The organism is Streptomyces cavernae, from assembly GCF_004023625.1.
Lineage (GTDB): Bacteria > Actinomycetota > Actinomycetes > Streptomycetales > Streptomycetaceae > Streptomyces > Streptomyces cavernae.
This window is the reverse complement of the sequence record NZ_RPDJ01000031.1, coordinates 114,960-168,850: the sequence shown is the minus strand read 5'-3', so window position 1 is coordinate 168,850 and position 53,891 is coordinate 114,960. Positions and strand designations below refer to the sequence as shown.

The following is a 53,891-nucleotide window of genomic DNA, read 5'->3' as shown; positions in this document are numbered from 1 at the left end:
CCCCCGACGTGCTCGACCGGCTCGGGGGTCTGCGTCCGTGATCGCCATGATCCTCTCCCAGCTGCGCAGACGCCGTTCCCGCGCCCTCGCGCTGGCCTCGGGCATCCTGGTCGCCGCCACCAGCTTCACCCTGCTCACCTCGACGGTGACCACCAGCCAGGCACGGACCACCGGGATCGTCGAGGACAGTGCCCGCTCCGCGTACGACATCCTGGTCCGGCCGCCCGGCACCCAGACCGAGGTCGAACGGGAACGCGGCCTGGTCGAGCCCAACTTCCTGTCGGGGATCTTCGGCGGCATCAGCCTCGACCAGTACCGGCGCATCAAGTCCCTCTCCGGAGTCGAGACCGCCGCGCCCGTTGCCAACATCGGCTACCTGATGGTGGACGGCACGGTCAGGATCGATGTGTCGAAGTTCCGCGACAGCGAGGCACCGGCCCAACTGCTGCGCCTCACACCGAAGCTGCAGGCCGGCCTGGGCAGCTACCCGGTCGCCGACCAGTACGTCTACCTCACCCGCAACCCGATCGTCATGGACGACTATCTGGAGAACGAGAAGGCGGGCGGCAAGAAGTACGCGGTGTGCTGGTTCTACAACTATGACAAGAGCGGGGCGAAGACCGACTTCTTGGGCGAGAAGCTGCCCCAGCCCATGTTCGACTGGAACGACGACCCGGAGTCGGTGTTCTCCCTCGACGCCCGCTCGACCATGACCTGCGTACCGGGGAACGGGAAGGCCACGGCCCAGGTGCCGGTCTCCTTCCCGGTACTGCTGTCGGCGATCGACCCGGCCGCGGAGGACCAACTCGTGGGGCTGAGCGACACGGTCACCTCCGGCCGGATGCTCACCGCCAAGGACCGGCCCGTCTGGGCCGCCGCCGAATGGGATCAGGGTCCGGTCGAGGAAGAACGGCAGCACGACTACAACGTCCCGGTCATGCTCAGCAGCCGCGCCCTGACCGCAGGCACCCTGAGCGCCGGCGTCGAGCGGCTGGACGTCGGCGATCCGAAGGCCCTGCCCGGCAAGTTGAGCAGGCCGAGCGCCCACGATTTCGTCAACGGCCTGCGGGGCACCGCCGTCGGAACGGTCACCGCCGACCTCGCCACAGCCTTCCGGTCCATAACCGACGGCGGACGGGGCTTCGACGTGGTGAACTACTGGACGGTCGGACCGGTCGGCTACCGCAGCACCGAGGAGGGCCTGGTCGCGCAGACACGGCCCGCCCAGCCGCCCAGCATCTGGGAGGACAACTACTTCGAAAAAACGCAGAGGTACATCCCCGAGGAGAACGCGGGCACCCAGTTCCGTAAGGTCACCGGTCATGCCTCCACCGTGTGCGGGTCGTTCAAGACCTGCGACCGCGAAGACTCCGGACGCCGCCCGGATCCGGTGATCCGCGTCGTCGGCCGCTACGACCCCGCCAAGCTGCGCGGTTTCTCCGCACTGTCCCGGGTCCCGCTGGAGACCTACCAGCCCCCGCAGGTCACCGGCGCGGACGCGCGCTCCCGGAAGGCCCTGCGCAACCAGCCCCTGCGGCCCGACCGCAACCTCGGCGGCTACCTCAGCCCGCCGCCCACCCTGCTCACCACGATCGACTCGATCTCCGCCTTCACCCACAGCCGCAGAAAGTCCCCGGCGCACGAGAAGGAACCGGTCAGCGCCATCCGCATCCGCGTCGAGGGCGTCACCGGTGTCGACCCCACCTCGCGGGCCCGGGTCAACTCCGTGGCCGGTCAGATCCGCGCCGCCTACCCGAAGCTGCAGGTCGACGTCACCGTCGGCAGCTCACCCGCACCGCAGACCATCGTGCTGCCCTCGGACATCAAGGTCACCGAGCGCTGGGTCGCCAAGGGCGTGGCGCTGCGGATCCTGCAGGCCGTCGACACCAAGAGCGCGGTGCTCTTCGTCCTGGTCCTGGTGGTCTGCGGACTCTTCCTCGCCCAGGCCGCACTGGCCTCCGTACGGTCGCGCCGCACCGAGATCGGCACACTGCGCTGCGTCGGGTGGAGCACATCGGAGATCCTGCGCCTGATCCTCGGTGAGCTGGCGGTCATCGGCCTCGGCGCGGGTGCCCTGGGCGCAGTCCTCGCCTACGGACTGGGGACGCTGCTCGGCCTGCCCGGATCGGGGGTGAAGGCAGCCCTGGTGCTGCCCGTCGCGTTGCTGCTGGCGCTCGGCGCGGGCCTGCTGCCCGCCTGGCGGGCCACCCGGGTGCGGCCGCTGGACGCGGTCACACCCGCGGTGACCGCCACCCGCCGGGCGGTCGCCGTCCGCTCCGTCCCCGGCCTCGCCATCCGCAATCTGCTGCGCACCCGCGGCCGGACCGTGCTCGGCGCGGCCGGTCTGGCGCTCGGGGTGGCGGCCTTCACCGTGCTGCTGTGCCTCACCCTCGCCTTCCGCGGCGAGGTGGCCGGCTCGCTGCTCGGCAACGCCGTCGTCGCCCACGCCCGCACGGCCGACTATGTGAGCGTCGCCCTGTCGCTGCTGCTCGGCGCGGCCGGAGCGGTCGACGTGCTGGTCCTCTCCCAACGCGAGCGGGCCGCCGACCTGGCCGTCCTGCGCGCCACCGGATGGTCCAACCGCGAACTCGCGCGGCTCACCCTCTACGAGGGCGCCGGGCTCGCGCTGCTGGGCGGCCTCACCGGCGCCGCCGCCGGCCTCGCGACCGTACTGGCGCTCGGGCAGGGGGTACTGGCGGGGCGGTTGCCGATGGTGGCCGGCGCGGCACTGCTGGCGACGCTGGCCGCAGTCGGGCTGGTGTGTGGGGTCCTGTCCGTGCCCAACCGGGCCATGTCCCGTATCGCCCCGGCCCATCTGCTGGCGGCCGACTGAAGACTGGACCGAAGACCGACAAGGGCGGCTCGCCCGGCCGGACCACCGGCACTCAGCGGGCCGCCACCAGCAGCACCCACACCTGACCGCGCGCGAAGTTCACCGTCTTCCCGTCCGCGGTGGTGAACTCCGTGCCGTCCTGTGCCGCCCCGCGCTCCCACCGGACACGGTGGACCCGCCCGTCGCGCAGGACGTCCGCCTTCCCCGAGCCCACGGTCTCCGTGTACGGCGAGTTGTTGCCGCGCACATCGTGGAACCGGGACTCGCGCACCCGTACGTATTGGACGACTACGGTCGCCGGTGCCAGGGTCTTCCCGTCCGTCGTCCGGTCGGGTGTGCCGTCCATCGCCACCTGCCAGCTCTGCCGCTGCTCGGACCAGGTGAAGGTGAAGCGGGCCGCGGGGAAGCGCACGGTGCGGCTGTTCTGCGGGGTGCCGCCCTCGGGCGCCGCGCCGAAGCGGAAGCCGGTCTGCGCCAGGGCGGGCCCGCCGCCCACGGACTCCATCACCTTCGCCGGCCGCAGATAGAGGTTGTGCGGCGCGGGCCGGTCCTCGCCCCGGAAGTAGGCGCCCGACGCCTTGCCGGGCGGCACCGCGCGCAACGGCTCCCGGTCGATCAGCGGCAGCAGCTTGCCCTGCGCCCCGGAGAACGCCAGCGTCGGTTCGTCGAACTGGCGCAGCAGCTCCAGGTCCGTCTCACGGGCACTGCGCACCGGCCCGACCACCTCGGGGAGCCTGGTGGCGTACACCGCCATCAGCCGGCTCAGGCCGCCCTCCACCTGCTCCACATAGACGATGTCCGCCGCGCCGATGCCGGTCTGCGGCCGGGCCGCGGACACGTTGTCGATCTTCACGGCGAGGACGGGACCGGTGGGCTCCCCGGTGCTCTGCCGGGTCTCCTCGCGTCCGGTGTCCGTTCCCTCGCCGTCCCCCGTGGTGCAGCCCGCGACCAGAGCGGTCAGCAGTACCGCCGTGAGCGCGCCGTGTCGCAACCGCTTCACAACCATCGCGCCGCACCTCTCGATCGTCTGTTCGCGGACCCATCCGGGTGATACCCGCTCGGCACACGGAAACAGACAGGCCACCCGGGCCACCAGCCGTCCCTCAAGTGATTCGCCCGCCTACCCACGGGTACCCGGGCGCCGCACATGACCGGTCGAGACGGAGGGAGTGGCGCACGATGAAGGCCGTGACATGGCAGGGCAAGAGGGACGTCCGCGTGGAGAACGTGCCCGATCCGAAGATCCAGGAGCCCACCGACGCCGTCATCCGCGTCACCTCCAGCGGGCTGTGCGGCTCCGACCTGCATCTGTACGAGGTGCTCACACCGTTCATGACCCCCGGCGACATACTCGGCCACGAACCCATGGGCATCGTCGAGGAGGTCGGCTCCGAGGTGCCGAACCTCCGGCCCGGAGACCGGGTCGTGGTGCCGTTCCAGATCGCGTGCGGCCACTGCTGGATGTGCTCGGCCGGACTGCCCACGCAGTGCGAGACCACCCAGGTCACCGGCGAGGGCATGGGTGCGGCCCTGTTCGGCTACACCCGGCTGTATGGGGCCGTGCCGGGCGCCCAGGCCGAGTATCTGCGCGTCCCGCAGGCCCAGTTCGGACCGATCAAGGTGCCGGAGGGGCCGCCCGACGACCGGTTCGTCTATCTCTCCGACGTGCTGCCGACCGCCTGGCAGGCCGTCGAGTACGCGGCGATCCCTCCCGGCGGCACCGTCGCCGTCCTCGGGCTCGGTCCCATCGGCGACATGTCCTGCCGGATCGCCCGGGAACGCGGCGCAGAACGCGTCTTCGGCGTGGACCTCGTCCCGGAGCGGCTGCGCCGGGCGCGCGAGCGGGGCGTGGAGACGTACGACCTGCGGCACTTCGACAGCGAGAAGGAACTCGTCGCCGCCATCAAGGACGTGACCGACGGCCGCGGCCCCGACTCCGTCATCGACGCGGTCGGCACCGAGGCCCACGGCAGCCAGATCGCCCGGCTCGCGCAGACGGCGTCGTCGATGCTGCCCCGGGCCATCGGGGCGCGGCTCTCCGAACGCTTCAGCACCGACCGGCTCGCCGCGCTCCTCACAGCGATCGAGCTGGTACGGCGCGGCGGCACGATCTCGCTCTCCGGCGTGTACGGAGGCCAGGCGGACCCGCTGCCGATGCTCACCATGTTCGACAAGCAGATCCAGCTGCGCATGGGGCAGGCCAACGTCCGCCGCTGGAGCGCGGACATCCTGCCGCTGCTGACCGACGAGGACACCCTGGGCGTGGACGGCTTCGCCACCCACCGGTTGCCGCTCACCGAGGCACCGCAGGCGTACGAGATGTTCCAGCAGAAACGGGACGGCGCGGTGAAGATCCTGATGGAGCCGGGTGTGCGCTGATCGGCCACGCCGGGTTCCTCTGACCCCCGCCACATCACTGCCGGGGGCCCCGGGTCCCGCCACATCACTGCCGGGGGCCCCGGGTCCCGCCACATCACTGCCGGGGGCCCCGGGTCCCGCCACCTCACTGCCGGGGGCCCCGGGTCCCGCCACATCACTGCCGCGAGTCCCGGGTCCCGCCACATCACTGCCGCGAGTCCCGGGTCCCGCCACATCACTGCCGGGGGCCCCGGGTCCCGCCACCTCACTGCCGCGAGTCCCGGGTCCCGCCACATCACTGCCGCGAGTCCCGGGTCCCGCCACATCACTGCCGGGGGCCCCGGGTCCCGCCACCTCACTCCCGCGCGCCCAGGATGTCCGCCAGGTCAAAGTTGACCGGCTCCTCCAGCTGGGCGTAGGTGCAGCTCTCCGGGACGCGGTCCGGCCGCCAGCGGCGGAAGCGGGCCGTGTGCCGGAAGCGCACGCCGTTCTCCATGTGGTCGTACGCCACCTCGGCCACCCGCTCCGGGCGCAGCGGCACCCAGGACAGGTCCTTCTTCGCCGACCAGCGGCTCGGTGCCCCCGGCAGCCGCGCCGTCTCGTGCGCGGCCTCCTCGGCCCAGGCCGCCCACGGATGCGCCGCCACGTCGTCCATCCGCAGCGGCTCCAGCTCCGTCACCAGCTGCGCCCGCTGCCTCATGGGGAACGCCGCGGACACCCCCACGTGCTGCAGCGTGCCCCCGGTGTCGTAGAGCCCGAGGAGCAGGGAGCCGACCACCGGACCGCTCTTGTGCAGCCGGTAGCCCGCGACGACGACGTCCGCCGTGCGCTCGTGTTTGATCTTGTACATGGCCCGCTCGTCCTGCCGGTAACGCACGGTGAGCGGCTTGGCGATCACCCCATCGAGGCCCGCACCCTCGTACTGCTCGAACCACCGCTGCGCCACCTCGACGTCCGTCGTCGCCGGGGCGACGTGGACCGGTGCCGTGACCCCGGCCAGGGCCCCGACCAGCCGGGCGCGCCGCTCGGTCAGCGGAACGTCGAGCAGGGACTCGTCCGCCAGGGCGAGCAGGTCGAACGCCACGAAGGAGGCCGGCGTCCGCTCGGCGAGCGTCCGTACCCGGGAGGCGGCTGGGTGGATGCGCTCGGTGAGGGCGTCGAAATCGAGGTGCCGGCCCTCTCGTACGATCACGATCTCGCCGTCGAGCACGCAGCGCTCGGGCACCCGTTCCCGCAGGGCCTCGACCAGCTCGGGAAAGTACCTGGTCAGCGGCTTCCCGGTACGGCTGCCCAGTTCCACCTCCGGGCCGTCGCGGAACACGATGGCCCGGAACCCGTCCCACTTCGCCTCGTAGTGCATGTCCGGCGGGATCCTCGCCACCGACTTGGCGAGCATCGGCTTCACAGGGGGCATCACCGGCAGATCCATGTATCGACTCTACGAGTCGTCCATGGTGTCCGCTCGGTGCGCGATTCGGCCGCCACAGTCCGGCGTTCCTGCGGTTTTGCCGCTGTTCGGCGGCCGGACTGTGAGACGAATGTGAGACGCCGGCGCCCGCCTCAGTCGCCTGCCGCAGGCTCTCGTTTTGGCCGGCCGCCCTTGCGTGCGCGCCGCTCGGCGAGCTCCTGCTCAGCCTTCTCAAGGTCGGCACGGTCTTGGTCGTCGCCGTGCTCGAGGACGCGGGCACGCATGTGGCCCAACAGATCGTTCGTCCGGTCTGTGTTGAGTCGCTCGCAGATGCGCCCGTATGCGTCCCACAGCCGAGAGACCGCAACATAGCCGCTGGCCTTTCCCTCCCACCGCCGGTTTGCGCCCCAGGGTTTCCGACCGTCGAAGCAGGCCATGACTGAGTTGCACTTGGCACAGATGAGGCCGCGAACGGAGAAGGAGCCGTTGCCCTCGAAGTGGTCGATGAGCAGCAACCGCCGATGGGTGTCGTCCTCGCTGACGCCGCAGATCTCGCAACAGCCGCGAGCCCGGACCCGGAGTTCCTCGTACTCGTGGCAGGTCAACCCATACACGCTCCAGTGATGGCACTGCTTGCCGTTCTCGGAGTGCCCCTTGCCGTACAGGCGTCCGGGCGGGGGCGCGGTCGTCACTACTGCGCCCCCTCTGTGGTCTCCTCGGCCTGGGCGGCGTCGCGCTCCTTGCGGATGCGGGCGACGTACTCACGCGACCAGTCCACCGACCGCGCAATCCGGGCGTTCGTTTCGCCGCGGTCGAGGTGCTTGTGGATGGCTGCCATGAGGGCGTCGCGGGCGCGGTCGTACTCGTCTCGCAGGTCCCGGAGCTCAGGGATCTCGTCTCGTGCCATGACCGCCATGCTGTCACCTCTCTTGTGAACTCAGTACGGAACAGAGTTGACAGTCTCATGGGGCGGGAGTACTGTCAACATTGTTCGTAACTGAGTTGACGACAAGAAGTCGCTGACCAGGCCAAACGCAGAACGGCCCCCGGCGGTGTAGCGAGCACCGACCGAGGGCCTGACGGACCACCTGCCTGAACAGGAGACCCGCTGTGATCCACCTTCTCATGTCCCCTCGTGCCGCCCGCACGGTCCGCGGTCTGGTCGCCACCGTGGCCGACGCGGTCCGCTCGGTCGTCAAGCCGGCCGCTCTCGTCGAGGCGGAAGCGCTGGAGGCCGTCGAGGCCCCGGACCCGGCCGGCGTGTACAACGCCGACGAACTCCCCGCCGTCGAGACGATCGAGGCTGCTGCCGCCGAATACGACCGCGCCGCCGACCAGGCCCGCCGCGCCGACCGCGGCAAGCGCGCCGCGAAGAAGATCCTCGACCGCCTCCCCGCGGGCGTGTACGGCACGTGGCGCGTCTTCCGCACCCCGTCGTCCCGGCAGACCCCGGACCTCGCCGCCATCACCGCGATCTTCAAGGCCAACAACCTCGGCCCCGTCCCGATGAAGGCGTGCGCCCCGTCCCTCAAGGTCGAGCGGATCGCCGACGAGACCACCGTCCCCGCCGAGCTCGCCGCCGCCGCGGCCTGATGGGAGTGACCGCCATGACGCACACCACCTTCACCACCGCCACGCCGCAGGCGCCCGTGGTCGAGCCGCGCACCATCACCTACCCGCTGAAGACGGGCGGGTCCCTCACGGCCACCTGCCCCGCCTGGTGCACCACCGACCACACCGACGACGTCACGCGCGGCATCAACCCGGCTGACCTGCTGCACCAGGGCGACACCGTCGGCCTCGACTACGACGGGGAGGGAATCGACGGCAGCATCCTCGTGGGCCGGATCCAGCAGTGGCCGTTCTGCGACGGCCCCGACGCCGGCCCCGCTGTCGAGTTCACCCCGGAGGGCAGCAACGGGGTCTGTCTGGTCCTGCGGAACCGGCTGGAGCTCGACGACGAGATCCGCCGGGTGCGCGCCCACCTGCACGCCCTGGTCGAGCTGGGCGACCAGCTCGCTGAGGCGCAGGCCGACGAGCACGCCCGCCAGAGGGGAGACCTCAAGAGGGGGCGGGTGTCGTTGTCCCGCGTCGACATCGCGTCGATGCCGGTGGCGTACCTGCTGAAGGCGTTCGGGGTGACGGTCGTCGAGACCGACACGGTGACCGCGGTGGAGCTGCACGGCGAGCCCGGGGCGATGGAGCTCCGCGTGCCGTCGGGGTTGGCGCAGCGGGAGCGTGAGGACCAGGCACGTTCGCTGCTCTCCGCCCGCCAGGAGGGCGGCCGTGGCTGACGACAGCATCCGGGGCGGGCAGCATCTGCTGCCCGCCTTCGGGCCCACCGAGACGTTCGACGGTGACGCCGGCACTCCCGAGGTCGTCGTGCACGTCGCCTACGCGCTCACCCGCGAGCAGCTGCTCACCGCCCTGTCGATCGGGTTCACGGAGGTCGACCCGGCCCGTGACGCCGAGAACCTGACCGTTGAGGAAGTGCGGGTGGAGGTCGAGGGCTGGCTATCCGCGCACGGCATCATCGAGCTCGGCCGCTACCAGGCGCAGGGCCAGCTCACCGCATACCCGCCCGAGGCGCAGCCCACCATGGACGCGCTCGCCGAGGCCATCGACCGGGCGTACCCGGCCCGGCCGCCGGCCGACCGGTGCCCGGCCGCCCATCCGGACGACCCGACGCCGTGTGACGGGCCGCCCGTGGTGACCGTCCTCGACGCGCAGACCGCGGGCGCGGACGGGTGCGAGCACCACGGCGCCCGTCTCCTCGCCTCCCTGGAGGGCGGGCGGGTGTATCCGCTGCCGGACGCGCCGGAGGGTGCGGCGATCCGCGTGTTCCAGGCTGCGGCCAGCATCCGCCCGTTCCCGTGGCTCACGGACGCGCCGCGTACCGAGTCGTCGCAGCGCTCCCACGACGAGAACCGCCGCGGGGGTGAGGACCGGTGACTGGCAACCGCTTGGTGACCATCCCGACCGTCGACCACGGCCTCGTCGCCGTCCCGGAACCCGCGTGGTGTACCGGTCACGGCTGGCAGCCGAACCCGTACCTTGCGGACGTCACCCACAACAGTGCGCGGGTGAGGGCCTCGGCTGCGACCGCCGCTTACGGCCTGGTCGAGGTGATGCGTGCCCGTATCACCCACGCCCCTTACGCGGTGCTGCAGCCCGAGCCTCACCCGCTCGTGTCCGTGCGCCTGGACGTCGCCCTCGACCTCGATCCCGCGGACGCCCTGAAGGTCGTGCAGGGTCTGCGGGTGGCGGCTCTGCGGCTGGAGAAGGTGGCGGCCGAGGCCGCACGGCTGCGGGGTGAGCGGCTGTGAAGAAGAAGTGGCCGATCCCGCGCCCCACCGAGAACGCCGCCCTGCGCGCCTTGGACCTGGCCGAGCGGCCCGTCCGCCGCCACGTCGCACACGTTCCCGCCCTGATGGCCGCCCTGGTCGACGCTGTCGCCCAGAAGGACCGGGAGGGCATCTGCCTCAGCTCGCACCGTGTGGTGCGGGCCGCTGCCCCGGAGGTGGGCGCACCATGATCCGAAACGACCCCGCCCGTGCCCTGGCCGTCACCGCCGGCGCCGTCATCATCGCCCTCACTGCCGCCGCGTTCTGGCTGTCCTACGCACACCTCGCCGAGGTCGCCCTGGCCCACGGCATGGAGGACAAAGAGATCCGCGCGTGGGCATGGCCAGCCACCCTCGATCTGTTCATCGTGGCGGGCGAGCTGCTCATGCTCCGCGCCGCCCTCGCGGGCCGTGTCGACGGGTGGGCGATCGGCCTGACCATCGTCGGATCCGGCGGATCCATCGCGCTGAACGTGGCCGGCGTCGGCGTGGATGCCGGGCTGTTGGAGTACACCGTCGCCGCGGTGCCGCCCACGGCCGCCCTGCTGGCGTTCGGCGCCCTCATGCGGCAGATCCACCAGGCCCTCGCCGGACACGCCGAGTCGCCCGTCGAGGCCGCCCCGGTCGTCGAAATGGAGCGTGTACCCGACGCCGTACCCGAGACGTACCTGGAGATCGCGGCGCCTGTACCTGGGATCCCGGAGGCCGTACCTGCGGGCGTGGCGCTGCTCCCGACATTCGACTGCCCCGGAGAGCTGCGCCGCGCCCTGCGGCCCGAAGCCCCGGAGCCCGTACTCGCCGCCGCGCCGCCCCGTACCCGCGCCGAGGTACACGCCGAGTACGTACCCGAGGAGACGGAAGCGGCCGACGAGTCCGACGAGCCGGAGGCCGCTGACGACGGGTTCGGCAACCCGCTGAGCGCGGTCGGGTACGGGCTGGCCGCCGAGCAGTTCAAGGGCCAGCTGCTCGACGGGAACCTGCCGTCCATCCGCGACATCAAGAACCGGCTGAGGGTGGGCCAGACCCGCGCCAAGGAGATTCAGGACGCGTTCCGTACCGCGCTCCCGCAGCTGACGGGTACGGGGGTGTCGTCGTGAGGTGTCTTCTGCTCGGTGTACTTCTGGGCGTACTCGTGGTGTACCCGGCGCTGTTGTCGCTGGTCGTGGGCCTTGCCGCGGCTGTGGCGTCCAAGCCCGTCGTGGTCGCGTTCGCTCTCGGTCTGGCCGTCCGCCCGCACCTGCGCCGGCCGAAGGGGTGGACGTCGTGAACGAGCCCGTACAGCGGCCGCACGTCGGCTACGACCTGAACGGCCAGCCCGTGTACGGGGCGTGGCCGGTCCAGCCGTCGCAGGTTACCCGATCGGTTAACCTCGCCGACCTGCGACAACAGCCCCCGTTGCAGCCGATCAAGGCGCATCCGTGGGGCGCGTACCTGGTCGGCGGGTGCCTCGGCCTGGCCGCCCTGATCGTCGTCGCGTTCGTGATCGTCGCGATCCTCGTCGGCTTCTCCATCGCCCTGTCAGTCCTGGCCATCACCGTGGTGTCCCTCGTGATCTGCCTGCTCATCCTGCGCGACGTGTGGCGCAGCACCCGCAAGGAGAACTGACCATGCCCGAGCCGAAGCTGACGTTCACGGAGAAGGTCGCCATCGTCCGCCTAGAGATGAAGGGCCTGAAACGGGCCGCCGCCGGCATCACCGACCAGCCCGACATCGACGCCGGCATCCAGCGCATCAAGGACCGGGCCCGTAAGCGGGCCGCCAACGGCAAGTAAGTACGCCACGGGGCGGCCGTACCCGCCTAGGTACACCGGCCGCCCCGTGTCCCGGACCGCCCAACAGAACGACCGGAGGACACAGCATGACGGATCTTCACGTACCCGCCAAAGAGGAGGACACGGGTACACCGGTACCTGACGTACCCGAACCGTCGGGTACACCGAGTAAGCCCGTACCCGTCGACAACCCGAACCTGCCCGCGCCCGGAGTACGCGCCGAGAGGCGCAAGCCGATCCTGCCCCCGTGGCTCAAGGACCGGACCGAGTTCGCAGTCACCGCGAAGCACACCGCCACCCGCCTCGGGTACGCCTCCCTCTATCACGGGGTACGCCTGCCCTGGTACGGCACACAGTTGGCCGTGATGTCTCCGCGGGGAGCCTGCCGCTTCGTCACCGAGACGAACCGCTGGCTGTGGGACCGCGAGGCCGCGCCCCTGCGGGACTACACCGTGCGCACCGAGGACGTCGAGGAGTACATGCGCCTCGCCCGCCTGCGCGGCAACCGCGTCCGCCTGCGCGGCCTGGTCACCGTCATCGCTGCCGTGTTCGGTCTCGGCTTCGCCCTGTGGCTGTACGTCATGGCCCCGGACTTCCTGTGGGCGTTCGCGGCCGGCGGTGTCCTCACCCTCGGCTACTTCGGCCAGGAGCCGGACGCGCCCGTCATCGGCCCGGCCGTGATGCGCACCGAGCTGCAGAAGCTCACCGGCACGATCGTGCTGCGTGCCCTCGACTCCATCGGCAACCCGAAGATCTCCGCGGCCGTGAAGAACTGGAGCAACACCGAGCAGCACGGCATGAAGTACATCGGCGAGATCTGCCGGGACGGCCCCGGCTACCGCGCTGAACTGGACCTTCCCTTCGGTGTCACCCCCGACGACGTCATCGAGAAGCGGGAAGCCCTCGCCTCCGGCCTGCGCCGCAAGGTCGGTTGCGTGTGGCCGTCCGGCGACCCCGACGGCCCGGACGGGCACGAGGGGCGGATGGTCCTCTGGGTGGGCGACCGGCCGATGAACGAGACGACGAAGCCGGCGTGGCCACTGCTGAAGAACGGGCAGGTCGACCTGTTCAAGCCCGTCGTCTTCGGCAACGACTACCGCATGTCGTCCGTGACCGTGACCCTGATGTTCGCGGCCATCGTCATCGGCTCCATCCCCAGGATGGGGAAAACCTTCCTGCTCCGCCTGTTCCTGCTGATCGCCGCACTCGACCCGCGGGCCGCCCTGTACGCCTTCGACTTCAAGGGCACCGGCGACCTCGGCGCCCTCGAACCGGTCTGCCACCGCTACCGGGCCGGCGACGAGGACGAAGACGTCGTGTACGTCCTGCACGCCCTGAGGGAGATCAAAGAGGAACTGCGGCGCCGGGCGAAGGTGATCCGGTCCCTGCCGCGGTCCATCTGCCCCGAGTCCAAGGTGACGCCCGCCCTGGCCAGCGACAAGAAATACGGGCTGCACCCGATCGTCGTCGGCCTCGACGAGTGCCAAGTCCCCTTCGAGCACGAGAAGTATGGCGCCGAGCTGGAGTCCATCTGCACGGACATCACCAAGCGGGGGCCCGCCCTGGGCATCGTCGGCCTGTTCGCCACGCAGCGGCCGGACGCGAAGTCGCTGCCCCCGGGTATCTCGGCGAACGCCGTGCTGCGGTTCTGCCTGAAGGTGATGAACCACCAGGCCAACGACATGGTGTTGGGCACCGGCGCCTACAAGTCCGGTATCCGCGCCACCATGTTCAGCCGCCGTGACCTCGGCATCTGCTGGATGTCCGGCGAGGGCGACGACCCGCGCATCGTGTCCTCCGCGTTCATCGACGCCCCGGCCGCCGAGCAAGTCGTTACCCGCGCCCGGGAGATGCGCGAGGCCTACGGCAACATCACCGGCCACGCCATCGGTGAAGGCCCCGCCGAGACGGCCGGCATGGACCTGCTCGGCGACATCCTCAAGTGCGTCGGTGCTGACGAAGAGCAGGTATGGAACGAGCGCATCGCCGCCCACCTCGCCGAGCTGCGGCCCGACGTGTACGACGGGTGGACGGGCGAGAACGTCACCGCCGCACTGAAGCCGTGGGGCATCAAAACGGGCCAGGTGTGGGGCACCACCGACGAGGGCGAGGGCAAGAACCGGCGCGGCATCAAGCGCGCGGACGTCGTCGCCGCCATCACGCGCCGTGACGCCGACAGGGCCGCCGCCTAGCCCGATCACCGCTGCTAGACCTAGCACCCGCACCTGCTAGGTCTAGCACCCCAGCTAGCAGCCCAAAGCCCCTGTGATCAGCGATCTAGCGTCTAGCAGGGGCGCCCCCGGGAAACGGGAAACACCCACTTCAGCAGGAGGAGACACCCCATGTGGCTTGCTATGGCAGCCGCCTTCACCGCCTGGCTCGGCGGTTACGCAGTGTTGTGTGCCGTGAAGCCGTTCGCCCCATGCCGCCGCTGCCGCGGCCTCGGTGAAATCGAGCGCTTCGGCAAGCCCCGCATGTGCCCGCGCTGCCACAACCACCGGCTGCGGCTGCGTGTTGGCCGGCGCGTCCACAACGCGTGGCGCCGCACCCATGCCGCGGGCACCCGCCCCATGCCGGAGAGGACGACGCGTTGACCACTGTTTGGGAGTCGCCTGCGGAGACGCTCGGCGACCACATCCACCGCCTGGCCGCCATCGAGGCCGACGCGGACAGCGTCGAGGTGTGGCAGCCGTTGTTCATCCCGGGCCTGCTGCAGGCGTTCGGGTACGCCGCGGCAGCGATCCACGCCACCACCCCGGCCCTGCCGCTCGAGGCTGTCGCGGCGCGCGCGGAGAAACGCAGCAGGCGCATCGACGAACTCGGCCAGGCCGGGGGGCGCCGCATCGGTGTCGTCGTTGACGAGTCGGCCCTGTACCGGCCCGTGGGCGGTCTTGGGGCGCTCGTCGACCAGTTGGAGCACCTGCTCGCCCTGGCGGCGCTGCAGCCGTCCCTGAGCGTGCAGGTCTTGCCGCAGGGCGGCGACGCCCACCCGGGGCTCGCCGGCCCGTTCACCCTCTACCGGGCGGGCGGCCGTAGGGCCGTGTTCACGGAGTCGCTGACGAACTCGGTGATCTCCACCCGTCCGGATGATGTTGCCGCTCACGTCACGGCGTGGGAACGGCTGTGCGGCCTAGCGTTGCCGCCGGATAAGTCACTTGATCTGATCGACAACGTGCGGGAGGTGCTGTGTCGGAGACTGAAGACGGGCCGCTGAGATGGGCGAAGTCCACGTACACCGACAGCGGGAGCTGTGTGGAGTGGGCGCGGCCCAAGACGGGCGTCCTGGTACGGGACTCCAAGCGGCCCGCTGGCGCCCGTGTACGGCTCGCTGAGCCCGCGTGGCAAGGCTTCGTCGACTGGGTGAAGCAGCCTTAGCCGGGGGTCGAGTGCGTCACTGTGCGGCTGGCTGGGCATCCTCGCTGAGTCCGTGCCACAACTCGGGGAGGGGACAGCGTGACCGAAGACCAGGAAATCCGCGCCGCCGCGATACAGGCCGCCGCGGCGCTGTACGGGCAACTGGCAGGCGGCACGCACGGCGCCAGCGATAACCCTGCGACTGTCAGCGCAGCGGCAGACAGGACCGAGGCGCTTGCTGCGCGGTTCGCCCGCTACATCAAGGGCGACCCCAATGCGCGCACTCCGACAAGCTGGCTCCGCGGCCAGTAGCAAGACCACCAAGGCCCCCTGCACGGTCATCACGACCGCCGCGGGGGGCCTCTCTGATGTCCGGGGTCAGTCGTCGAGGGGTTCGGCCATGTGGGCTTTCGCGATGGCGTCGATACGGCGGGCGAGATCAAAGTCCGCCTCGGTCAGCTTGTGCCCGGCGTCGTGCGTCGTGATCCCGAACCGCACCCGGCCCCACCGCAGATCAATGTCGGCGTGATGGCTGATGAGCCGCTCGACGTCCGCAACGTGCACGATCATCGCCACCCCGCCGTGATACCGGATCCCGAACGTGCGGGTGATCTCGTCACCCTCCCGCCGCCACCCCGGCACGGACTGCAGAGCAGCTTGGATCTCGTCCTCGGTCAGCGGCACCGGCACGTCTGCCACGCTCAGCTCCCCTCGATCGCGGGCGCCAGAACCTCCGTCAGGTCCCGGCCGACCGGGGCATCCTGCCACGGCTGCATCGCTCGCTGAAGGGTCACCAGCTCCCGCCGCATCCGCGCGGATCGCGTCTCGACGGCGATGTCTGCCACGCTGCGGGCAATCTCCAAAGCGTGGTCCGGCTCGCCCGCGCCGGCCGCCGCGGTGGCATGCCGCGCGAGGTACACGCCGCGGTCGCGGCGCGCGGTTTCGGGGACGACGTCGAGGACCTGCGACCACAGAGAGACGGCTTCCGTGCCGAGGCCGAGCCGCCCGTAGCAGGTGGCGCGCTGCACCTCGAGGTAGCCGGGCGTCCGCCGGCACGCGTTGCCCCACGGCAGGTCGTCGTCGACGCGGGCGAGCAGCCCGTCCGCCTGGTCGATGAGCCGGTCCACGGCGGTGCGATCACCGGTGAGGCTCGCGCCGTGCGCCTGCTGCTGCATGGCCATGATCCGCACCTTCGGCACCAGTCGCCGCTCGTCGTCGAGGGCGGCCTCACACAGGTCGATGACCGCGTGCCCGTCGCCGAGGTCGGTACGGACCTGCGCCTGATTGACCAGGCTGTACCCGATCAGGTGGGGGTCCCGGGAACGCATCGCGATCTCCTGCGTGACCCCGCGCCAGAACGCCGCGCCGTCCATGTCGCCGGCGTCCTGGTACAGCCAGCCGACCAGCGCCGCATACGCGGCTCCCATGCGGAGCAGGCCGCGGCGGGTCTCGCCCTTCGCGGAGCGGACCAGCTTGTCGATGAGCTGGTACTGCGCGGACACGGTGCCGATCAAATCGTGCGGGCCGAGGAACATGTCCGCCCGATAGTGCCCTTCCAACTGGGTCTGAAAGTAGTCGATCAGGGCGGGGTCGACGTGCTGCGGTGCAACCGGGCCGGCGACCAGCGCCGCGGCGGTGACGGACACGAACGCACGACGCTTCACATCTGCCTCTTCATGGTGCTCGGGCCGGATCCAGCCGGGCGGGGTGGTGAATCCGAGATCTTCCGGCCAGCGGCCGAGCGCGTCGTGGAGAACGATCGCGGTTTCCTCGGCCGGCCAGCCGGGCCGCTCGCCCTCCCAGCGTCGCCAGGTGCGCGCGGACACGGTGAACTGGCGGTCGTCGAGGAGCGCTTGCCCGTGCTCGGTGAGCCGCTGTGCGGCCTGCTCGACAGTCCGCCAGCCGACCCGCAGCCTCGCCGCCCTCAACGCGTCGTTGCGGCCCATACGGTCAGTCTGAGGTGTCATCACGCCCGTTCCCGGCCATGGCCGCAACGTGGCCACGGATGGCCACGGCATGACCTAGTTGCCCCTTGCCGTGCTCACCCATCATCGCCGCATGGCTACAGGACGTGCACGGATCGCGACAGAAGAGACCCTCGCGGGGAACGGCGAACTTCCGCTCGACGTGGGGACGATGCGCACAAGCGCCCGCCGTCTGCTCGCCGAGGACGCCGAGGTGCCCGCCTTCGAGGAGCTGGAGACGCTCATCCTCCAGCTGCGCGGTCACATCATGGTGGCCATCCCTGAGGTCGAGGCCGCCACCGAGAAGCTGCCCGTGGAGGACGTGCCGCGGGCCTGCGCGATCACCTGCATCCGCGAGGCCCGCATGCGGATGGCGTACCAGCCCGGCCACGGCCTGCCCGCAGGTATCGCCCACGCGCAGCAGCTCGCCCGATCCGTGAACGCCCTGTGTGACCACCTGGAGAACCTGAGCGGCGGACACGCCTAACCAGACTCCCGCCCGTCCCTGTACCCCTGTGAGGGGGCGGGCGGGTCACGCCCTCGCCAGAGGGCAACCGTCCACACGAGGAGGAAGAACGTGACCATCGCGTTAGAACGTCCCGTGGGCACCACCAACCCGATCACCCTGCTCGACCCCCAAGTAGCTGACCGGCTCACCCGCCGGGTCACCAGCGACCACCCGGAGATCAGCGAGGCGACCGCACGCCGCATCGTCGGCCAGGCCGCCGCGTTCATCGCAGCGTCCGGGCGGCAACCTGACCAGGCCCTCGCGCCGAGTGAGCTGGTCGACTACGGCTGGCACGCGTTCGTCCTGCACACCGTCGACTACGCCGTCTTCTGCGAGCGAGTCGTGGGCCGGTTCGTCCACCACGTCCCGACCGACGACGACGAGCAGATGCCAGGCGGTGCGGCAGCTGCGATCGAGCGGACCGTGTCCGCGATCCGGGCGGCCGGGTACGCAGTAGACGACGAACTCTGGCCGAACGTGGCCGACTGCACCCAGTGCCACGCCGGATGCACGAACAGTCCGAAGAGCGCCTGACAGCACAGCACCACCTGTACGACACTCCAGCCGTCCGGTCTCACACCGGGCGGCTGGCCCTATGAGCGGAGAACCTGTGACCGACACCCGCACCGCCTGGGACACCTACGCCACCCAGCGGCCCGACCGCAGGCCGGTGAACGCCCGCGGCGAGACCACGTGGTTCAACTGGACCCAGTACGCCGACCACGGCCCCGGCGCCGAACTTCTCGCCCTGCCCGACCGCGGGCGCGTCCTCGATCTCGGGTGCGGCAGGGGCGGAAATGCGGCGCACCTTGCGACGCTCGGCATGACCGCCGTCGGCGTCGACGTCTCGCCCGCGCAGCTGCGCGCGGCCAGGGAACGGTGGGGTGATCTGCCGGGGCTGGTGCTGCACCAGGCCGACGCCGTGGAGTTCCTGCGCCGGACGGACGACGAGTATGACGCCGTGTTCTCGGTGTACGGGGCGCTGTGGTTCACCGATCCGGACGTGCTCCTGCCCGTGGTCCGGGAACGGCTGCGGCCCGGCGGCGCGCTCGTCTTCTCGCAGCGGCCGGCTGTCGAGGGCTGCTACGGATGCCAGGCCTCGTACATTCCCCGCGGCGAGGATGAGGACCCGCTCGTGGTGAAGCGCTGGGACTTTGAGCCGGACGTGTGGGAGAGCCTGCTGAAAGAGCACGGCTTCACCGACGTGCAAGCGGAAGTGCTGGCCGCGCCTCCGGGGCGGCGGAAGGTCGGAACGCTGATCGTGCAGGCCCGCGCGTAACTCAATGCCTCTACCACCACCGATAGAGGCCCCGCCCGCCCTGTGACTCCCTCGGAGCGGCGGGCGGGGCCTGGTTGCGCTTACCTGCGGGCGGATGCGGCAGCGGCTGTGACGAGCGCAGCTGCGGCGGTGATCCAGTCGGGGCTCAGCCCGGCGCACACTGTCACAATCACAATGATCGTCACAGTGATCACGACGTCATGCCACTCGTTCGCGCCGTGTGCGGGCCCCTCCTCGGGGTAACCCACACAGAGAGGTACGGTCACGTGCTTCTCCTTCCAGGTTCGCCTGGGAACGGGCCCTCGGGGCAGGACGGTTGGGAAGCCGGAATGCCTGCACCGGGGGCCTCTGTGTATTGCTGGATCCCCTACCCCGCATGAACGCCGGTTTTCGGAAATCCGGGCTGGCCGGAGAGGCACAGGGGGCGCACACGAGCACGGGTCTCCCCTGTCGGACGGATTCATACGCCGCGCCCCTGCCGGACACCCGAAGCGCCCGTGACGCCCCGGTACGGCAACGCCAGTGACAGCCGGGACTCTCAGCTGCTCCTGTCGAGCCGTGGCGGCCAGCCCGGTTCGGGGATCTGCTCGGAGACGAAGTTCAGCAGCCGCCACCCGGCGCCCTCGTCGTAGCGCATGAGCAGCGGCACCGACATGTAGGTCTCGCCTGGCTGGATCACGCCGCCGGCCGGAACCGGCAGCAGGCGGACGAGCATCACGTCCGGGGCCACGAAGTCGGGGTTCACTTTCACGCCCCACGTCTCCCGGTCAACGGGCAGAGTCGCGTCCTGTTTGATCTGGGTGCGGGCAAAGGGCTGCCACAGGTCGTGGTCGACGTCGTCCGCGGTGAACGCCTCGACGACCTCGTCGGGGTCGTACCCGTCGGCGCGGGCCTGGTCGATGAGCGGCATCAGCCATGCCTGAGCCCAGCAGCGGCGCAGTGTCGGATGCACGGCCCGCCAGGCGGCCCGCATGTCTCGGTCCACCCAGTAGGCGCCGGCGAACGCCCACGCGGCTTGCATGACGGGTGCCTGCGCCGCGAGAACCGCGGCCTCGTCTTCCTGCTCAGGATCCATCCGCTGATTGTCTCCTTACCGGTCGCGCGCCCGGTTCCACTTGCGGAGGGCCTCGTTGATGTCTGAAGCCATCTCGTTGGCGAACCGCCGCCGTTCCGAGGGGCTCGGCATGGTGAGACTCTGCACGGTCATGTTGACGGTCACGCCCGCGCTGGCCGGGCTGCCGCCGTACACCAGATGCTCGAACGCGGCGTTCTGCTGCGGGGTGAGGATCCGCTCCGGCTGGCGCGTGCCGTTCACGACCATCGTCGCGCCCTTGGCCAGCAGCCCGCCCGTGTCGAACTTCGCCGCAGGCGCGAACCCCCAACGGGACGTGAACAGGCCGTCCTTGTAGGAGCGGGCACCCTTCCCGACGATGACGCCGTCACCACCCCGGGACTCGACGTTCACCCCGCCGATCGTGCCCGCCGTGTGACCAACCCCGGCATTCGTGATGCCGATCATGAAGGGGGAGTTCAGGTTGCGGACCCAGCCGCCGGGCCCCCGGTTCCCGGAGAACGCCCCGGTCGCCCACCGCCGGTGCGGACGCTCCCCGCGGATCACCGACTCGATCGCAGACAGGAACCCCGAACAGTCCCATGACGGATTGCCGTTACCACCCCACTGATACGGGAGCCCGTTCTGCGTCCGCGCCCACGACAGCGCCTTCTGCACCCCCGGCCCGCCTACCGCCTTCTTGTCCTCCTTCGTGAACCACGACAGCATCCCGTCCACCGCGCGGTTGCTCAGCCCGCGGAGCAGGCTGCCGATGCCGGACTGCGGAATCCGGTTGATCAGCGGCCGCACCAGGGACACGAGGGCCTTCTGAGCGGCCGACTTCAGCCCGCCGACAACCAGGTCTTTCGCCCAGCCGAACCCCGAGGACACCGCGCCGCCGATGTTCTTGCCGATGTCCGTGATCGTGCCGACGATGCCGCCCTCGGCGAACCCCTGCCGCGCCTGGTGGCGGCGCTGCTCCTGCTGCGGTGTCGGGTTGCCACCCGTGCGCGTCGGACGGTCCTTGCCCAGCATCGCGTCGATCGCCCGGTACCCGCCGAGCCGGTCGACCTCGGTGTTCGACAGCACCCGCTCACCCGGCGCCAGCATCGCCGGCACCGTGTCCCGGTTTGAGCGCCGCCCCGGAACCACACCGCCCTGATTGAACCCGAGCTTGATCGCCGGAAGCGTGATCTTCGAGTTGATCTTCCCGGCAATGCTGTTCCACATCCGGCGGATACCCGAGTTGTAGACCGTGCCGACCACGAACCGGACCGGTGCGGCGATCTTCGACTTCACGCCGTTCCAGATCGTCCCCAGCGAATCCCGCAGGTTGGTGAACGCGTTCCGCATCGACGTGCGGAAGGTGCTGATCCGGTCCCGGATCGTGTTGAAGATCGAGGTGATCTTGTCGCGGGCGCCGTTCCACAGGTTGTTCCAGGTGTTGGAGACGGACGTTCGGAGGCTGGACACGCTGTTGCGGACGGACGTCCAGGCGCCGGAGATGGAGTTGCGGAAGCCGTTCCAGAAGCTGTTCCACCGGTCCCGGACACCGGTCCACAGGTTCGACCACGTCTTCACCACCCAGTCCTTGAGCTGGGTGAAGATTCGCTTCGTGCCCGTCCACAGCGACGTGAACCAGCGGATGATCCCGTTGACGAGATCCGGGATGATGCTGTTCCCGACCAGCCGGTTGTACATCTGCTGGAACTTGTCGACGATCCACTTGACGGCCTGGGTGACCTTGTCGACGAACTTCGTGATCCCGCCGATGGCGGTGTTGATCGCCGGTACAAGATCAGTGATCGCAGTCGTCAACATGCCGGTGAACAGCCCCGCGAGACGGATGACCAGCGGCAGCAGCGGAGTGATAACTCCCATGGCCAGTTTCAGCAGGGACACCGTGAGCTGCGCCAGCGGAGGCATGAGCGGCACCAGCGCCTGCATGATCTGCGGGAACATCGGCGCGAGCGCAGCGAACAGCTGCCCGAACATGCCGATGGCCGGGATCAGCGCGTTGATGACCGGCACCAGCCCGGTCACAAGAGCGCCGATAAGCGTCTTGAGGTTCGCCCCCACCACTGTGATCACCGGGGCGAGTGCCTTCACGATGACCGCGATCAGGTTCCCGATCGGCTGCAACAACGGCATGATCATGTCGACGAGGCCGACCAGCACGGTGCCGATCTCATCGACCACGGGCAGCAGCGCCTCGATGATCGGCATCAGCGCGGCACCGAGAGTCTCGGCGAGCCGCACGAGGACCGGCGCGAACTTCTGCGCCAACTCGGACACCACCGGCGCAAGCGCGGCCAGCAGCGGCAACACGGCCTGGATGACCGCGCCGAAGGTGACCGCGATCAGCTTCCCAATGTCCGCGAGCGCCTTGAAGATCGACGTGAGCGCCGCCTGAACCTCGGGCATCGCCGTGATCCGGCGGAGCTCTTTGAACACGGCGCCGAGCCCGCCGAGCGCATCCCCGCCCGCCTTCGCGGCGGCACCCATGATGTTGCCGAGCGTGCCGAAGATGTCCCCGATCAGCTTCCCGAACTGCACAGCAATGTCGAGGGCCTGGTCGATGACCTTCTCCAAGCGCCCCGACTCGAAGGCCTTGTTCAGCTTCTCGCTGAGCCGGTCCGCGATCCCGCCGGCCGCGGTCGTGATCCGCTTGAACGCCGGGGCGGCGGCAATGCTGAGCTTTACGAACGCTTCGCCCATCTGCCCGGGGATCCGCTCCAGGGGGCGCATGCCCTCGGTGAACCCGGAGAACATCCGCTTCAGCAGGCCCTGATTCGCGAGGCGAGTGAAGGTGTCCATCAGGCCGGTGCCCATCCGGTTCAGGACCCCGGCCATGCCGACCAGGCCCGTGCGCAGCGCGGGCAGGGACGCGGTGGCCATCCGCGTGAACGAGGCGCCCATGCCGCGGAACAGGCGGTCCTGTACCTCCATCCGCAGCGCGGAGAACGCCGGCCCCATGGCGCGCACAGCACCTACGAAGCTGCGTGCGTTCGGCGACAGCTTCGCCATCGCCTCCGCGTACTTGTTCGTCTGCGCCGCGCCCTGCGTCTGGGCCGCGTTCACGGCCCGCTGCGCGTCCGCCAGGGCTTCCTGCGCGGAACGAACCTGCCGGGACGCGGCAACCTGCGCGTCGGCCACACCCTGCTGCGCCTGGGCAAGCCGCTCCTGCGCGTCCCGGACCGCTTCGGCGCCTTCCTTCGCGGTGTTCGCGGCCTCGGCCTGCGCATCCCGCACGGCTTGGGCGCGGTCGGCGACGTTGCGCTGCGCATCGGCCACCCGGTCGTGCGCGTCCCGCACGGTGTCGGAGCCTTCAACGCCGGCCTTGTTCGCGGCCGCGGTTTCCTCGGTGAGCCGCTCCGTCTCCAGCCGCTGCTCGGCCAGCCGCTGCACGGCGCGGTCGTAGGCCAACTGTGCTCGAGCGAGGTCGCCTGCGTTCGCGGCGGCGCCCTTGGCCTTGAGCGTGGCCAGTTCCTTCTCCGCCTCGGCGACGTCGAGGACAGCGTCCCGCTGGTCCAGCTCCGCACTCTTGAGCCGGTTGTTGAGGTCCTCGAGCTGGTCGGCGGCCGTCTTCCGCGCCTCGTTCAAATCCTCCTGCGCCCGGGTTGCGTCCTCCTGCGCGTCGGCCAAGTCGCGCTCGGCGTCGGCGACCCGGCGCAGCGCGGCCTTGCGGTCCGCAGCGGCCTGCACTTCGGCGTCGCGGACGTCCTCGGCGGAGTCCTTGACGCGCTGCTGAGCGTCGGCGATCTGCCGGGCCGCATCCACCTCCGCTTCCCGCAGAGAGCGGGCGGCACGCGCGACGTTGATGCGCGCGGACTCCACCGCGCGGGCCGTGGCGGCAACGGAGGCGCCGGTCTGGGTGCTGGAGGCGGACGCGGCCTTGAAGGCGTCACCGACACCGCGCATGCCGACGGCGAGCGTCGCGCCGAGTGTGGCCAGCGAGCCAAGCGCGGGGATTGCTACGGCAGCCGCCGGCCCCATCTGTGCGACTGATGCGCCGAGGCTGGCGACGGCGGGCAGTGCGGTGAGGGCGGCGCCGGCGAGGGCGGCGAACCGGGAGCCGAGCATGCCGACGCTTCCGGCCGCGCCGCCGACGCTGGACAGCAGGCTGATCGCGGACCGGTCGACGTTCATCCGCACGTCGACGGTGCGGTCGCGGGTGAGCGTGGCGATCCGTGCGGCAGCGGCCGTCACGTCGGCGTTCGCCTGCACCGTCATCGTGCGGCGGCGTGTCAGGTTCGCGATGTCGTCCGCAGCAACCCGGGTGTCGACATCGACACCGATCCGGACCCGGCGGCGGTTGGTCAGGTTGCGGATCTCATCCGCGGCAACCCGGGTGTCCGCGGTCGCCAGGATGCGGACCATGCGGTCCTGCGTGAGGCGGTCGAGTTGGGTTTGTACGCGGCGCATGGACGTCTGCGTCAGCTCGGCGTCGATGCCCGCTTTGATGACGATCCGGCCCTGCTGGCGGGCGAACTCCCGCAGCTTCGCCAGGGCGGTGGAGTCGTCGATGTCGAGGGTGATGGTTGCGGTGTTCTTCTTCGACCGCAGCCGCTGCATGGCCCGGTCGTAACCCGACTCATCCGCGGTGACCTCGACGAAACCCTCGGCGATGCGGAAGGCGCCGGCCATCAGGCGGCCTCGTTCAGGTCGTCGAGGAGCAGCGACTCGAGGGGAAGCGCCAGGGCGTCGGCTGCGGCGGCGGCAACGGCGAGGGAGGGCTGCATGCGGCCCGTCTCGATGCCGTACACGCACCAGGTGGTGCGGCCGATGCGGGCGGCGAGCTCGGCGGCGGACAGGCCGGCGAGGCGGCGCTGATCGCGCATGCGTGGACCGTTGAAGAGGACAGCCACTGAGCGGCTCCCAGGTAGCGGCGTGAAGGTGCGTGCCCTACCTGGGCGATCTGGTGAGCGTCCTGCTCGAGCCTGCGGGCGTCCCGCCCGCCGTGCCTGTGGGTCTCCGACCCGTGCCTGCCGACCGTGTCCGGCTATGTGGAGTGTAGATCCAAAACTCGGGGTGTGGCCATAGATGTGAAGGCGGCACTAGGGATAACGCCTTTGATTCGTTACCCGTGGGGGTTGTGATGGTGATGATCCGGGAGCGGCGCATACCGCCGCAGGGACTCGGCAGCATGCTGCGCCAGGCCCGGGAACGCGCCGGGCTGTCTCAGTCGGCGCTCGCCGCGGCGGCCGGCGTGCGGCGGCCCTACGTCAGCAAGCTGGAGGACTCGGCACGCTGCCCGTCCCTGCTCGTTGCGAACGCTCTGTGCGCGGCCCTGGCGCTCGACGGGGACGAGGCGGCCCTGCTCCTCGGTTGCGCAGTCGACGACGCTGGACGCAGCCATCCGTGGCGTGTGGGCTGAAAGTCCGCTTCGGGCAGAGCGGCGTGCCCCGATGGCGTAGCAAGAATCGCGACCCGAGATCGGCCACGGGCAGACTCGGTTCATGTTCCAAGCAAACGTGGTCCGTGTGTTCATTGCATCGCCTGGCGATGTATTGCTGGCGCGCAAAGCCGTCAGGGAGGCCATTCACCACTGGAACGTCGTTCACTCCGCGCGCCGGAAGGTCGTCATGCTCCCTGTCGGCTGGGAGACCAACGCGGGGCCGGATTCACGTGCCGACACACAGGATGTGATCGACAGGCAGTTGCTCAACGACTGTGACGTTCTCGTCGGCCTGTTCCACACGCGGATCGGGAGGTCGACCAAGGACTCGGTCTCGGGGACGGTTCACGAGATCGACAAGTTTCGTGATGCAGGGAAAAGGGCGGCGATCTATTTCTGCAGCAAAGATGTTCCGCAGCCTCAGCTCAGTAGCGCCCGGCAAGTGGCTAGATTCCGCGAGCAATTGCAGCGCAAAGATCGAAGGCTTACCGGATCCTTTTCGACGCCTGCGTCACTGAAGCCGAGGATGGATCTACTCCTTAACCAGGTTGCGGATGAACATCAGCCGTAGCTCCGCGTTACCCGGGTGCGGCGCGCGCCTGCTACAGCCCCATGACGGGGTTGTCCTCCCATGGATCACCCTCGTCGTAGTAGCGGGCCAGGGACGGCGAGTTGTCCGCCCATCCGCCCTGCCGCGCGGTGCGAACCATCGTTGCGCCGCCACGCACGGCCGCAGTGGCGAACCCGCGGCGCAGTGAATGGCCGCGCCAGCGACCCGTTAGCCCGGCCGCGTCTGCCAGGCGCTCGATGACGTCCGAGGCGGCGTCGGGGGTGAGCCGACCGGACGGGTCACCGATCGGCTTGCCGTGCCGCATCATCGGCGGGGCGATCCGGCCGTGCCGGTCGATGCGGACGAACAGGGGGCCCTCGGTTCGGCCCGCCTCCCGCATGGCGGTGATCAGGCTGCGGAGGGCGCGCACGGGGCAGGTTGCCGGGTTCTTGCCGTAGGGCACTGCCGTGTCGGTGAACGCCTTCATCTTCACCCGGTAAATCTGCACCATGAAGCCCTCGTCGCACTCGACGGGGCTGTCAATGTCGAGGCCGACGAGTTCCGAGGACCGCGTCGCTCCGGCGTAGCCGAGCAGCAGCATGGCGGCGTCACGCTTGCCGATGAGAGTGCCCCGGTCGAGCACTGCCAGCATCTTCTGCAAGGCAGGCGGCAGCGCAGCCTCGGCTCGCCTCTGCCGTCCGCCGGGCTTCTTGTCAATGGCCAGCCGGTGCTTGTACCCGGCGATGACCGTGCGAGCGCCCTTTGTCTCCGGCTTCGGCAGGCTGAGTTCGGCGTGCATGGTCGTAATGGCGGACAGCATCCGCTCGAGGGAGCTCGGCGCCGACGGGCGACCGGTGCGCGGGCGCGGGGTGAGCGTCAGGTGCGTGACGTACTCGACGAGCAGGTTCTGCGTCGCGGGCAGCGGCTGCTCGCCACGCTCGGCGCACCACGCGAGGTACGCCTTGCGGTCCTCGGCGTAGGCCCGGCGGGTGGAGTCAGCACGGCCGGCGGCGAGCGCATCCTGAGCCTCCGGCGACAACTGCCAGACAGTGGGCGCGGCTGACTCCTCTCGCCTCTCAATGTCAGTCACGAACTCCCCCTCGATACAGGCCCGCTCTCGCTCCAGAGAATAAAGATTATCAGGAGCCAGAAAGGATCCCTAGGGACCCAGACTCTCGGGAGTGTGGAGTGCCGCCATCAACCCATAGCGAACTTCGGCCGCGGGGCTGGCTCGAGCTTCACGGCAGTCCCGTAGACCGCATACCGGACATGCCCCTGGGTGTACCTCCCGGAGGAGTCGGGGTAGCAGATCTCGGTAACGGCTACGCGGACACCGACGACCGCGTCCGCCTTCTGCCGGGTCGCCTCCTGCTCGAGAGCGTGCAGCGCGCCTTCAACTGCGCCGGTCGTCGACACCGACACGAGCCAGGCCGTCTTGATGGGCTTGGCGTCCCTATCGGGGATCGCGTCAGTCGTGTACATATCCATGACCCCAGCGTGAGGGCCGCGCCGCCGGGCCGCCACCGCAGGTCACCCATACGGCCGACCGGTGCCGCCGCGGCAGCTACGCTCCCCACATGGAGCAGCGAGAGGTCACGCAGCGGGTGATTGCCGTCCTGACGGAGGCCATGGAGAGACGGCGGCTCATTCGAGACGACGCCGAGGACGAAACTCCGGAGTCGTCGGAGGACGTCATCGGTCAGCTCCTCACCGAGATGATGCCCACGCTTGAGATCCCGGCGGAATCAACGGCGCATGACGTAGCGGCACTCGTGGCCCGAGAACTCCCTCCCGCTATCGAACGGATGGCGGCGGCCTTCGCCATGGCCTTCGTGACCCTCGCCGAAAGTCACGACCGCGGCGACAAGGTGTCATCCGCCGATGTTCTTCGCGCCCTGTCTCTCGACGCCGAGGTGGAGGACTAGCGTCCGCGCTCGCGCCTACTGGCTCCGGGCATGCCGGCGCCCGGCCACCGTGCGGTTGCGGCCGGGCGCTCGGGCGGGATGGTCAGGCGGCGTCCGGGCCGTCGTTCGTGTAGCCCATCCGCTCGAGGATGCGCCGCTCGAACGCCGTCCTCGGCCGCCGCGCACCCCGCTGCACGGCCGCCACATCCTCCGCAGCCGGATCCACACCCCGCGCCCGATCAACCGCCACACGCGCCCACGCAGACCCCGAACGGCCCACCGGCTCCGCCCCCTCGGCCGCCTGGTCGCCCGCCGCCCTAGCGGCCAACCGCTCCGCCCACGTTTCATCGGCCACGACGGGCCTCCCTTCGTCCGATCTCCAACGCCTGGTCCTGCAACGCCTCGAGGGTGGTCGCCCCCGGCTTCCTGCGGAGCCGCGCCGGCGGAACAGCACGCCCCTCCGCCACAGCCAGCAGACCCTGCCCCCGCAACCCGCCGAGCTCCTGCTCGTACACCTCACGGAACGCCGGGTCATTACGGCGCCATGCCCGAACCGTCCCGGCCGTGACCCCGCACCACTGGCCAACCCAGTCGGCAGACTTGCCCTGAGCGAGCCAGCGCGCACCCTCAGCCTTCTTCTCCGCACTGACCTTCACCATCGCCCAGCCCTCCCTCAGTCGACGCTGTCGGGCACGAAGCCGCGGGCGTCGTTGATGTACCCGCGGGCCATGCCGATCGCCTGCTTCACCGGCGCCTCGTTGGCGCGCCGGGTGTCCGTGTGGATGACGGGCCTTCCGGGCGTCACCGAGTGGAAGAGCGCGGCGGCCTGGCTGGCTTCGGCGAGCTCGTCGAGGGCGGCCTGCAGGTGGCCGCTGGCTCGTTCGATGCAGCCGTTGAACGCGGCGTTCGCCGAGTCCTTGATGGCTGTCGAGGAGGCGGCGCCGAGTGCGGCGAAGTCCGTCATGGCTTGGTCGGCGGCGGCGCGGGCCGTCTCGACTCGGGTGTTGGCGTCGTGCCAGGCGTCGCCGTGGACCCCGCCCAGGGCGCGTTCGGCGTCGGCGAGGTCGCTGCGGGATTTGGCGAGGTGCTCGAACGCGGCTCGCACGTCGGCGGGCAGGTGCGTCGGTACGAGGTTGATGTTCAGGGCGGGTGAGCCTGCGCGGATGATTCCGATGTTGAGGGTGGTCGCGGTCATGGCTGGTCCTTTCGGTGGTGGGCGCCTGTCTACGGGCGGCCCTGTTTGTGTTGTTATGCGCTTGATGCGGCGGTTGATTCGTTGCTGAGGTCGAGGGTGGGGGCGAGGGCGAAGCCCTTCTCGGCGAGCCGGCGGAGTTTGGTGGCGTGCCGCTTGGTCACGCCCTTGGCCCGTGCGCGGGCGAGTTCCTCGCGGCGCTTGCGGTCGGCCTCGGCCTTACGGCGGGCGGCCTCTATGCGCTGCTGGACGATGTCGTTGACGTTCATGGATGGCGGACTCCTTCGGGGCGGGCCGTTTCTACTAGCGCCAGTAGAAATGGCCTGAGCTGGGACTTTGCTCGGTCGGGAAAAGGTCGCGGGATGCTGGTGGGTGGCCGGCCCGGTTCCCGCGGGCCGGCCGTTTGTGTGTGCGGGTTAGAGCCAGTTGAGGTGCCGGCCGGGCGCGTCGTAGGCGCGGATGCCGTCGGGTCGAAGGCGTTCCGTCAACGCGAAGTAGAGGTCGTGGCTGGCTTGGTGGCGGTGCTTGTCGCAGACCACGATGCACAGCGGGTCACCGTTGGGGTTCTTGACGAAGTGCAGGCCGAGTCCGGTGTCGTCTTCGGTGGCCGCGTCGACGGCGAGAGTCGCAAGGGTCGCGGGCCTGGTGCAGCCGTCTGGCTCCTGGCAGGGGAGGCCCTTGATGAGCCGGGGGATTCGCTCCACGCGGGTTTGGAAGATGGCGTATCCGTGGTCGCGGATGTCGTCGCCGAGTGGGGCGGATGTGCCGGGGGTGAGGGTGCGTTCGGTCATGCTGCTGGTCCTCCTTCGGGTGTGACTTATGGGACGTGCAGGGATGGGTGAGGTGGGGTGCGCTCACGTTCCACCCCTCTTTAGAGGGGGGTGGAAACGTGAAGCTGGGAGCGTGAAGCGCGTGAAGTACTGCGTGAAGCTGTGACCTGCGGAGACTCTTCGAGCGTGAAGCGCGTGTGGGCACCGTGAGGCTTCACGCTGAAATGGCCGCGTGAAGCAATTCGTGAAGCTGGACGCCCGCCTCACGACGCCTGCCGCAGCTGGAGGTAATAGGTCGCCGGACTGGTCTTCGAAGGACCGTCGTGCCGGATCAGATGGCCAGCCTCCCGGAGGGCCTCCAGCTTCCGTCGAGCCTTCTCGACCTGGGCCGCGCTCGGCTTGCTCGTGTCGAACAGCGACTCGGCTGCACGGCGTGCTGTGAGTCCCTCGGCACCGCCGGTACGAACAAGGTCGAACAGGTCGGTTGTGTGCTGGACGCTCGAGATGCCCGTCGGGTGGTCGTGTACGACGCGGAACGGGCCGACCTCGTTCATGGGCTGCTTGAGGTGGCGGAACGAGACGACCGGGTCTCCGGGCTCGCCGTACAGGGAGATGATCGAGCCGCTGCCGGATGTGAGCCAGACCGAGCCGTACACGTCGGCGATGGTGTTGGGCTCGCCGCCGTTGGTTCCTGCTTTGCGGTTGTGGTGCAGCTCGAGGACTTGGACGCCCGCGGCCAGTGCGCGTTGCCGGGCACGGTTCCAGCCCGCTCCGACGGGGTCCTCGGACAGGCCGATGGCGGCGTCCTTAAGGCTGTCGACGACGACGGTGTCCGCTTTGGCTCGCTCGCACATGGCGGCGAGAATGTCCGTGCGCTTGGCCATGTCGAAGGGTGGCGGCCCTTTCCAGACGACGAGGTTGTCGTCGAGGAGTTCGCGGCTGTCCTTGGCGAAGAGCCGGTTCGCCGCCCGTTGGGCCTGTGCCGGCCGGTCCATGGCCAGGTACAGGACGCGTTGCCCCTTGGCCACGGGGAAGCCGAGCACTTCGGTCTGAAGCCCGAGGCGGGCGCGAACGAGTTGGAAGGCGACCGTCGTCTTTCCGACGCCCTGCGGTGCGGCGATCATCAGCGCTTCCCCTTCGGCCCACAGGACGTCACCGCCTGCTCCCCAGATGGCAGGCGGGGTGTCGGGGACGTCGAGGACGAACGAGCCGCCGGTGATGAACGCCTTCGGCAGGTCGTCGCTCTCGTCGTTCGCCTCGGCCTCGGCGTGGGCGTCGCTTTCGTCTTTGACGTCGTCGGCCCATTCCGGATTGGTGGTCATGCGCCCACCGCCTCATCCCCCGGGTACGGGATGGGAGCCCACACGTTGAGGAATTCGGAGTCGGTGTGTCCGGCGGCGAAGTGGTCGGCGGCGTCTTTGCCTGTGCGGGCCTGGACGACGTACACCGAACGGGCCACGCCGCGGAGGGTGTCGACGACGTGCTCGGCATGGCGACGGCCGGGAATGTCCCGGTCGGCAACGATGGTGACGTCCGCGCCGCGGAGGAACTGGGCGTGTTCCTCTGTCCACTTGCCCGCGCCGGCCGCGTTGCAGGTGGCCTGTAGGCCGTGATCGACGAGCGCGTGGACGTCCTTCTCGCCCTCCGCAATCCAGATGACGCGGTCCTCGGCGATGGCCTTGAGGATTTCGGGGAGCCGGTAGGGGACGATCCTGACGAGCCGGTTGCCTTGCTGATCGTTGAGGGACCAGCGGCGCCCGGACTTGGCGCTGTTGTCGGGCCGCCACTGGGCGAAGCACTTGTGGTCGCAGCGGGTGACGCCGTGCACCACGGCGCTGCGTTCGTCGCGGTAGACGTACTGGGCAACCCGTTTGTGACCGCGGTCGCGGCATGGGATCCAGGTGTCGTCGGCGGCCCGGTCCTGCTGCTCGAGGGGCTCGTCGTACAGGTCGGCCTCGGTCCAGCCGATCGCGTCGAGGAAATCCTTGTTGCCCTGGCACTTGTGGCAGAAGATCACGACGCCACCGTTGTTGCCTCGCCGGATCGCGACGGTGCCGGGAGCGTCGCCGTCATGGCAGATGCCCTGCGTGCGCAGCGCCCCGCCTTGATAGCGGGTCGGCACGCCGCGGTCACGGAGCAGGTCCGCGAGACGGTTGAAGGCGATGCTCACTCTTCGGTCTCCGTGCTGTTGAGGACGGCGATGACGCCGTCGGCGAGGTAGTTGACGTCTGCGATCCAGCGGCGCGCGCACAGGCGCACGGCGCGTGCGTTGGGTTGTTCGGCGAGGTGGCAGCGGATGCTGTCGATGACGAGTTCGCGGCGGGCATGCTCGCGAATCCACTGCTCGCGGAGCTGTTCGGCCGCTGCGGGGTCCGGCCATTCGCCGGGGCGGCGGTCGCTGCCGTCGACTACGCTGGTAGTGGATGTGGTTGACGCTGTTGCGGGCGTCGGGTTGGGGTCCGGAGCTAGAGCGAGCTCCGGGCCCTTTTCTCGTTCCTGCACTTCGGTTGTCCGTTCGCGAGGCGAGGCCGGGTGCGGGTTGTGGCCTTACGGTTCGCGGCCTCGCGAGTGGATGTGAGCCTGTCGTTCAGGCGGCTTCGAGGAGCTGGATCAGCGACGCGGTGACGACTCGGTGGCGGGCGCCGAAGCTGAGGACCTTGACGGGTGCCTCACCGCGTTTGATCAGCTCGTACATCTGCGACTTTGAGATGCCGATGGCGCGGGCTGCGTCGGGTACGCCGACAGCGGCCGGCCATCCGCGGATCTCGTCGAGAGTGGGACATGGGCGGCCCTGAGACGGTGGGGTGCTCATGACGCGGCCCGCGTGCCCTGGTCGGCGCGGAGGCGTTCGACGTAAGCCTTCAGCGCATCGAGAGGGATACGGCGGGAACGGCCGATGAGTACGGATTCCAGCTCGCCCGTGGCCATGAGCTCGAAGATCTTTGACCGCCCCAGGTCCATTCGGTCTGCGGCGCGCTCTGGAGACAGAAGGAGCTGCGTGTCTTCTGGCATGGGTGCTTCCTTTAAGGGTCCCGAAGATCCGCGAAACTTACGCGGCTTCTGAGTTGCAGCTAAGCACGCTGAAGTCCGTCCGCGCAAGTACGCAAACTTACGCGGTGGACCTCGATGGACTTGTGCGGACACCTGCGCGTCTCTACGGTGGGCCGCATGTACGTCCAAGAAACGGGAGCCCTGGGTTGGTTCGAGGTCGCCTCTCCCGACGTCGTTCCCCGCCTTCTGATCAAGGCTGTCGAGAGGGATGGGCGGTGGGTGGTCGGGAAACTGATCGTGATCGGCGAGGCTCTGGACTCGGCCGCGCTGAAGTCGATCCCCATCGCCCGCATTGAGTCCCTGCTCAACACGCGCACGGTCGGCGCAGCCCTGACCGCGAGGCAGTCAGGCATCGGAGAAGGCTTCCCGGAATGGTTGCCGTCATATCGGGAGGAATTCGAGCAAGTGGACGCTGCTCTTGCGGCGTACCTTGACCGTTCACCTCAGCCGAGTTTTCCCCCGATTGAGGCCGGCGCGACGTCGAAGCGTGAACCGCTCTCACGCCCGGACGGGGCCGACCCGGACGCCTTCTACCGCAGGGTTGCCGAGGTCTATAACGACGCCGTTCGCGAGACTTCGGCGCCGGCCAAGGTGCTCGCCGAGGAAGCCGGCGTACCAACGACAACAGTTCACCGCTGGATCTTCGAGGCCCGGCGCAGAGGTTTTCTGCCGCCAGCTCGGAAGGGCCGGGCGGGCTAGCCGCGAGAGCGGGAGGGGGAGTGCATGGCCGAGATCAAGAAGGTCACCCTGCAGAACGGCAAGATCCGGTACCGGTTCGTGATTGACGTAGGCCGCGACGAGAACGGCAAACGCAAGCAGCTCACGGTCACCAAGGACACGAAGAAGGAAGCCGAAGCGGAATACGCCCGCATCCGCCACCAGCGGAACGCGGGCACTTTCATCGTCCCCAGCAAGATCACGGTGGGGGAGTGGGTCGACGAGTGGTTCGCCAAGAAGAAAGAGGACCTGGAAGCCACCACGATCCCCAACTACGAGACGCAGCTGAGCTACATCAAGAACCGCCTCGGCGCCAAACGGCTCCAGGAGCTCACGGAGGACGACTGCATCGCCTTCGTGCAGTGGCTTCTCACCGAGGGACGCCGGCGGCCCGTCATCGTCTTGACCGGGGACCCCGAGAGCCCGGTCGAGACGCTCACCGGACTGCGGCCCAGCAGCGTCGACACCGTCCTCGCGCGGCTGAAGGAGATCCTCGGCCGCGCGTTCGTGCGGCAGATGGTTCGGGCGAACGTCGCCGAGTATGTCCACGTTCCCAAGCAGGCCCGCAAGCAGGACCGACGGCGCCACCCCAAGGCGAAGCCGTGGAGCGTGACCGAGGTCCAGCGGTACGTCTCCGGCATCCGCGACGACCGGCTCTGTGCGCCGCTCATGGAATCGCTGATGGGTATGCGGCCCGCCGAGGTCGCGGGCCAGCGGTGGGACGAGGACGTCGACCTGGTGCAGGGGACCGTGTCGGTGCTCAACACCAGGACCATGGTCCGCAACCACTACACCGTGGAGAAGGACACCAAGACCACCAGCGGCGAGCGCACCTTGCCGCTGCCGCGGCTGGTGTGGGACGCGCTGAAGGGCTTCAAGGCGCTCCAGGCGCGCGAGCGCCTCGCGGCCGGCGAGGCGTACACCCCTTCGGGGTACGTCCTAGTGGATGAACTTGGGGTGCCGCTGAATACCCGAGCTCTGCGGGAGCGCGCCTGCGAGCTGATGGAGGGGCTCGGCCTGCGCCGGGTGCGCCTGTACGACGCGCGCCACGCAGTGCTGAAGTACCTCGCCGTCAACGGTGTCTCCGACGTCGTCCTTGCGGCGTGGGCGGGTCACACGAATGCGGCCTTCACCAAGGCCAGGTACGTCGCTCCGGACGCCGAGGATCTCCGCTCGGCAGCCGCCGCGCTTGACGGTCTTCACGGGCTGGGGTGAGAAATTGTGAGAGAAACACGTGAGAGGCAGGGTCGATATGGCATCTGACCTGCACCTAAGCAGATCGTCGCAGATCCATGTATCGATTCTGCGGACTCGAGCCCTGTTTCGCCCGATGTAAGAGGCGGTGAGAAATGTGCGAAGAATGACGGTGGCCTCTAGCGTGGTCGCATGACAGCTGCGGTGGAGTTGGAGGTGGGCGAGCGGACGGTACGCCTGTCCAGCCCGGACAAGGTCTTCTTCCCGGAGCGCGGCTTCACCAAGCTGGACCTCGCCCGGTACTACATCGCCGTCGGCGACGGCATCCTCCGCGCCCTGCGCGACCGCCCCACCACATTGGAGCGCTACCCGGAGGGCGTCACCGGCGAGTCCTTCTTCCAGAAACGGGCGCCCAAGAACATGCCCGACTGGATCCCCACCGCCCACATCACCTTCCCCAGCGGGCGCAGCGCCGACGAGATGTGTCCCACCGAGCCGGGCGCCGTGGTGTGGGCCGCCCAGTTCGGCACGCTCACCTTCCACCCCTGGCCGGTACGCCGCGCCGACGTCGACCACCCCGACGAACTCCGCCTCGACCTGGACCCGCAGCCCGGCACCGACTACGCCGACGCGGTCCATGCCGCCCACGAACTGCGCGCGGTCCTCGACGAGTTCGGCGGACTGCGCGGCTGGCCCAAAACCTCCGGCGGCCGCGGACTGCACGTCTTCGTGCCCATCGAACCGCGCTGGACCTTCACCCAGGTCCGGCGCGCCGCCATCGCCGTCGGGCGGGAGCTGGAGCGCCGGATGCCGGACCATGTGACGATCAAGTGGTGGAAGGAGGAGCGGGGCCGGCGCATCTTCCTCGACTACAACCAGACCGCGAGGGACCGAACGATCGCCTCCGCCTACTCGGTGCGCCCCCGCCCGCACGCCCCGGTCTCGGCCCCGCTGCGCTGGGACGAGGTGGGTGAGGCGCACCCCCGGGACTTCGACATCGCGTCCATGCCCGCGCGCTTCGCCGAACTCGGCGATGTGCACGCGGACATGGACGACCACGCCTTCTCCCTCGACGCCCTGCTCGAACTCGCCCGCCGTGACGAGCACGACCATGGACTCGGCGATCTGCCGTACCCGCCCGAGTACCCGAAGATGCCGGGCGAACCGAAGCGGGTCCAGCCGAGCAGGGCGAAGCGGGCGGGGCCGCCGGCCACTTGAGCCCGTGTGCCCGAAAGGCCACGTGAGCCCGGTGTCGCCGACGGTCCCTCCACACCTGCGACTCGGCGCCTACAACTCCTTGATCCGGATGTCCCGGTACGACACCACGTCCGACGTGCCGTGCACCTGGAGCCCGAGGTAACCGGAGGCGAACCGCCGCCCGTCCGTGCCCGGGTCGTCCGAGCGGGGCGGGGTGAAGTCCTGACCGCCGGTGTTGTCGAACTCGTTGATCAGGACACCGTTGCGGAAGACCTGATAGTGCTGGTCGACCACCCGGATCTCGTAGTCGTTCCAGGTCCCCTTCGGAGTGACGCCCGCACCGGCCAGTCCCACACGGTCGAAGCCGTACACCGAGCCCGTCTTGTACATGTCGCCGTCGGGACGGTCGAAGACCTGCACCTCATGGCCGTACTTGATGGCGACCCACTCCGGCCGCGACTCCTCCGGATGGCCGTGGACCCCCGGGAAGCGCACGAACACACCGGAGTTGGCGTTCCCGGTGCCCGGCGCGTCGTCACGCCACTGCAGCCTGAGCGAGAAGTCGCCGTACTTGCGCTGCGGGAACCACAGCATGCCGAGGCCGTCCCGGGAGGTACCGGAGGTCATCGTGCCGTCCGCGTTCAGCCCGAACGAACCGCCGCCCACGTGCTCCCACTTGGCGAACGACTCCGCCGAGCCGTCGAAGATCGGACGGTAGCCCTCGTTCTGCCCGGGTTCGCCGATGCCCGACTCCTTCGCCGCCTCATTGATCAGGCCGTGCTCGCGCTGGTCGACCACACCGGCGTCGAGGAGCTGCCCGGCGACCGTCCGCACGTGCTTGAGGAACAGCGCCTGCGACGTCCACTCCTTCTCGTCCTCGATCAACTCGTTGATCCGGCACCGGCTGTTGGTGACCCGGTTGGGCACACCCGTGTCGACCGTGCCGACGATCACCGTCAACCGCTCGTCGAACTCCGGGCAGTTGGGTGCGGGCACCTGACCCCCGGGCGCGATGGTGAAACTCACCGTGCGCGGCTGCGCCGTGTTGCCGGCCTTGTCGCGGGCCCGGTAGGTCACCGAGTGCGTGCCCGCACGACCCACCACCACGGGCGTGGTGTACTCGATGTACGGTCCGCCGTCGAGCGAGTACTCGATCGTGGCGAGCCCCGAACCGCCCGTGTCGGTCGCGCTCAGGGTCACCTTGGCGGTGTTCACATACGCCCCGGCCGAGTTCCTGACGCCCTCGACACTCGCCCCGGTCACCGGCGGTGTCGTGTCCGAGACGGGCGGCTCGACCACGGTGAAGGTGACGCTCTTCTCCGCGGCGGTGTTGCCGGCCTTGTCGGTGGCCCGGTAGCGGACCTGGTGCGTCCCGGTCTCGTGCACCATCACCGGAGCCGTGTACGTCCGCCAGGCACCCGAACCGATCGCGTACTCGATGGAGTTGACGCCCGAGCCGGTGTCGGAGGCGGTGACGGTGACGGTCGCCATCGACACGTACTCGCCCTTGTCGTTGCGCTCGCCGCTCACGGTCGCCGACGTCTCCGGCGGTGTGGTGTCATCCGTGGGCCGCGCCACCACCGTGAACTCGGCCGCCTTCTCGGCCGCCGTGTTGCCGGCCCTGTCGACCGCCCGGTAGCGCACCTTGTGGGTGCCGACCTGGTCGATCACGACGGGCGTGGTGTACGGCTGCCACGGGCCCGTGTCGCCGACCGCGTACTCGACGCGCTCGACACCGGAGCCGGAGTCGGTGGCGCTCACCGCCACCGTCGCCGCACCGACGTACGCGCCGTCGGCGTTCCGTGAGCCGCTCACCTCGGCGGAGGTCTCGGGCGCGGTGGTGTCCTCGCCGCCGCCCTCGGTCACCACGAGGATGCCCTGCATCTGCCCGTGCCCGGGGATCGTGCAGTAGTAGCGGTAGCGGCCCGGGGTGAGGGTGACCTCCGCGGTGTACTTGCCGCCCTGACTGTCGTTGGGATTCGCCAGGATGTTCAGCTGGACGTCGTTGTTGTACTCCGGATCGGACACGTCGAACGTCAGCGTGTGCGGCATGCCCATCGTGTTGCCGGTGGCCGCGCTGTTCTCGAAGACGATCGTCGTGGCCCCCGCCACCGCGGTCTGCGGCGCGGACGTGTACCGGGTGATGTCGTCGCCGGCGGTCCACGTCAGCACCTGAGCGGCGGTGGCCGACGGACCGTCGTCGCCGTCCTCACGGCCCGCGGCCGCCGGCGCCGACAACAGCCCGAGCACCATCAAAAGGGCGGCCAGTACGGCCGTCCACAAGCGTCTGTCCGGCATCACCGGCCCCCTCCGACGAGCTGATCGGCGGCCGGTGTCGGACCGCCGCCCTGATAGGTCACCCGCCACAGCGCCGACTTGGCGTCCGAGGTGAAGAAGCCGCGCCCGTAGTCGAGGACGTAGAGCGCGCCGTCCGGACCGAACTTCCAGTCCATGAGGTTCTTGATGCCGTCGTTGCCGATCGGCACGATCTTCTTCAGCGACTCGGAGTGCACGGGCAACCCGCCGTCACCGACGGTCCTGGGATCGGTGAGCACCGCGTTGCGCGGCTGGTCGGCGTCGTAGAAGTCCCCCACGAACCACTTCCCGTCCCAGTACGACGGCCACTTGGTGCCGCTCGCGCTCGCCGCGTCGTACCGGTAGACCGGCCCGTTCATCGCGGCCTGCCCGCCGCCCTTGAGCCACGGCAGCCGGTAGGTGGCCTCCTCCTTCTTGTACGAGGGGATGCCACTCGCGTCGCGCGGGTAGTCCGGCGCGCCGCCCTGCGGTGAGTACCAGATGTTGTTGCCCGTGACCGGCGGCAGGTTGACCAGTCCGTCGTTGTTCGGGGACTCGTTCTTCGGGCGGTCGCAGTCGTACCAGCCGAGCGGCTGCGACGGGTCCGGCAGATTGCGGTCGCGGTAGGGCTGCTTGTTGCCCATGCAGTACGGCCAGCCGCGGTTGCCCGCCTTGGTGATGGCCGCGAACGTGTCGTACTTGGCCGGGCCCCAGGTGGTGGACGGCTCGCTCGCGTCCGGGCCGACCCAGCCCGCGTACAGGATGTCGGTCTTCCTGTCGACGAAGATCCGCGCCGGGTTCCTGACCCCCATCACATAGATCTCACCGCGCGTCTTGCCGCCGCCCTCGGCGGTCTCCTTGCCGGTGAAGAGGTTCCCCTCGGGAAGCGTGTACGTCCCGTCCGGCTCCGGGTGGATGCGCAGGATCTTGCCGTTGAGGTTGTTGGTGTTGCCCGCGGTCCGGCGGGCGTCCGCGAAGGAGACGCCCTTGTAGGTGGGCTGCGGGTTGTTGCCGGAGTAACCGCCGCTGAACCCGCTGGAGTTGTTGTCACCGGTCGCGATGTAGAGGTTGCCCTTGGAGTCCCAGGCCATCCCGCCACCCGAGTGGCAGCAACTGTGGATCTGCACCGGCCACTTGAGGAGGACCTTCTCACTGCTCAGGTCCAGCTTGTTGGTGGCGGGGTCGAGGGTGAAGCGGGAGACGCGGCGCTCCGCCATCCGGGTGTCGCGGTTGATCCCGGAGTGCGGTGTGTAGTGCAGATACACCCACCCGTTCCGCGCGAACGAGGGATCGAGCTCGATACCGAGGAGTCCCTCCTCCACCTTCGTCAGCTCATCGCCGCCGCCCTTGTTGCCGAAGACGGTGAGTCCCGCGGCGAGGGTGACCTTCTTCGTCCTCGGATCGTAGACGTGGACCTCGCCGGTGCCCTTGCCGATGTCCGGGTTGTTCCAGTCGGTGATCACCGGCCGGGAGGAGTCCGCTCCGCCGCGGCCGATGTAGAGGACCCGGCCGTCGGGCGCGGTGACCAGCCCGTGCGGCTCGCCGATCTGGTCGTTCTGCCCGGCCTGGTTGGGCTGGGTGAGCCGCTCCGCCTTGTAGTTGGCGGTGATGGTGGCCTTGCAGTCGGCCTGTGCCAGCCGGCTGGTCCACAGCAGGGCACCGCGCAGATGGGACCGGAAGTCGCTCTCGTCGTACGAGGACACCGTGCCACCCATGCCGGTGTAGAAGGAGCGTCCGCCGTCGTAGTCGCGGCACCAGCTGACCGGATGGTCCCAGCCGTTGCCGCTCGCCCCCGGCTGGTAGGTGGACTCGCGCACCCGGGCCACGGTGTGCACATCACCGGACGGGTTCTTCGCCCAGTTGAGCCATTTGTCGGGGCGCTTCCACTCCAGCGGCAGGTCCTTGGTGGCCGGATGCTGCCGGTCGCCCACCTCGACGGTCGCGCGCTGCACCGTGGTGGGGCTGGTCGTGGCCGGACGGGCACCGATCAGCCCCGTGAACCAGGTGGAGTACGGCTCGGCGCGCGCCGCGTCGTGGACACCCACGAATCCGCCGCCGGCCTCCATGTAGGCCTCCAGGCCCGCCTCCTGTTCGGGGTCGAGGACGTCGCCCCCGCCGGTCAGGAAGACCACGGCGTTGAACTCGCCGAGCCTGTCCTCGTCCGTGAAGACCGAGGCGTCGTCCGTGGCCTCGACCTGGAAGCGCTGGGCCGCCGGACCGGTTCGTCCGATGCTCTCGATCGCCTCGATCCCGGCGTTGACGACGGGGGACTCCTCCCCGGCCGCCCCGGAACCGTAGTAGATCAGCACCTGTGGGCCCGCGCCGCCCGGCGGCGAGGTGATCGACATCGTTGTCACATCCGGCTCGGGCGCTGGGCGCGCACTGGCGGTGGGGCCCGTGAGGACCCCCGCGGTGACGAAGCCGGCGGCCAGCGCGGCGGTCCAGGCGCGTCTGGCCCTGCTCAACCCTCTTACTGATAAGGGCTTTTGATGCGGTGTCAACCGCATGTGGTCACCCACCCCTCGTTGGTCACAGCAATAGCGCCAAGGAAGCTAGACCTCTTTGCCTGGTTCGCCAATAGGTATGACCGGGATGGCATGAACTTTGTCCTGGGTGTGGAAAAACGAGGGGTGCGCGGTTACCGTCTCACAGGCTTGTCTCCGTCAATTCCGTAGCAGGGTGGGGAGTTCGGCATGGAGGGCACGGACGGTCTGGACAGACGCGGCTTCAACCGGCGGATGCTGCTGGGCGGGGCCGCGACGGTCGCGGGCGTGACATCGTTGTCCCTCGCCTCGGCGCCGGAGTCGGCGACCGCGGCCGGGGCGGTACGCACGGCTCCGGCGGGCGGCAAGGTGAAGTACATCAAGATGTACGCCGAGAAACTCCCGGACGGACAGCTGGGCTACGGGCTGGAGAAGGGCAAGGCGTCGATTCCGGGCCCGCTGATCGAACTCAACGAGGGCGACACCCTGCACATCGAGTTCGAGAACACCCTGGACGTGCCGGCCAGTCTGCACGTCCACGGCATGGACTACGAGATCACCAGCGACGGCACGAAGCTCAACAACAGCGACGTCGAACCGGGCGGCACCCGCGCCTACACCTGGCGCACCCACGCCCCCGGCCGCCGCAAGGACGGCACCTGGCGGGCAGGCAGTGCCGGGTACTGGCACTACCACGACCATGTCGTCGGCACGGAACACGGAACGGGCGGCATCCGCAAGGGACTCTACGGCCCGGTGATCGTCCGCAGACAGGGCGACATCCTCCCCGACAAGACGTTCACGATCGTCTTCAACGACATGATGATCAACAACCTGACGGCTCATCAGGGCCATGAGGGCCACAAGGGGCCGGACTTCGAGGCCACGGTGGGCGACCGGGTGGAGATCGTCATGATCACGCACGGCGAGTACTACCACACCTTCCATCTGCACGGACACCGCTGGGCCGACAACCGCACGGGGATGCTGACGGGACCCGACGACCCGAGCCAGGTCATCGACAACAAGATCGTGGGCCCGGCGGACTCCTTCGGCTTCCAGGTGATCGCGGGGGAGGGCGTGGGCGCCGGGGCGTGGATGTACCACTGCCACGTCCAGAGCCACTCGGACATGGGGATGGTCGGCCTGCTCCTGGTCAGGAAGACGGACGGCACGATTCCCGGGTACGCGGGGCGGAGTCACTGACGCCACCGCGGGGACCTCCGTCACCGCGCACCATCACCGACCGTGGCGACCCCGTGGTCACCCCTCACCGCCGGGCTTGCGCCAGATCATGATCTCGGTGGCGGGAAGGCGCTCCGAGAAGCGGTTGTCGGGTGACTCCTCCCGCAGCACCGCGCGCAGGTCCCGCTCGAAGTCCTCGAGGCCGGCGCCGAACAGATGCGGGGCGGAGTCGGACCGGGAGAACGCCCACGCCACGAGGTCGTCCGCGGTGCGGTCGACCACGTCCCCGGCCGGCACGACATGCCGTTCGAAGCGCTCGAAACCGGCTCGGGCCAGCACGAGATCCTCCCGGCCCGGTGTGCCGTTGACGAGGGTTCCCTGCCCCGCGCGGCGTACCGGGCCCAGGTACCGGCGCACCAGGTCCGCGATCCGGGCGTACGGGGGAGCGGGCAGCGGCAGCGGCGTCGGGTCGGGTGGCGCGTTCTTGAAGTCGCTGATGTGGACGAAGGCGCCGTGCGGTTCGAGCATCTCCAGCACGGTGGCGGCGACACGATCGCGATCCGTCCAGTGGAAGGACTGGGCGAACGCCACGACCCGGAACTCACCCAGCCCGGCCGGCAGGTCCTCCGCACGGGCGGCCACCCAACGCACGTTGCTCACCCGCCGACGCCGCGCCCGCCGTTCGGCCTCCGCGAGCATGTCCTCGTCCGGGTCGGCGCCGACCACCTCGGCGAAGTACCGCGCCAGGGGCAGCGTCACGATGCCCGGCCCGCAGCCGACGTCGAGGAGCCGGCCCCGGCCGTCCAGACCGAGGGCCGTCGCCACTGTCCCGGCGAAGCCCGGAGCGTACGGCAGCCGCCCCCGCTCGTAGTAGGCCGCGCTGCCCTGGAAGAGGGTACGGTCCCACTGCCACCCATCAGGCATTCCCATCCACTTCCCGAGTCGTCGCCGGCGTAGGCACCGACGCTACCGGGCGGCAGCGGACCGGGGCAGGAGCCGACGGTCTGTCGGCCACGAGCGACCCGCACAGCAGCGGAGAGCGGTTGAAGAACGGTCCAGGAGCAACTCAGGAGCGATTCAGGAGCGGTTCAGGAGCGGTTCAGAGAGCGCTCTCACCTCCCCGTCGGCGGGGCTATCCTGATCACCCACCGCCGAGGAGGAGTTCCACCGTGAGGGAGACAGCGCCGCGCCCCACACTGGAGGCCGTGGCCGCGCGGGCCGGGGTTTCCCGGGCCACGGTGTCGCGCGTCGTCAACGGTGGCGAAGGCGTGCGCGAACCCCTCGTCTCCCGGGTGCGCAAGGCGGTGGAGGAACTCGGGTACGTGCCCAACCAGGCCGCGCGCAGCCTGGTCACCCGGCGGTACGACGCCGTCGCCGTCGTGATCGCCGAACCGGAGACCCGCGTCTTCGCCGATCCCTTCTTCGCCCTGCAACTGCGCGGCATCAGCCGGGAGCTGACCGCCCACGACACCCAGCTGGTGCTGCTGCTCACCGAGGGGCGCGAGGACCACGCGCGCGTCGGCCGCTACCTCGCGGGCGGCCACGTCGACGGCGCGCTCGTCTTCTCGCTGCACCTCGACGACCCGCTGCCCGGGCTGATCCACGGCGCCGGGGTGCCCACCGTGTTCGGCGGGCGGCCCGGCTGGGCGGACGGCGCGCACAGCGCCGTGTACGTCGACAGCGACAACCGCGGCGGCGCGCGGGAGGCCGTGACCCATCTCGTCGGGCTCGGCAGGAGGCGGATCGCGCACATCACCGGCGCCCTCGACCAGACCTCCGCGGCCGACCGGCTCGACGGGTTTCGCGATGTGATGGCCGACGCCGACCCGCGGCTGATCGCGGAGGGCGACTTCACCCCGGCGGGCGGCGAACGGGCGATGCGGCAGCTGCTGCGGCGGTGTCCGGATCTCGACGCGGTGTTCGCCGCCAACGACCTTTCCGCCTCGGGTGCCCTGCGGGTGCTGCGGGAGCACGGGCGGCGGGTGCCCGAGGACGTCGCCGTGATCGGCTTCGACGACATGCTGCCCGTCGCCGAACAGACCGATCCACCTTTGACGACGGTCCGTCAGGACATCGAGGAGATGGGGCGGTTGATGGCGCGGCTGCTGCTGCGGGGTCGGGGGGACCGTGCCGCGGAGGCGGGCGTGGCGGGCGGGTCGGCCGGCGTGGTCCTGCCGACGACCCTGGTGCGACGCGCCTCCGCCTGACCGGAGCCACCAGGGGCGCAGAGAGCGTGAACACGTCAAACATTGGCGGGGGTCGGGTGGCGCTGAAAGAACCTTGAACTGAACCTGTTCACAACTTGACGGGGGAGCGCGCGGCCGGGGCCACCCCCGGCCGCGGACCGGGCGGCGAGTGTCAGTGGGCGGTGCAAGACTCAGGAAGTCAGAGGAACGGGAATCCTCGGAGGAGGGCACCATGCTCACCACCCGTTACGTCACCGGCGCTCCGAACTGGGTCGATGTCGGCACCCCCGACATAGAGGGCGCCAAGTCCTTCTACGGCGGTCTCTTCGGCTGGGAGTTCCAGGCCGGGGGACCGGAGGTCGGCGGTTACGGCATGTTCCGGCTGGCCGGCAGGATCGCCGCAGGCGGCATGCAGGTCCCCACCGACCAGGGACAGCCCGCCTGGACGGTCTACTTCCAGACCCCCGACGCCGACTCCACGGGCAAGGCGGCCGAGCAGGCCGGGGGCACCGTGCTGATGCAGCCCATGGACGTCCTGGACCAGGGCCGGATGGCCATGCTCGGCGACCAGGCCGGGGTGCCGTTCGGCGTCTGGCAGCCGGGCGCCAACACGGGCCTGGAAGTGGCCGGCGTGCCCGGTTCGCTCTGCTGGATCGAGCTGTACACCCCGGATGTGGCCACGGCTGCGGACTTCTACGCCTCGGTGTTCGGTATGGAGACCTCCGAGGTCTCCTTCCCGGGAGGCATGTACACCTGCGTCAACCCCGCGGAGGGCGGGCCGGACGCCATGTTCGGCGGGATGGTCCCGCTGGCCGGTGACCCGAGCGAGGCGGAAGCGGGGGCGTACTGGCTGCCGTACTTCGAGGTCACGGACACGGACGCGACGGTCGCCAAGGCCGAGCAGCTGGGCGGCAAGGTACGGATGGCACCCACGGACCTGCCGGAGGTGGGGCGCATGGCGAAGCTGGCGGACCCCTACGGCGCCCGGTTCGCGGTGATCAAGAGCGCACAGCCGGGGAGCTAGTGCCGCAACAGGCAACGTTCGCGCCGTCGCGACGCCCGGGACGCCCTCTCACCGCACCGGCCGAAAGCCCAAGTACGTCCAGTACGAGGACTTCCGGCCGGCAGGCGCCACTTCCGACACAGGCCCTAGCCCCCAAGGGCCTCCGGAGGCCCTCCGGAGGGCCTCCGGGCGCCGGCCGTGGGGGAGCCGCGGGCGCCCGGCCGCTCAGGGCCCCTCAGGGCCGCTGAGGCGGCCGGTGAGCAAGCGCCTCTGGCGCGCCGTCGTGCGCGAGTACGGTGCGTGGGTCCATCATGGCGACCCGTCATCGTCACCCCGCACGGCGGCGCCCGGGACGGTGTGAACCCCGGTCCACCGGGGAGAAGCGGTCGGACGGCGGGTAAACGCTGCGCTTATCGGTCGTTGATTCCTTGTTTTTCGGTGCGCGGCACGATCTCCGACATGCACAAGGACAGCATCACCGCGCCCGGCATCGCCTGGCAGGAGCAGGCACTGTGCGCGCAGACCGGAAGCGACTTCTTCTTTCCCGAACCGGGGAGCTCGGTGCGGGAGGCCAAGCGGATCTGCGGCTTGTGCGAGATCCGGGCCGAGTGTCTCGAGTACGCGCTACGCAATGACGAAAGGTTCGGCGTCTGGGGCGGCCTCTCCGAGAAGGAGCGGCTCGGCCTGCGGCGCGCCGGCGACAGCTGAGTGGGTGCCCACGGGGGGCGCCCACTCCGCCGTACATCCCGGAGCACCGCAGACCGCGCATGCCCCACAACACGCCGCCCACTGCGGGGTCCGCCCGCCGCAGGGTCCGGGCGCTGCAGGGTCCAGGCGGCGCAGATCCGGGCGCCGCAGGTCTGGGTGCCCACCGCCCGGCACCTTCCGCGACACGCCGCCCCGCTGCAGGGTCCGCCCACGCAGGGCCCTCCCGCGGCCGGTCCGGGCGCCGTAGGTGCTGGTGGTCGCCGGGCGACTCCGCAGCACGCCCGCCTGGTTCGGGGGCCCAACGGGGCCGGGCGCCTGCCGGGCACCTTCCGCGACAGGCCGCCCGCGCAGGGCTCGCCGCGCAGGGCCCGCCCGCCGCAGAGGTCCGGGCGCCGCAGATCCGGGCGCTCGCCGGGCGACTCCGCAGCACGCCCGCCTGGTTCGGGGGCCCAACGGGGCCGGGCGCCTGCCGGGCACCTTCCGCGACAGGCCGCCCGCGCAGGGCTCGCCGCCGCAGGGTCCGCCCGCGCAGGTCCCAGGCGCCGCATGTGCGGGTGCCCGCCGGGCGCCTCCGCAGCACGCCCGGTCCGGGCTCCCCGGGTCCGGGCGCCCGCCGGACCCCTCCCGCAGCACGCCGCCAGCCGCACACCCCCCGCTGCACACCGCCGTCGTCGGTGGCGGGCATCGGGAAAATCGGTACGGCGCCCCGGCCCCGGCAGGCACAATCCCCCTCATGCTCAGCACCCCCCAGCAACAGGCCGAGGCTCTGCTCAACGCCCTCGATCCGCTTCCCTACAGCCGGCGCATGCGCGAACTCGTCTCCTGGGCGCGGGAATCCACCGAGCTGCGGCCGGTCCTGGACGAACTCGACGTGCGGGGCCCCTCTGAACGCGGAATCGCCGTCGTCGCGGCGGCGGCCGGCCGTGACACCGACTGGATCGCAGGGCACATCGCCGATCCCGACTCGTTCGTACGCAGGCACGCACTGCGTGTCGCCGACAGCCTCCAGGTACCCGACGACGTCTATGCGTCAGCGCTCGTCGACGCGTCCGAAGCCGTACGCCGGGACCTGCTGGAGGCCGTCGCCCGCGGACGACGCAAGGCACTCGCGGACCGGCTCGTCGACACAGTGCGCGCCGACTGGGGCGACACGCAGGCGGCCCGGCTGCTGCCGGGCTGTTCCTCGCTGACCGTGGCCCGGCTGCTTCCGGAGCTGTTCCACGCCGTACGGGGCTGGCAGCCCCTCGGCAAGCGGCACCCCGGGGCCCTGCTCGACGTGGTCGAAGGGGAGTTGACCGGGCTGCCCGAGTCGTTGCGCGAGACCTGGTGGCGGCGGTACGCGCGGGCCGTCGAGGTGACCGTGCATGCTGATCCCCTCCGCGTACTGGAACTGGTGGAACGCCGAGGGCCGACCGAGCTGCCGCACGAACTGGTGCCGCACCTGGGGACGTTCGCGAACGTGGCGCCCGCCCAGGTGCTCCGGATGATGCTCGACGGCGTCTACGACCTGGGGCGCTGGTTCCCGCGCCCCACGGCACTGCGCAGGCTCGTCCGCTCCGGCGCCGCGGAACTCGCCCCGCTGGGCGGGATGCTGGCCGAGCGGAGCGATCATCTCGCGCAATTCGTCAAAGCGTTGCCGCCCGCGGAGCGGCACGCCTTCTACACGGCGTCGATCCAAGGCCGCGGCGATGCCCACACGGACGTCGACTCCGTCATCCTCGAAGCACTGCCGCGCAGTTGCGTCGCCGAGGAGGCCCGCCGGATGGCCGACGCGGCCCGCGAGCGCGGATCGCTGTGGAGCACCGTCCTGCTAGCCGAGTCCTTCCTGCCCGTCACCGAGGTGCGCGACCGGCTCGTCGAAGCGACCCGCCGCCCGCTCGCCGACGACCGGGCCGAGGCCTGGCCACTGCTGATCCGCAACGCCGCGCGCTCCGGTCGACCGGACGCCGTCACCGCGGTGTTGGAGGACATGGCGCGGCTGCGCAACGAACAGGACCCGGTGCGTGCGCCCGCCCTGCACGCGCTCGCCGACACCCACCCCGCCCTGTTCACCGAGGACGCCGAGCCGCACCTGGACCGGATAGCCGCCGACGCCGTCGAGGCGCGGGACTCGTCGCCGTGGACCCGACAGGAGCTCAGCCGGCTCGCGTTGTCCGTGCTGCGCGAGCACGCGGCGGGCAGGAGCCGGGAGTTGGTCAACTGGGCGCTGCGCACCCTGGTCCGGATCTCCGGCAGTACCGGCGGCGCCGACCTCGGCCGGCTCGACCGGACCCTGCGCCGCGGCCAGGAGCACCAGGTGTACGAGGCGCTGCGGCCGTGGATCGAGGCCGGCGCCGAAAAGGCCGACTACAGTCTGACGTTCGCGCTCGCCCGGGCCGTCGGACGGCGTGCCGCGGGCATGGCGGAGCTACAGGAACTGCTGTGGCAGGCGATCCGCTACGGCAACGACACCACCGTGCACCGCGCGGTGGAGCTCTGGCTGGAGCCGCCCGCCACCCGGGACGAACGTGTCGCCCGCATCCTCGCCCAGGACGCCTCCGCCGGGGCGCTCTCCGCGGTGTGCGCCACCGTCACCCGGCGCCGCACCGACCTGCTCGACGTGCTGCTCGCCGACACCCCGCCGTACGGCCGGTTCCTCACCAAGGGCAGCCCCTGGTACGTGCCCGTCGACGGGTACGTACGGCGCTGGGCTCCCCGCCAGCAGCGGGCCGTGCTGCGGCAGCTGACCGAGACCGCCGCCGACGCCGGGCTGCCGGACCACACCCGCGCCACGGCGATCGCGCGCGCCGCCGTCGTACCGTCCGGCGGCCCGGAACTGATCCGCAGGTGGGCCGACGCGCCGAACGTGGTGCTCGCCGAGGCGGCCCTCGTCGCGCTCGCCCGCATCGACCGGCCCGGTGACGTCGTGCCGGAGCTGCTCGCGCACGCCGGTGGCGATCGCGCCCGGGTCGCGGTGTACGCGGCCACCCATGCGTCCCTGCACGTGCCGCCGTCGGTGCTGGCGGGGCAGTTGCGGGAGGTGTTGCTCGCGCCGGGCGCCAAGGTCACCGGCCGTAAGGAGGCCGCCCGGCTGGCCGCGGCGCGCCTGCCCGTGCCGCAGGCCGCGGAACTGCTAGCCGAGGTGTACGCCGACGCGCACCGGGACGTCCGCGCCGCCTGTGTCACCGCCGCGGGCGCCCTGCTCGCCGACGACCGGGCCTGGACACTGCTGCGCGACGCGGCCCGCGGCGAACCGGTGCTGCGCACGGCGGTGCTGCGTACCCAGCCGCTCGACCTGGCGGAGCCGTACCGCGAGCGCTACGCCCGTCTCGTGCGGGAGGCGTCCGACACCGACGACCCACAGACCGCGACGCTCGCCTTCGAGGCCCTGGCCGACTGGACCCCGTGGTCCCCGGACGCCCCGCTGGTGCTCGCCGGGGCGACCACGGACCTGACGAACCGCGAGACCTGGCGGGCCGCGGCCGACGGTCTGGTGACGGCCGCCGTCGGGGCGGCGCACGGGGTGCGGGGCCTGGAGCAGGCGCTGACGGAACTGGCGGAGGCGGAGGAGGGACCCGACGCCGAGGAGCGGCGGGACCGCCCGGCCCGCCGCCGCGTCGAACACCTCGTCGAACTGCTGGGCCTTCGGGCCTGGAGCGCCCCGGGTCCCGTCCGGGCCGCCGCGCTCGCCGCGGGTGAGGTGCTCGCGCGCTACGACGCGTTCGTACCGCAGGCCGCCGCCTTGCTCGCAGGCCACCTCGACCTCGACTCCGAGCCGCACGCGGTGGATACCGCACTGGACCGGCTCGCCGTCCTCACCGACGGACGGCCCGCACTGACGGGTTCGATCGCGCGGGCGCTGAGCGCGCGGATGCAGCGGCAGACCCGCCAAGGGGACCCCGACGCCCTGCTGCCGACCGTGCACCGTCTCACCGAGCACGGCGGCTTCGCGGAGGGCCTGCTCGCGGCGGCCCTCACCGACGCTCTCGGCCAACGCACCGGCTGGTCGGCACCCTGGCGTGAACAACTCCGGTCCCTGCGCCGCCACCGGGCACCCGACGTCAGGGATGCCGCGCTGGCCCGGACGACGGCGTTCGAGTGAACACGACGGGGTCGGGACTCGGCGGACGGCTCGCGGGGCCCCGCTGCACACGGCTGTCCCGGCGGCGGGAGCCGCCGGGGCGCGGAGGGCCGACCCCCGGCCCCATCCGGTCGGACCGGCCTGCGGGGCAAGGACCCCGAAGGGCTCCGCCCGGTTACGACGCGGCGCGGGCGGCCATCCGCGCCTTGCGCGCGGCGAGCTTCTCGTCGAACTTCGCGGCCTCGGCATCCAGTCCGCCCATGAACAGACCCAGCTCCTCCTGGGCGCGCTGCCCGTCGGTGCCCAGCCCGTCGATGTCCATGACCTTCAGGAACCGCAGCACCGGCTGGAGCACGTCGTCGTGGTGGATGCGCATGTTGTAGACCTCGCCGATCGCCATCTGCGCGGCGGCCCGCTCGAAACCGGGCATGCCGTGCCCGGGCATCCGGAAGTTGACGATCACATCGCGCACGGCCTGCATCGTCAGGTCGGGCGCGAGCTCGAACGCGGCCTTCAGTAGGTTCCGGTAGAAGACCATGTGCAGGTTCTCGTCGGTCGCGATGCGCGCCAGCATCCGGTCGCAGACCGGGTCGCCGGACTGGTGGCCGGTGTTGCGGTGCGACACCCGGGTGGCCAGTTCCTGGAAGGCGACGTACGCGACCGAGTGCAGCATCGAGTGCCGGTTGTCGGACTCGAAGCCCTCGCTCATGTGGGCCATGCGGAACTGCTCCAGCTTGTCCGGGTCGACGGCCCGGGAGGCGAGCAGGTAGTCACGCATGACGATGCCGTGCCGGCCCTCCTCGGCCGTCCAGCGGTGCACCCAGGTCCCCCAGGCGCCGTCGCGGCCGAAGAGCGTGGCGATCTCGTGGTGGTAGCTGGGCAGGTTGTCCTCGGTGAGGAGGTTGACGACGAGCGCGATCCGGCCGAGCTCGGTGACCTTGGACTGCTCCTTGTCCCAGGCCTCGCCGTCCTCGAAGAAGGCGGGGAAGTTGCGGCCGTCGCCCCAGGGCACGTACTCGTGCGGCATCCAGTCCTTCGCCACCTGCAGATGGCGATTCAGTTCTTTCTCGACAACTTCCTCCAGCGCGTACAGCAGCCGGGCGTCGGTCCAGGTGTTCGACGGGCTGCCGAGGTGGGCGGAGGTGATCGTCACTGGGGCTCCTGGGGGACGAAGAATTCGATTCGCAACTTACGGAATCGTAGGCTACGAATCCGTAGGTTACGAATCCGTAGGTTAAGCGCGCCATAAGGAGCGCTGATCAGCGAGTTCGAAGCTACGTCCCTCCGTACCCCGTCAGCCTACAGACGCCCAGGTGGCGGGCCGAACGAGCGAGCGAGCCGCCCGTTCAGCCGTACAGTTCCCGCAGCCGCACCGAGAGGCACGTCACACAGCCCTCGAGCTTCTCGAACTCACTGATGTCGACCAGTACGGGTTCGTGCCCGAGGTCCGCGAGGAACTCGGCCGTCTTCGGCGCACTGGCCGCCATCAGCAGCTTGCCCCCGCCGAGCAGGACGACATGCGCACCGGACTCCTCGGGGACGTTCAGGAAGCGCGGGAACAGCGACGGGGTGTCCACCATCGGCTCGTGCCCGATGACGGTGCCGTCCGGCAGCGCCGTGACCGCCGACTTCAGGTGCAGCACCTTGCTCACGGGCACGGCGACGACCCGGGCACCCAGCGGTTCGAAGGTCTGGCGCAGCTGCTGCACCCCAGCGGCGTTGGTCCGGCCGCCGCGGCCCACGTACAGCGTGTCGCCGATCTTCAGCACGTCACCGCCGTCCAGGGTGCCCGGCTCCCACACCCAGTTGACCGAGCAGCCGAGGCGGGCGACGGCCTGCTCGACGCCGGAGATCTCGTCGCGGCGGGAGGCGGCCCCCGGCCGGGTGATGAGGGCGACGTTGCGGAACATCACCACCGTGTCCTCGACGAACACGGAGTCCGGGCAGTCGTCGGCAGGCTCGACCTCCACGGTCTCCCAGCCGTGGGCGGCCAGCGCCTCGGCATACGCCTCCCACTGCTCCCCGGCGAGTTCGACGTCGACCGGTTCGCGGGCGATGTGGGTGACGAGGCCCTCGGCCAGACGGGGGCCGGGGCGGCGGATGAGGGCCTTCTTGCTGGGCACGTGTCGGGCTCCGTCTCGGGCGGGGTGTCGTAGGGCGTGGCTGCATCATGCAGCGCACCCCCGACGACGCAAAAGCCCCCAGGCCGCCTCTTGGCGCAGGTCACCGAGGAGACGCCGCACCGGTCGAAAGCCCAAGTACATCCAGTACAAGGACTTCCGGCCGGCAGTCCCCCAAGCTCTTCGAGCCGGGGGACGCCCATGACGCCGCTCCTTGACGGGCAAACGTTGCCTGCCGCGGCACTAGTCTTCGGGATACCCGACGGCCTCCGTCGTGGTCTCCTTCAGTTCCCCGTCCAGCATCAGCCACCGGGTGATTCCGATGGACTCCAGGAACCGCAGGTCGTGGCTGGCCACGATCAGCGCGCCCTCGTACGACTCCAGGGCGGAGGTGAGCTGTCGCACGCTCGCCATGTCGAGGTTGTTCGTCGGCTCGTCGAGCATGAGCAGCTGCGGTGCCGGCTCGGCCAGCATGAGCGCCGCGAGCGCGGCCCGGAAGCGTTCGCCACCGGACAGGGTCGCCGCCCGCTGGTCGGCCCGTGCCCCCCGGAAGAGGAAGCGCGCCAACCGGGCCCGGACCCGGTTGTTGGTGGCGCCCGGCGCGAACCGTGCCACGTTCTCGGCGACCGTCAGCTCGTCGTCGAGAACGTCGAGTCGCTGCGGCAGGAAGCGCAGCGGGACGTGCGCGATCGCCTCACCGGACACCGGCCGCAGCTCTCCCGCGATCGTCCGCAGCAGTGTGGTCTTGCCCGCACCGTTGCGCCCGACCAGCGCGATTCGTTCCGGGCCGCGCAGATCGAACTCGCCACCCACGCGTGCCCCGTAACGGAGTTCCAGCGCGCTCAGGGTGAGGACGTTCCGCCCGGGCGGCACCGCCGTGTACGGCAGGTCGATCCGGATCTCGTCGTCGTCACGCACCGCGTCCACCGCCTCGTCGAGCCGCTCCCTGGCCTCGGCGAGCTTCTCCTCGTGCATGATCCGGTGCTTGCCCGCGGACTCCTGGGCCGCGCGTTTGCGCGCCCCCATGACGATCTTCGGTTCGCGCTTGCTGTCCCACATCTTCTGCCCGTACCGCTTGCGGCGGGCCAACTTGACCTGGGCGTCCATCAGTTCGCGTTTCTGCTTCTTCAGATCGGCCTCCGCGACCCGCACCATGCGCGTCGCCGCCTCCTGCTCGACGGCGAGCGCCTCCTCGTAGGCGGAGAAGTTGCCGCCGTACCAGGTCACCTCCCCGGAGTGCAGGTCGGCGATCTGGTCGACCAGGTCCAGCAGTTCACGGTCGTGGCTGACCACCACCAGGACGCCCGACCACGACGACACGGCCTGGTACAGCCGCCGCCGCGCGTACAGGTCCAGGTTGTTGGTGGGCTCGTCCAGCAGCAGGACGTCGGGCCGGCTCAGCAGCAGTGCGGCCAGCCGCAGCAGCACCGACTCGCCGCCCGAGACCTCGCCGATGGTGCGGTCGAGGCCGATGTGGCCGAGCCCGAGCTGGCCGAGGGTGGCCAGCGCGCGCTCCTCCACGTCCCAGTCGTCGCCGATCGCCGTGAAGTGTTCCTCGGCGGTGTCGCCCGACTCGATGGCGTGCAGCGCCGCCCGCGCGGCGTCGATGCCGAGCACCTGGTCGACCCGCAGCGTGGTGTCGAGCGTGACGTTCTGCGGCAGGTACCCGATCTCGCCCGCCACCCGGACGGTGCCGTCGGAGGGGGTGAGTTCCCCGGCGACGAGCCTTAACAGGGTGGATTTGCCCGACCCGTTGACGCCGACGAGCCCGGTCCTGCCGGAGCCGAAGGCGACCTGCAACCCGTCGAAGACGACGGTGCCGTCCGGCCAGGCGAAGGACAGGGAGGTGACTGCGATGGACGTGGAAGAAGGCGACGAAGGCGGCCAGGACGACGAAGAGGACGAGGAAGACGAAGAGGATGTGGATGACATGGGGCCTCGCGGTTGCTCGGAGTGGGCAAGGGCAACTCGTGAGAGACACCGCGAGGGGCGAGGAAGGCTGAGGACC

The 53,891-nt window shown here is 70.1% G+C and carries 56 protein-coding genes; 29 read left to right on the top strand and 27 right to left on the bottom strand.

Annotation, left to right across the window (positions count from 1 at the left end; all coding sequences use genetic code 11):
- Positions 1–46: 46 nt before the first annotated feature.
- Positions 47–2,833 carry an FtsX-like permease family protein gene (locus tag EF387_RS34430; RefSeq protein ID WP_128380523.1) on the top strand — a complete coding sequence of 929 codons (2,787 nt, stop codon included), beginning with the start codon at positions 47–49 and terminating at the stop codon, positions 2,831–2,833.
- A gap of 52 nt (positions 2,834–2,885) precedes the next feature.
- Here the strand turns inward: EF387_RS34430 and EF387_RS34425 are convergent, their stop codons facing one another.
- Positions 2,886–3,839, bottom strand: a complete 954-nt coding sequence (locus EF387_RS34425; protein WP_202918453.1) for a DUF3048 domain-containing protein — start codon at positions 3,837–3,839, stop codon at positions 2,886–2,888.
- A gap of 173 nt (positions 3,840–4,012) precedes the next feature.
- On the opposite strand from EF387_RS34425, the gene EF387_RS34420 reads away from it, so the two are divergent.
- A complete protein-coding gene (locus tag EF387_RS34420; RefSeq protein ID WP_128380514.1) occupies positions 4,013–5,212 on the top strand; it encodes a zinc-dependent alcohol dehydrogenase in 1,200 nt (399 codons plus the stop codon).
- A 334-nt stretch (positions 5,213–5,546) separates the two neighbouring features.
- Here the strand turns inward: EF387_RS34420 and EF387_RS34415 are convergent, their stop codons facing one another.
- The 3 genes from EF387_RS34415 to EF387_RS34405 all read right to left on the bottom strand — a co-directional run bounded on the left by EF387_RS34415 (position 5,547) and on the right by EF387_RS34405 (position 7,506).
- Positions 5,547–6,620 carry an ATP-dependent DNA ligase gene (locus tag EF387_RS34415; RefSeq protein ID WP_128380513.1) on the bottom strand — a complete coding sequence of 358 codons (1,074 nt, stop codon included), beginning with the start codon at positions 6,618–6,620 and terminating at the stop codon, positions 5,547–5,549.
- A gap of 131 nt (positions 6,621–6,751) precedes the next feature.
- Positions 6,752–7,291, bottom strand: coding sequence for an endonuclease domain-containing protein (locus EF387_RS34410; protein WP_128380512.1), 540 nt, complete (start codon positions 7,289–7,291; stop codon positions 6,752–6,754).
- Complete coding sequence (locus EF387_RS34405) at positions 7,291–7,506, bottom strand: hypothetical protein (protein WP_128380511.1); 216 nt, start codon at positions 7,504–7,506, stop codon at positions 7,291–7,293. Before EF387_RS34405 ends, EF387_RS34410 begins: the two co-directional genes overlap by 1 nt.
- 203 nt (positions 7,507–7,709) lie before the next feature.
- On the opposite strand from EF387_RS34405, the gene EF387_RS34400 reads away from it, so the two are divergent.
- The 13 genes from EF387_RS34400 to EF387_RS34345 all read left to right on the top strand — a co-directional run bounded on the left by EF387_RS34400 (position 7,710) and on the right by EF387_RS34345 (position 15,380).
- Entirely contained in the window at positions 7,710–8,192 is a 483-nt protein-coding gene (locus EF387_RS34400; RefSeq protein ID WP_162467258.1) for a hypothetical protein, read from the top strand.
- 14 nt (positions 8,193–8,206) lie between these two features.
- Complete coding sequence (locus tag EF387_RS34395) at positions 8,207–8,893, top strand: DUF6907 domain-containing protein (protein WP_128380510.1); 687 nt, start codon at positions 8,207–8,209, stop codon at positions 8,891–8,893.
- Positions 8,886–9,551 carry a hypothetical protein gene (locus EF387_RS48720; RefSeq protein ID WP_238431852.1) on the top strand — a complete coding sequence of 222 codons (666 nt, stop codon included), beginning with the start codon at positions 8,886–8,888 and terminating at the stop codon, positions 9,549–9,551. Before EF387_RS34395 ends, EF387_RS48720 begins: the two co-directional genes overlap by 8 nt.
- Positions 9,548–9,925 carry a DUF6907 domain-containing protein gene (locus EF387_RS34385; RefSeq protein ID WP_128380509.1) on the top strand — a complete coding sequence of 126 codons (378 nt, stop codon included), beginning with the start codon at positions 9,548–9,550 and terminating at the stop codon, positions 9,923–9,925. The genes EF387_RS48720 and EF387_RS34385 overlap by 4 nt, the downstream gene beginning before the upstream one ends.
- A complete protein-coding gene (locus EF387_RS34380; protein ID WP_128380508.1) occupies positions 9,922–10,134 on the top strand; it encodes a hypothetical protein in 213 nt (70 codons plus the stop codon). The genes EF387_RS34385 and EF387_RS34380 overlap by 4 nt, the downstream gene beginning before the upstream one ends.
- Entirely contained in the window at positions 10,131–11,039 is a 909-nt protein-coding gene (locus EF387_RS34375) for a DUF2637 domain-containing protein (protein WP_128380507.1), read from the top strand. The genes EF387_RS34380 and EF387_RS34375 overlap by 4 nt, the downstream gene beginning before the upstream one ends.
- On the top strand, positions 11,036–11,209 hold the full coding sequence (locus tag EF387_RS47610; protein WP_202918452.1) for a hypothetical protein: 174 nt from the start codon (positions 11,036–11,038) through the stop codon (positions 11,207–11,209). Before EF387_RS34375 ends, EF387_RS47610 begins: the two co-directional genes overlap by 4 nt.
- A complete protein-coding gene (locus EF387_RS34370; protein ID WP_128380506.1) occupies positions 11,206–11,547 on the top strand; it encodes a hypothetical protein in 342 nt (113 codons plus the stop codon). The genes EF387_RS47610 and EF387_RS34370 overlap by 4 nt, the downstream gene beginning before the upstream one ends.
- 2 nt (positions 11,548–11,549) lie before the next feature.
- On the top strand, positions 11,550–11,714 hold the full coding sequence (locus EF387_RS46815; RefSeq protein ID WP_155589798.1) for a DUF6257 family protein: 165 nt from the start codon (positions 11,550–11,552) through the stop codon (positions 11,712–11,714).
- Between the two features lie 86 nt (positions 11,715–11,800).
- Positions 11,801–13,906: a cell division protein FtsK gene (locus EF387_RS34365; RefSeq protein WP_128380505.1), complete on the top strand. Its 2,106-nt coding sequence runs from the start codon at positions 11,801–11,803 to the stop codon at positions 13,904–13,906.
- A 398-nt stretch (positions 13,907–14,304) separates the two neighbouring features.
- Positions 14,305–14,928 (top strand): DUF5753 domain-containing protein, encoded by a 624-nt coding sequence (locus tag EF387_RS34355; protein ID WP_128380503.1) that lies wholly within the window; start codon positions 14,305–14,307, stop codon positions 14,926–14,928.
- A complete protein-coding gene (locus EF387_RS34350; RefSeq protein ID WP_338058142.1) occupies positions 14,901–15,089 on the top strand; it encodes a DUF397 domain-containing protein in 189 nt (62 codons plus the stop codon). The genes EF387_RS34355 and EF387_RS34350 overlap by 28 nt, the downstream gene beginning before the upstream one ends.
- A gap of 78 nt (positions 15,090–15,167) precedes the next feature.
- Positions 15,168–15,380, top strand: coding sequence for a hypothetical protein (locus tag EF387_RS34345; protein WP_128380502.1), 213 nt, complete (start codon positions 15,168–15,170; stop codon positions 15,378–15,380).
- A 66-nt stretch (positions 15,381–15,446) separates the two neighbouring features.
- Here the strand turns inward: EF387_RS34345 and EF387_RS34340 are convergent, their stop codons facing one another.
- Both EF387_RS34340 and EF387_RS34335 read right to left on the bottom strand, forming a co-directional pair.
- The gene (locus EF387_RS34340; RefSeq protein WP_202918451.1) at positions 15,447–15,767 is read right to left on the bottom strand and encodes a 4a-hydroxytetrahydrobiopterin dehydratase; all 321 of its coding nucleotides are present in this window, start codon (positions 15,765–15,767) and stop codon (positions 15,447–15,449) included.
- A gap of 2 nt (positions 15,768–15,769) precedes the next feature.
- Entirely contained in the window at positions 15,770–17,014 is a 1,245-nt protein-coding gene (locus tag EF387_RS34335; RefSeq protein ID WP_128380501.1) for an NsdA family TPR-like regulatory protein, read from the bottom strand.
- Positions 17,015–17,126: 112 nt separating this feature from the next.
- Here EF387_RS34335 and EF387_RS34330 point away from each other — a divergent pair, with 112 nt between their 5' ends.
- From EF387_RS34330 to EF387_RS34320, 3 genes are all read left to right on the top strand, one after another.
- Positions 17,127–17,519: a DUF6415 family natural product biosynthesis protein gene (locus EF387_RS34330; RefSeq protein WP_128380500.1), complete on the top strand. Its 393-nt coding sequence runs from the start codon at positions 17,127–17,129 to the stop codon at positions 17,517–17,519.
- 90 nt (positions 17,520–17,609) lie between these two features.
- A complete protein-coding gene (locus EF387_RS34325) occupies positions 17,610–18,074 on the top strand; it encodes a glycine-rich domain-containing protein (protein WP_202918450.1) in 465 nt (154 codons plus the stop codon).
- A 76-nt stretch (positions 18,075–18,150) separates the two neighbouring features.
- Positions 18,151–18,819: a class I SAM-dependent methyltransferase gene (locus EF387_RS34320; RefSeq protein WP_128380499.1), complete on the top strand. Its 669-nt coding sequence runs from the start codon at positions 18,151–18,153 to the stop codon at positions 18,817–18,819.
- A 538-nt stretch (positions 18,820–19,357) separates the two neighbouring features.
- Here EF387_RS34320 and EF387_RS34310 read toward each other — a convergent pair.
- The 3 genes from EF387_RS34310 to EF387_RS34300 are packed head-to-tail and all read right to left on the bottom strand — an operon-like array spanning position 19,358 to position 24,711.
- Positions 19,358–19,894: a hypothetical protein gene (locus EF387_RS34310; protein WP_128380497.1), complete on the bottom strand. Its 537-nt coding sequence runs from the start codon at positions 19,892–19,894 to the stop codon at positions 19,358–19,360.
- Positions 19,895–19,909: 15 nt separating this feature from the next.
- Complete coding sequence (locus EF387_RS34305) at positions 19,910–24,517, bottom strand: hypothetical protein (protein ID WP_128380496.1); 4,608 nt, start codon at positions 24,515–24,517, stop codon at positions 19,910–19,912.
- Positions 24,517–24,711 (bottom strand): helix-turn-helix domain-containing protein, encoded by a 195-nt coding sequence (locus tag EF387_RS34300; protein ID WP_238431851.1) that lies wholly within the window; start codon positions 24,709–24,711, stop codon positions 24,517–24,519. The genes EF387_RS34305 and EF387_RS34300 overlap by 1 nt, the downstream gene beginning before the upstream one ends.
- A gap of 245 nt (positions 24,712–24,956) precedes the next feature.
- Here EF387_RS34300 and EF387_RS34295 point away from each other — a divergent pair, with 245 nt between their 5' ends.
- A complete protein-coding gene (locus EF387_RS34295; protein WP_238431850.1) occupies positions 24,957–25,247 on the top strand; it encodes a helix-turn-helix domain-containing protein in 291 nt (96 codons plus the stop codon).
- Positions 25,248–25,329: 82 nt separating this feature from the next.
- Positions 25,330–25,839 (top strand): DUF4062 domain-containing protein, encoded by a 510-nt coding sequence (locus tag EF387_RS34290; protein ID WP_128380494.1) that lies wholly within the window; start codon positions 25,330–25,332, stop codon positions 25,837–25,839.
- Between the two features lie 31 nt (positions 25,840–25,870).
- On the opposite strand, the gene EF387_RS34285 is transcribed toward EF387_RS34290, so the two are convergent.
- Together EF387_RS34285 and EF387_RS34280 are read right to left on the bottom strand one after the other, a co-directional pair.
- Entirely contained in the window at positions 25,871–26,908 is a 1,038-nt protein-coding gene (locus EF387_RS34285; protein ID WP_128380493.1) for a tyrosine-type recombinase/integrase, read from the bottom strand.
- A gap of 107 nt (positions 26,909–27,015) precedes the next feature.
- A complete protein-coding gene (locus EF387_RS34280) occupies positions 27,016–27,306 on the bottom strand; it encodes a heavy metal-binding domain-containing protein (protein ID WP_128380492.1) in 291 nt (96 codons plus the stop codon).
- A gap of 89 nt (positions 27,307–27,395) precedes the next feature.
- Between EF387_RS34280 and EF387_RS34275 the strand changes: the two genes are divergently transcribed.
- The gene (locus tag EF387_RS34275) at positions 27,396–27,743 is read left to right on the top strand and encodes a hypothetical protein (protein WP_128380491.1); all 348 of its coding nucleotides are present in this window, start codon (positions 27,396–27,398) and stop codon (positions 27,741–27,743) included.
- Positions 27,744–27,825: 82 nt separating this feature from the next.
- Here the strand turns inward: EF387_RS34275 and EF387_RS46810 are convergent, their stop codons facing one another.
- The 10 genes from EF387_RS46810 to EF387_RS34225 form a co-directional block, all read right to left on the bottom strand.
- Entirely contained in the window at positions 27,826–28,077 is a 252-nt protein-coding gene (locus EF387_RS46810) for a hypothetical protein (RefSeq protein ID WP_155589797.1), read from the bottom strand.
- Positions 28,067–28,381 carry a hypothetical protein gene (locus tag EF387_RS34265; RefSeq protein ID WP_128380489.1) on the bottom strand — a complete coding sequence of 105 codons (315 nt, stop codon included), beginning with the start codon at positions 28,379–28,381 and terminating at the stop codon, positions 28,067–28,069. Before EF387_RS34265 ends, EF387_RS46810 begins: the two co-directional genes overlap by 11 nt.
- Before the next feature lie 14 nt (positions 28,382–28,395).
- Entirely contained in the window at positions 28,396–28,917 is a 522-nt protein-coding gene (locus EF387_RS34260) for a hypothetical protein (RefSeq protein ID WP_128380488.1), read from the bottom strand.
- 53 nt (positions 28,918–28,970) lie between these two features.
- Entirely contained in the window at positions 28,971–29,183 is a 213-nt protein-coding gene (locus EF387_RS34255; RefSeq protein WP_128380487.1) for a hypothetical protein, read from the bottom strand.
- A 147-nt stretch (positions 29,184–29,330) separates the two neighbouring features.
- Positions 29,331–29,705, bottom strand: coding sequence for a hypothetical protein (locus EF387_RS34250; protein WP_128380486.1), 375 nt, complete (start codon positions 29,703–29,705; stop codon positions 29,331–29,333).
- A 242-nt stretch (positions 29,706–29,947) separates the two neighbouring features.
- Positions 29,948–31,006, bottom strand: coding sequence for an AAA family ATPase (locus EF387_RS34245; protein ID WP_128380485.1), 1,059 nt, complete (start codon positions 31,004–31,006; stop codon positions 29,948–29,950).
- Complete coding sequence (locus EF387_RS34240) at positions 31,003–31,854, bottom strand: toprim domain-containing protein (protein ID WP_128380484.1); 852 nt, start codon at positions 31,852–31,854, stop codon at positions 31,003–31,005. Before EF387_RS34240 ends, EF387_RS34245 begins: the two co-directional genes overlap by 4 nt.
- A complete protein-coding gene (locus EF387_RS34235; RefSeq protein ID WP_128380483.1) occupies positions 31,851–32,186 on the bottom strand; it encodes a hypothetical protein in 336 nt (111 codons plus the stop codon). The genes EF387_RS34240 and EF387_RS34235 overlap by 4 nt, the downstream gene beginning before the upstream one ends.
- A gap of 85 nt (positions 32,187–32,271) precedes the next feature.
- On the bottom strand, positions 32,272–32,496 hold the full coding sequence (locus EF387_RS34230; protein WP_128380482.1) for a helix-turn-helix transcriptional regulator: 225 nt from the start codon (positions 32,494–32,496) through the stop codon (positions 32,272–32,274).
- Complete coding sequence (locus tag EF387_RS34225) at positions 32,493–32,696, bottom strand: excisionase family DNA-binding protein (protein WP_128380481.1); 204 nt, start codon at positions 32,694–32,696, stop codon at positions 32,493–32,495. The genes EF387_RS34230 and EF387_RS34225 overlap by 4 nt, the downstream gene beginning before the upstream one ends.
- Before the next feature lie 156 nt (positions 32,697–32,852).
- On the opposite strand from EF387_RS34225, the gene EF387_RS34220 reads away from it, so the two are divergent.
- The 3 genes from EF387_RS34220 to ligD all read left to right on the top strand — a co-directional run bounded on the left by EF387_RS34220 (position 32,853) and on the right by ligD (position 35,864).
- Positions 32,853–33,434, top strand: coding sequence for a hypothetical protein (locus EF387_RS34220; RefSeq protein ID WP_128380480.1), 582 nt, complete (start codon positions 32,853–32,855; stop codon positions 33,432–33,434).
- A 24-nt stretch (positions 33,435–33,458) separates the two neighbouring features.
- Positions 33,459–34,667: a site-specific integrase gene (locus EF387_RS34215; protein ID WP_128380479.1), complete on the top strand. Its 1,209-nt coding sequence runs from the start codon at positions 33,459–33,461 to the stop codon at positions 34,665–34,667.
- A 171-nt stretch (positions 34,668–34,838) separates the two neighbouring features.
- Positions 34,839–35,864 (top strand): non-homologous end-joining DNA ligase, encoded by a 1,026-nt coding sequence (gene ligD, locus EF387_RS34210; RefSeq protein ID WP_128380478.1) that lies wholly within the window; start codon positions 34,839–34,841, stop codon positions 35,862–35,864.
- Positions 35,865–35,933: 69 nt separating this feature from the next.
- On the opposite strand, the gene EF387_RS34205 is transcribed toward ligD, so the two are convergent.
- A complete protein-coding gene (locus EF387_RS34205) occupies positions 35,934–38,141 on the bottom strand; it encodes an OmpL47-type beta-barrel domain-containing protein (protein ID WP_202918449.1) in 2,208 nt (735 codons plus the stop codon).
- On the bottom strand, positions 38,141–40,645 hold the full coding sequence (locus tag EF387_RS34200) for a ThuA domain-containing protein (RefSeq protein WP_202918448.1): 2,505 nt from the start codon (positions 40,643–40,645) through the stop codon (positions 38,141–38,143). The genes EF387_RS34205 and EF387_RS34200 overlap by 1 nt, the downstream gene beginning before the upstream one ends.
- Positions 40,646–40,831: 186 nt before the next feature.
- On the opposite strand from EF387_RS34200, the gene EF387_RS34195 reads away from it, so the two are divergent.
- The gene (locus EF387_RS34195) at positions 40,832–41,827 is read left to right on the top strand and encodes a multicopper oxidase domain-containing protein (RefSeq protein ID WP_128380477.1); all 996 of its coding nucleotides are present in this window, start codon (positions 40,832–40,834) and stop codon (positions 41,825–41,827) included.
- Between the two features lie 57 nt (positions 41,828–41,884).
- Here the strand turns inward: EF387_RS34195 and EF387_RS34190 are convergent, their stop codons facing one another.
- Positions 41,885–42,730, bottom strand: a complete 846-nt coding sequence (locus tag EF387_RS34190; RefSeq protein WP_128380476.1) for a class I SAM-dependent methyltransferase — start codon at positions 42,728–42,730, stop codon at positions 41,885–41,887.
- A 245-nt stretch (positions 42,731–42,975) separates the two neighbouring features.
- On the opposite strand from EF387_RS34190, the gene EF387_RS34185 reads away from it, so the two are divergent.
- The 4 genes from EF387_RS34185 (at position 42,976) to EF387_RS34170 (ending at position 49,784) form a co-directional block, all read left to right on the top strand.
- Positions 42,976–44,013 carry a LacI family DNA-binding transcriptional regulator gene (locus EF387_RS34185; RefSeq protein WP_128380475.1) on the top strand — a complete coding sequence of 346 codons (1,038 nt, stop codon included), beginning with the start codon at positions 42,976–42,978 and terminating at the stop codon, positions 44,011–44,013.
- A gap of 211 nt (positions 44,014–44,224) precedes the next feature.
- Positions 44,225–45,016, top strand: coding sequence for a VOC family protein (locus EF387_RS34180; RefSeq protein WP_128380474.1), 792 nt, complete (start codon positions 44,225–44,227; stop codon positions 45,014–45,016).
- A 438-nt stretch (positions 45,017–45,454) separates the two neighbouring features.
- A complete protein-coding gene (locus EF387_RS34175; protein WP_202918447.1) occupies positions 45,455–45,703 on the top strand; it encodes a WhiB family transcriptional regulator in 249 nt (82 codons plus the stop codon).
- Positions 45,704–46,436: 733 nt separating this feature from the next.
- A complete protein-coding gene (locus tag EF387_RS34170; RefSeq protein ID WP_128380472.1) occupies positions 46,437–49,784 on the top strand; it encodes a hypothetical protein in 3,348 nt (1,115 codons plus the stop codon).
- Between the two features lie 154 nt (positions 49,785–49,938).
- On the opposite strand, the gene EF387_RS34165 is transcribed toward EF387_RS34170, so the two are convergent.
- The 3 genes from EF387_RS34165 to EF387_RS34155 all read right to left on the bottom strand — a co-directional run bounded on the left by EF387_RS34165 (position 49,939) and on the right by EF387_RS34155 (position 53,815).
- Entirely contained in the window at positions 49,939–50,916 is a 978-nt protein-coding gene (locus EF387_RS34165; protein ID WP_128380471.1) for an acyl-ACP desaturase, read from the bottom strand.
- A gap of 193 nt (positions 50,917–51,109) precedes the next feature.
- On the bottom strand, positions 51,110–51,886 hold the full coding sequence (ddaH, locus tag EF387_RS34160) for a dimethylargininase (protein ID WP_128380470.1): 777 nt from the start codon (positions 51,884–51,886) through the stop codon (positions 51,110–51,112).
- Between the two features lie 240 nt (positions 51,887–52,126).
- Entirely contained in the window at positions 52,127–53,815 is a 1,689-nt protein-coding gene (locus tag EF387_RS34155) for an ABC-F family ATP-binding cassette domain-containing protein (protein WP_128380469.1), read from the bottom strand.
- Between the last annotated feature and the right edge of the window lie 76 nt (positions 53,816–53,891).

What these genes read in the sequence shown, in the direction of transcription:
- EF387_RS34430 (WP_128380523.1), top strand. Translation starts at nt 47, where the DNA reads ATGATCCTCTCCCAGCTGCGCAGACGCCGTTCCCGCGCCCTCGCGCTG.
- EF387_RS34425 (WP_202918453.1), bottom strand. Translation starts at nt 3,839, where the DNA reads ATGGTTGTGAAGCGGTTGCGACACGGCGCGCTCACGGCGGTACTGCTG.
- EF387_RS34420 (WP_128380514.1), top strand. Translation starts at nt 4,013, where the DNA reads ATGAAGGCCGTGACATGGCAGGGCAAGAGGGACGTCCGCGTGGAGAAC.
- EF387_RS34415 (WP_128380513.1), bottom strand. Translation starts at nt 6,620, where the DNA reads ATGGATCTGCCGGTGATGCCCCCTGTGAAGCCGATGCTCGCCAAGTCG.
- EF387_RS34405 (WP_128380511.1), bottom strand. Translation starts at nt 7,506, where the DNA reads ATGGCACGAGACGAGATCCCTGAGCTCCGGGACCTGCGAGACGAGTAC.
- EF387_RS34395 (WP_128380510.1), top strand. Translation starts at nt 8,207, where the DNA reads ATGACGCACACCACCTTCACCACCGCCACGCCGCAGGCGCCCGTGGTC.
- EF387_RS34375 (WP_128380507.1), top strand. Translation starts at nt 10,131, where the DNA reads ATGATCCGAAACGACCCCGCCCGTGCCCTGGCCGTCACCGCCGGCGCC.
- EF387_RS46815 (WP_155589798.1), top strand. Translation starts at nt 11,550, where the DNA reads ATGCCCGAGCCGAAGCTGACGTTCACGGAGAAGGTCGCCATCGTCCGC.
- EF387_RS34365 (WP_128380505.1), top strand. Translation starts at nt 11,801, where the DNA reads ATGACGGATCTTCACGTACCCGCCAAAGAGGAGGACACGGGTACACCG.
- EF387_RS34335 (WP_128380501.1), bottom strand. Translation starts at nt 17,014, where the DNA reads ATGGGCCGCAACGACGCGTTGAGGGCGGCGAGGCTGCGGGTCGGCTGG.
- EF387_RS34330 (WP_128380500.1), top strand. Translation starts at nt 17,127, where the DNA reads ATGGCTACAGGACGTGCACGGATCGCGACAGAAGAGACCCTCGCGGGG.
- EF387_RS34310 (WP_128380497.1), bottom strand. Translation starts at nt 19,894, where the DNA reads ATGGATCCTGAGCAGGAAGACGAGGCCGCGGTTCTCGCGGCGCAGGCA.
- EF387_RS34305 (WP_128380496.1), bottom strand. Translation starts at nt 24,517, where the DNA reads ATGGCCGGCGCCTTCCGCATCGCCGAGGGTTTCGTCGAGGTCACCGCG.
- EF387_RS34300 (WP_238431851.1), bottom strand. Translation starts at nt 24,711, where the DNA reads ATGCGCGATCAGCGCCGCCTCGCCGGCCTGTCCGCCGCCGAGCTCGCC.
- EF387_RS34290 (WP_128380494.1), top strand. Translation starts at nt 25,330, where the DNA reads ATGTTCCAAGCAAACGTGGTCCGTGTGTTCATTGCATCGCCTGGCGAT.
- EF387_RS34280 (WP_128380492.1), bottom strand. Translation starts at nt 27,306, where the DNA reads ATGGATATGTACACGACTGACGCGATCCCCGATAGGGACGCCAAGCCC.
- EF387_RS34275 (WP_128380491.1), top strand. Translation starts at nt 27,396, where the DNA reads ATGGAGCAGCGAGAGGTCACGCAGCGGGTGATTGCCGTCCTGACGGAG.
- EF387_RS34265 (WP_128380489.1), bottom strand. Translation starts at nt 28,381, where the DNA reads ATGGTGAAGGTCAGTGCGGAGAAGAAGGCTGAGGGTGCGCGCTGGCTC.
- EF387_RS34260 (WP_128380488.1), bottom strand. Translation starts at nt 28,917, where the DNA reads ATGACCGCGACCACCCTCAACATCGGAATCATCCGCGCAGGCTCACCC.
- EF387_RS34255 (WP_128380487.1), bottom strand. Translation starts at nt 29,183, where the DNA reads ATGAACGTCAACGACATCGTCCAGCAGCGCATAGAGGCCGCCCGCCGT.
- EF387_RS34250 (WP_128380486.1), bottom strand. Translation starts at nt 29,705, where the DNA reads ATGACCGAACGCACCCTCACCCCCGGCACATCCGCCCCACTCGGCGAC.
- EF387_RS34245 (WP_128380485.1), bottom strand. Translation starts at nt 31,006, where the DNA reads ATGACCACCAATCCGGAATGGGCCGACGACGTCAAAGACGAAAGCGAC.
- EF387_RS34230 (WP_128380482.1), bottom strand. Translation starts at nt 32,496, where the DNA reads ATGAGCACCCCACCGTCTCAGGGCCGCCCATGTCCCACTCTCGACGAG.
- EF387_RS34225 (WP_128380481.1), bottom strand. Translation starts at nt 32,696, where the DNA reads ATGCCAGAAGACACGCAGCTCCTTCTGTCTCCAGAGCGCGCCGCAGAC.
- EF387_RS34220 (WP_128380480.1), top strand. Translation starts at nt 32,853, where the DNA reads ATGTACGTCCAAGAAACGGGAGCCCTGGGTTGGTTCGAGGTCGCCTCT.
- EF387_RS34215 (WP_128380479.1), top strand. Translation starts at nt 33,459, where the DNA reads ATGGCCGAGATCAAGAAGGTCACCCTGCAGAACGGCAAGATCCGGTAC.
- ligD (WP_128380478.1), top strand. Translation starts at nt 34,839, where the DNA reads ATGACAGCTGCGGTGGAGTTGGAGGTGGGCGAGCGGACGGTACGCCTG.
- EF387_RS34205 (WP_202918449.1), bottom strand. Translation starts at nt 38,141, where the DNA reads ATGCCGGACAGACGCTTGTGGACGGCCGTACTGGCCGCCCTTTTGATG.
- EF387_RS34200 (WP_202918448.1), bottom strand. Translation starts at nt 40,645, where the DNA reads ATGCGGTTGACACCGCATCAAAAGCCCTTATCAGTAAGAGGGTTGAGC.
- EF387_RS34195 (WP_128380477.1), top strand. Translation starts at nt 40,832, where the DNA reads ATGGAGGGCACGGACGGTCTGGACAGACGCGGCTTCAACCGGCGGATG.
- EF387_RS34190 (WP_128380476.1), bottom strand. Translation starts at nt 42,730, where the DNA reads ATGCCTGATGGGTGGCAGTGGGACCGTACCCTCTTCCAGGGCAGCGCG.
- EF387_RS34180 (WP_128380474.1), top strand. Translation starts at nt 44,225, where the DNA reads ATGCTCACCACCCGTTACGTCACCGGCGCTCCGAACTGGGTCGATGTC.
- EF387_RS34175 (WP_202918447.1), top strand. Translation starts at nt 45,455, where the DNA reads ATGCACAAGGACAGCATCACCGCGCCCGGCATCGCCTGGCAGGAGCAG.
- EF387_RS34170 (WP_128380472.1), top strand. Translation starts at nt 46,437, where the DNA reads ATGCTCAGCACCCCCCAGCAACAGGCCGAGGCTCTGCTCAACGCCCTC.
- EF387_RS34155 (WP_128380469.1), bottom strand. Translation starts at nt 53,815, where the DNA reads ATGTCATCCACATCCTCTTCGTCTTCCTCGTCCTCTTCGTCGTCCTGG.